Origin of the sequence: Curtobacterium sp. Leaf261 (assembly GCF_001422205.1) — a bacterium.
Lineage (GTDB): Bacteria > Actinomycetota > Actinomycetes > Actinomycetales > Microbacteriaceae > Curtobacterium.
This window is the reverse complement of the sequence record NZ_LMMJ01000011.1, coordinates 57,672-115,342: the sequence shown is the minus strand read 5'-3', so window position 1 is coordinate 115,342 and position 57,671 is coordinate 57,672. Positions and strand designations below refer to the sequence as shown.

Annotated in this window: 45 protein-coding genes and 1 tRNA gene (2 of these 46 cut by a window edge); 26 read left to right on the top strand and 20 right to left on the bottom strand. The window is 71.0% G+C overall.

From position 1 onward, the window contains the following. From ASF23_RS15770 to ASF23_RS15745, 6 genes are all read left to right on the top strand, one after another. Nucleotides 1–322: the 3' end of an NAD(P)/FAD-dependent oxidoreductase gene (locus ASF23_RS15770; protein ID WP_055955837.1), read on the top strand. Its footprint begins 1,079 nt before the window's first position; 322 of the gene's 1,401 nt are visible here — the last part of the coding sequence; its start codon lies off the left edge, out of view; it ends in the stop codon at nucleotides 320–322. Nucleotides 323–340: 18 nt separating this feature from the next. Beyond that, on the top strand, nucleotides 341–1,621 hold the full coding sequence (locus ASF23_RS15765) for a cytochrome P450 (RefSeq protein ID WP_055955834.1): 1,281 nt from the start codon (nucleotides 341–343) through the stop codon (nucleotides 1,619–1,621). 127 nt (nucleotides 1,622–1,748) lie between these two features. Further along, nucleotides 1,749–3,164, top strand: coding sequence for an extracellular solute-binding protein (locus tag ASF23_RS15760; protein ID WP_055955831.1), 1,416 nt, complete (start codon nucleotides 1,749–1,751; stop codon nucleotides 3,162–3,164). Further along, nucleotides 3,161–4,132, top strand: coding sequence for a carbohydrate ABC transporter permease (locus tag ASF23_RS15755; RefSeq protein WP_055955827.1), 972 nt, complete (start codon nucleotides 3,161–3,163; stop codon nucleotides 4,130–4,132). The genes ASF23_RS15760 and ASF23_RS15755 overlap by 4 nt, the downstream gene beginning before the upstream one ends. Then, nucleotides 4,129–5,055 (top strand): carbohydrate ABC transporter permease, encoded by a 927-nt coding sequence (locus ASF23_RS15750; protein ID WP_082474241.1) that lies wholly within the window; start codon nucleotides 4,129–4,131, stop codon nucleotides 5,053–5,055. Before ASF23_RS15755 ends, ASF23_RS15750 begins: the two co-directional genes overlap by 4 nt. Nucleotides 5,056–5,144: 89 nt before the next feature. Next, complete coding sequence (locus ASF23_RS15745; protein ID WP_082474240.1) at nucleotides 5,145–7,925, top strand: alpha-L-rhamnosidase; 2,781 nt, start codon at nucleotides 5,145–5,147, stop codon at nucleotides 7,923–7,925. A gap of 183 nt (nucleotides 7,926–8,108) precedes the next feature. Here ASF23_RS15745 and ASF23_RS15740 read toward each other — a convergent pair whose 3' ends face one another. The 3 genes from ASF23_RS15740 to ASF23_RS15730 form a co-directional block, all read right to left on the bottom strand. Continuing rightward, nucleotides 8,109–8,537 carry a hypothetical protein gene (locus ASF23_RS15740; protein ID WP_055955824.1) on the bottom strand — a complete coding sequence of 143 codons (429 nt, stop codon included), beginning with the start codon at nucleotides 8,535–8,537 and terminating at the stop codon, nucleotides 8,109–8,111. Between the two features lie 141 nt (nucleotides 8,538–8,678). After that, entirely contained in the window at nucleotides 8,679–9,020 is a 342-nt protein-coding gene (locus tag ASF23_RS15735) for an L-rhamnose mutarotase (RefSeq protein WP_055955821.1), read from the bottom strand. A 184-nt stretch (nucleotides 9,021–9,204) separates the two neighbouring features. Continuing rightward, nucleotides 9,205–10,548, bottom strand: coding sequence for an MFS transporter (locus ASF23_RS15730; RefSeq protein ID WP_055955818.1), 1,344 nt, complete (start codon nucleotides 10,546–10,548; stop codon nucleotides 9,205–9,207). A gap of 220 nt (nucleotides 10,549–10,768) precedes the next feature. Between ASF23_RS15730 and ASF23_RS15725 the strand changes: the two genes are divergently transcribed. From ASF23_RS15725 to ASF23_RS15680, 10 genes are all read left to right on the top strand, one after another. Continuing rightward, nucleotides 10,769–11,773, top strand: coding sequence for a LacI family DNA-binding transcriptional regulator (locus tag ASF23_RS15725; protein WP_055955816.1), 1,005 nt, complete (start codon nucleotides 10,769–10,771; stop codon nucleotides 11,771–11,773). Between the two features lie 210 nt (nucleotides 11,774–11,983). Continuing rightward, nucleotides 11,984–13,075 (top strand): LacI family DNA-binding transcriptional regulator, encoded by a 1,092-nt coding sequence (locus ASF23_RS15720; RefSeq protein WP_055955813.1) that lies wholly within the window; start codon nucleotides 11,984–11,986, stop codon nucleotides 13,073–13,075. Nucleotides 13,076–13,457: 382 nt separating this feature from the next. Beyond that, nucleotides 13,458–14,801 (top strand): ABC transporter substrate-binding protein, encoded by a 1,344-nt coding sequence (locus ASF23_RS15715; protein WP_055955810.1) that lies wholly within the window; start codon nucleotides 13,458–13,460, stop codon nucleotides 14,799–14,801. Between the two features lie 5 nt (nucleotides 14,802–14,806). Beyond that, the gene (locus ASF23_RS15710) at nucleotides 14,807–15,739 is read left to right on the top strand and encodes a carbohydrate ABC transporter permease (RefSeq protein ID WP_055955808.1); all 933 of its coding nucleotides are present in this window, start codon (nucleotides 14,807–14,809) and stop codon (nucleotides 15,737–15,739) included. Nucleotides 15,740–15,780: 41 nt separating this feature from the next. Then, nucleotides 15,781–16,617, top strand: coding sequence for a carbohydrate ABC transporter permease (locus tag ASF23_RS15705; RefSeq protein ID WP_055955948.1), 837 nt, complete (start codon nucleotides 15,781–15,783; stop codon nucleotides 16,615–16,617). Between the two features lie 111 nt (nucleotides 16,618–16,728). Then, nucleotides 16,729–19,032, top strand: coding sequence for a family 78 glycoside hydrolase catalytic domain (locus ASF23_RS15700; RefSeq protein WP_055955805.1), 2,304 nt, complete (start codon nucleotides 16,729–16,731; stop codon nucleotides 19,030–19,032). 169 nt (nucleotides 19,033–19,201) lie between these two features. Next, nucleotides 19,202–20,383, top strand: coding sequence for an L-rhamnose isomerase (gene rhaI / locus ASF23_RS15695; RefSeq protein ID WP_055955802.1), 1,182 nt, complete (start codon nucleotides 19,202–19,204; stop codon nucleotides 20,381–20,383). 5 nt (nucleotides 20,384–20,388) lie between these two features. Further along, entirely contained in the window at nucleotides 20,389–22,509 is a 2,121-nt protein-coding gene (locus ASF23_RS15690; protein WP_082474253.1) for a bifunctional rhamnulose-1-phosphate aldolase/short-chain dehydrogenase, read from the top strand. Nucleotides 22,510–22,661: 152 nt separating this feature from the next. Further along, nucleotides 22,662–24,176: a rhamnulokinase gene (locus ASF23_RS15685; protein ID WP_055955799.1), complete on the top strand. Its 1,515-nt coding sequence runs from the start codon at nucleotides 22,662–22,664 to the stop codon at nucleotides 24,174–24,176. 125 nt (nucleotides 24,177–24,301) lie between these two features. Beyond that, nucleotides 24,302–25,492 carry an alpha-hydroxy acid oxidase gene (locus ASF23_RS15680; RefSeq protein ID WP_055955942.1) on the top strand — a complete coding sequence of 397 codons (1,191 nt, stop codon included), beginning with the start codon at nucleotides 24,302–24,304 and terminating at the stop codon, nucleotides 25,490–25,492. A 165-nt stretch (nucleotides 25,493–25,657) separates the two neighbouring features. Here the strand turns inward: ASF23_RS15680 and pnuC are convergent, their stop codons facing one another. Then, nucleotides 25,658–26,326, bottom strand: coding sequence for a nicotinamide riboside transporter PnuC (gene pnuC / locus ASF23_RS15675; RefSeq protein ID WP_055955796.1), 669 nt, complete (start codon nucleotides 26,324–26,326; stop codon nucleotides 25,658–25,660). A gap of 126 nt (nucleotides 26,327–26,452) precedes the next feature. Here pnuC and ASF23_RS15670 point away from each other — a divergent pair, with 126 nt between their 5' ends. The 4 genes from ASF23_RS15670 (at nucleotide 26,453) to ASF23_RS15655 (ending at nucleotide 30,701) form a co-directional block, all read left to right on the top strand. Next, the gene (locus ASF23_RS15670; RefSeq protein ID WP_235510918.1) at nucleotides 26,453–26,989 is read left to right on the top strand and encodes a hypothetical protein; all 537 of its coding nucleotides are present in this window, start codon (nucleotides 26,453–26,455) and stop codon (nucleotides 26,987–26,989) included. A 262-nt stretch (nucleotides 26,990–27,251) separates the two neighbouring features. Further along, the gene (locus ASF23_RS15665; protein WP_055955790.1) at nucleotides 27,252–28,649 is read left to right on the top strand and encodes a GNAT family N-acetyltransferase; all 1,398 of its coding nucleotides are present in this window, start codon (nucleotides 27,252–27,254) and stop codon (nucleotides 28,647–28,649) included. A gap of 190 nt (nucleotides 28,650–28,839) precedes the next feature. Then, nucleotides 28,840–29,589 carry a sugar phosphate isomerase/epimerase family protein gene (locus tag ASF23_RS15660; protein WP_200919381.1) on the top strand — a complete coding sequence of 250 codons (750 nt, stop codon included), beginning with the start codon at nucleotides 28,840–28,842 and terminating at the stop codon, nucleotides 29,587–29,589. Next, nucleotides 29,586–30,701 carry a Gfo/Idh/MocA family protein gene (locus ASF23_RS15655; protein ID WP_055955785.1) on the top strand — a complete coding sequence of 372 codons (1,116 nt, stop codon included), beginning with the start codon at nucleotides 29,586–29,588 and terminating at the stop codon, nucleotides 30,699–30,701. Before ASF23_RS15660 ends, ASF23_RS15655 begins: the two co-directional genes overlap by 4 nt. 504 nt (nucleotides 30,702–31,205) lie before the next feature. Here ASF23_RS15655 and ASF23_RS15650 read toward each other — a convergent pair. From ASF23_RS15650 to ASF23_RS15625, 6 genes are all read right to left on the bottom strand, one after another. Then, nucleotides 31,206–32,081 carry an ABC transporter permease gene (locus ASF23_RS15650; protein WP_055955781.1) on the bottom strand — a complete coding sequence of 292 codons (876 nt, stop codon included), beginning with the start codon at nucleotides 32,079–32,081 and terminating at the stop codon, nucleotides 31,206–31,208. Then, nucleotides 32,078–33,028, bottom strand: a complete 951-nt coding sequence (locus ASF23_RS15645) for an ABC transporter ATP-binding protein (protein ID WP_055955778.1) — start codon at nucleotides 33,026–33,028, stop codon at nucleotides 32,078–32,080. Before ASF23_RS15645 ends, ASF23_RS15650 begins: the two co-directional genes overlap by 4 nt. A gap of 139 nt (nucleotides 33,029–33,167) precedes the next feature. Further along, nucleotides 33,168–33,446: a hypothetical protein gene (locus ASF23_RS15640; RefSeq protein ID WP_055955775.1), complete on the bottom strand. Its 279-nt coding sequence runs from the start codon at nucleotides 33,444–33,446 to the stop codon at nucleotides 33,168–33,170. A gap of 192 nt (nucleotides 33,447–33,638) precedes the next feature. Further along, nucleotides 33,639–33,711, bottom strand: a tRNA-Arg gene (locus ASF23_RS15635). 89 nt (nucleotides 33,712–33,800) lie between these two features. After that, nucleotides 33,801–34,586, bottom strand: a complete 786-nt coding sequence (locus ASF23_RS15630) for a dienelactone hydrolase family protein (protein ID WP_055955939.1) — start codon at nucleotides 34,584–34,586, stop codon at nucleotides 33,801–33,803. A 56-nt stretch (nucleotides 34,587–34,642) separates the two neighbouring features. Further along, nucleotides 34,643–36,019 carry a glucose-6-phosphate dehydrogenase gene (locus ASF23_RS15625; protein WP_055955772.1) on the bottom strand — a complete coding sequence of 459 codons (1,377 nt, stop codon included), beginning with the start codon at nucleotides 36,017–36,019 and terminating at the stop codon, nucleotides 34,643–34,645. A gap of 164 nt (nucleotides 36,020–36,183) precedes the next feature. Between ASF23_RS15625 and ASF23_RS15620 the strand changes: the two genes are divergently transcribed. Continuing rightward, entirely contained in the window at nucleotides 36,184–36,513 is a 330-nt protein-coding gene (locus tag ASF23_RS15620) for a DUF4333 domain-containing protein (RefSeq protein WP_162236779.1), read from the top strand. A 49-nt stretch (nucleotides 36,514–36,562) separates the two neighbouring features. On the opposite strand, the gene ASF23_RS15615 is transcribed toward ASF23_RS15620, so the two are convergent. Beyond that, nucleotides 36,563–37,348: an SDR family NAD(P)-dependent oxidoreductase gene (locus tag ASF23_RS15615; protein WP_055955767.1), complete on the bottom strand. Its 786-nt coding sequence runs from the start codon at nucleotides 37,346–37,348 to the stop codon at nucleotides 36,563–36,565. Nucleotides 37,349–37,522: 174 nt separating this feature from the next. On the opposite strand from ASF23_RS15615, the gene ASF23_RS15610 reads away from it, so the two are divergent. Together ASF23_RS15610 and ASF23_RS15605 are read left to right on the top strand one after the other, a co-directional pair. Continuing rightward, on the top strand, nucleotides 37,523–38,734 hold the full coding sequence (locus tag ASF23_RS15610; protein WP_055955764.1) for a Gfo/Idh/MocA family protein: 1,212 nt from the start codon (nucleotides 37,523–37,525) through the stop codon (nucleotides 38,732–38,734). Further along, nucleotides 38,731–39,666 carry a sugar phosphate isomerase/epimerase family protein gene (locus ASF23_RS15605; protein ID WP_055955761.1) on the top strand — a complete coding sequence of 312 codons (936 nt, stop codon included), beginning with the start codon at nucleotides 38,731–38,733 and terminating at the stop codon, nucleotides 39,664–39,666. Before ASF23_RS15610 ends, ASF23_RS15605 begins: the two co-directional genes overlap by 4 nt. 57 nt (nucleotides 39,667–39,723) lie before the next feature. Here ASF23_RS15605 and ASF23_RS15600 read toward each other — a convergent pair whose 3' ends face one another. Both ASF23_RS15600 and ASF23_RS15595 read right to left on the bottom strand, forming a co-directional pair. Beyond that, nucleotides 39,724–41,445: a 5-oxoprolinase/urea amidolyase family protein gene (locus ASF23_RS15600; RefSeq protein ID WP_235510917.1), complete on the bottom strand. Its 1,722-nt coding sequence runs from the start codon at nucleotides 41,443–41,445 to the stop codon at nucleotides 39,724–39,726. A gap of 115 nt (nucleotides 41,446–41,560) precedes the next feature. Next, the gene (locus tag ASF23_RS15595; RefSeq protein WP_055955757.1) at nucleotides 41,561–42,325 is read right to left on the bottom strand and encodes a LamB/YcsF family protein; all 765 of its coding nucleotides are present in this window, start codon (nucleotides 42,323–42,325) and stop codon (nucleotides 41,561–41,563) included. A 184-nt stretch (nucleotides 42,326–42,509) separates the two neighbouring features. On the opposite strand from ASF23_RS15595, the gene ASF23_RS15590 reads away from it, so the two are divergent. Next, entirely contained in the window at nucleotides 42,510–44,348 is a 1,839-nt protein-coding gene (locus ASF23_RS15590; protein WP_055955754.1) for a thiamine pyrophosphate-binding protein, read from the top strand. A gap of 97 nt (nucleotides 44,349–44,445) precedes the next feature. Here the strand turns inward: ASF23_RS15590 and ASF23_RS15585 are convergent, their stop codons facing one another. Next, nucleotides 44,446–45,417, bottom strand: a complete 972-nt coding sequence (locus ASF23_RS15585) for an SDR family NAD(P)-dependent oxidoreductase (RefSeq protein WP_055955751.1) — start codon at nucleotides 45,415–45,417, stop codon at nucleotides 44,446–44,448. A 174-nt stretch (nucleotides 45,418–45,591) separates the two neighbouring features. Here ASF23_RS15585 and ASF23_RS15580 point away from each other — a divergent pair, with 174 nt between their 5' ends. Then, the gene (locus ASF23_RS15580) at nucleotides 45,592–48,063 is read left to right on the top strand and encodes a bifunctional metallophosphatase/5'-nucleotidase (RefSeq protein ID WP_055955748.1); all 2,472 of its coding nucleotides are present in this window, start codon (nucleotides 45,592–45,594) and stop codon (nucleotides 48,061–48,063) included. Nucleotides 48,064–48,396: 333 nt separating this feature from the next. Here ASF23_RS15580 and ASF23_RS15575 read toward each other — a convergent pair whose 3' ends face one another. Genes ASF23_RS15575 through efeU form a run of 3 tightly spaced genes read right to left on the bottom strand, consistent with a single transcriptional unit; the run spans nucleotide 48,397 to nucleotide 52,554 of the window. Then, entirely contained in the window at nucleotides 48,397–49,725 is a 1,329-nt protein-coding gene (locus ASF23_RS15575; protein ID WP_235510916.1) for a Dyp-type peroxidase, read from the bottom strand. Beyond that, on the bottom strand, nucleotides 49,722–50,948 hold the full coding sequence (efeO, locus tag ASF23_RS15570) for an iron uptake system protein EfeO (RefSeq protein ID WP_055955746.1): 1,227 nt from the start codon (nucleotides 50,946–50,948) through the stop codon (nucleotides 49,722–49,724). The genes ASF23_RS15575 and efeO overlap by 4 nt, the downstream gene beginning before the upstream one ends. After that, a complete protein-coding gene (efeU, locus tag ASF23_RS15565) occupies nucleotides 50,935–52,554 on the bottom strand; it encodes an iron uptake transporter permease EfeU (protein WP_055955743.1) in 1,620 nt (539 codons plus the stop codon). Before efeU ends, efeO begins: the two co-directional genes overlap by 14 nt. A 160-nt stretch (nucleotides 52,555–52,714) precedes the next feature. Between efeU and ASF23_RS15560 the strand changes: the two genes are divergently transcribed. Then, entirely contained in the window at nucleotides 52,715–53,509 is a 795-nt protein-coding gene (locus ASF23_RS15560; RefSeq protein ID WP_082474235.1) for a trimeric intracellular cation channel family protein, read from the top strand. On the opposite strand, the gene ASF23_RS15555 is transcribed toward ASF23_RS15560, so the two are convergent. The 3 genes from ASF23_RS15555 to ASF23_RS15545 form a co-directional block, all read right to left on the bottom strand. Next, nucleotides 53,506–54,753 (bottom strand): Fic family protein, encoded by a 1,248-nt coding sequence (locus ASF23_RS15555; RefSeq protein ID WP_055955934.1) that lies wholly within the window; start codon nucleotides 54,751–54,753, stop codon nucleotides 53,506–53,508. The two genes, ASF23_RS15560 and ASF23_RS15555, sit on opposite strands and share 4 nt — an antisense overlap. A gap of 103 nt (nucleotides 54,754–54,856) precedes the next feature. Further along, nucleotides 54,857–57,226, bottom strand: coding sequence for a transglutaminase family protein (locus ASF23_RS15550; RefSeq protein ID WP_156364563.1), 2,370 nt, complete (start codon nucleotides 57,224–57,226; stop codon nucleotides 54,857–54,859). Between the two features lie 76 nt (nucleotides 57,227–57,302). Then, a protein-coding gene (locus ASF23_RS15545; RefSeq protein WP_055955737.1) for a DUF58 domain-containing protein crosses the window boundary here: on the bottom strand, nucleotides 57,303–57,671 show its end. Its footprint extends 960 nt past the window's final position; 369 of the gene's 1,329 nt are visible here — the last part of the coding sequence; the start codon falls outside the window, past its right edge — the gene reads right to left on this strand; it ends in the stop codon at nucleotides 57,303–57,305.

The window sequence follows — 57,671 nt, the reverse complement described above, 5'->3', positions numbered from 1 at the left end:
CGGGGTCCGCATCCAGGCGTACGGCACCTTCGACCAGGCCCGTCCACTCCTGGTGCTCGACCCGCCGAAGGGACCTGCGGCGGACCCGGACCGGCCCGACCGGCTCGACCAGCTCGACCAGCGCGACCAGCGCGACCAGCTCGACCGGTTCCTCGCCGCGTCGGTCGACGATCGCGGCCGGACCACCGGTGTCGTCGGCTGGGCGGCTGCCCGGGCGTTCCGGGCCGCCAGGTCCGTCGTCGACCAGGCCGACCCCGTCACCACCCTCAGCACCCGCACCGTCACCACCCCCACCACCCCTACCGATCCCATCCCCGCCTGACGGGCCTCCAGGAGCACCATGACCACCACCGCGCAGACCGGATGTCCGTTCCACGAGGCACAGTCGCTCCCGGTCGACGGGACGCCACTCGAGCCCTCGCCGACGTTCGCCGCGTGGCGCGAGGCGGCGCCGGCCGTCCCCCTCCGCTACGACGACGGACACGAGGGCCTCGTCGTCACCGGGTACGACGCCGCACGGGCGATCCTCGCCGACCCGCGCTTCAGTCAGCGCCCGCACCGTATCCCGACGGCCGCGGACCGGGTACCCGACGAGACCGAGCCGCACGAGAGCGAACCGCAGGAGACCGAGCTGCACGAGACCGAGCTGCACCCGGAACCGCTCGACGACGCGGCGCACCGCTCGATCGCGAGTGCGGACCTCCTGGCCCTCGACGGGGAGGCGCACGCCAGGATGCGCCGCGGCATCACGGGCCGGTTCTCCCTGAAGCAGGCACGCGCACGACGCCCGTGGATCGCCGAGATGGTCGCCGCCCAGCTCGACCACCTGCGCGCCCAGGGTGCCGGCGGCGCGACCGTCGACCTGACCGAGCACTACGCCGAGCCGATCGCCGCCCGCACCCACGGCAGGGTCATCGGGGTGCCGGATGCGCTCCAGTCCGAGTTCGTGGCGCTGTTCGTCGGCGCGTCGAGCACCCGGGCCAAGTTCGACCACATCCGGCGCGTGGTGGACGCCCGGGCCGAGGACCCCGGCGACGACGTGATCACCGACCTCCTCCGCACCGACGTCGAACACCCCTTCAGCCGCATCGAGATCGAGGGTCTGGTCTTCCAGCTCATGAGCGCCGGCCGCGACTCGGTGGCCTACCTCATCGCCACGGCGACCGTCGGCCTGCTGTCGAACCCCGAGCAGCTCGCCGCGCTCCGGACCGACCCGACGAGGATCGGCACCGCGATCGAGGAGTTCATGCGCACCGGAGCGATGTTCCTGACGCTGTTCCCCAGGACGGCCACCGAGGACGTCGAGATCGAGGGCGTCCACGTCCGCGCGGGCCAGACGGTGTCGGTGTCCCCGGTCGGCGCGAACCACGACCCGGACCGGTTCGAGCACCCCGACGACTTCGACATCGCACGGGACGCGTTCGGGCACCTCGGCTTCGGGCACGGTCCGCACGGGTGCATCGGCCAGCAGATGGCCCGCGTGGAAATCGGCGAGGCCGTGACGCAGCTCGTCGCAGGACTCCCGGACCTCCGCCTGGTCGCGGCCGAACAGTCCCACCCGATGCCGTTCGCGAACCCGATCGCGACCTACGCCGCCGGAGCGGTCCTGGTGACCTGGTGACCCGCCCGGGGCAAGTTGCCACTGGCGGAACCGTGTCGAGTTCCCGTACTGTCATGATCACGCCCCGTATGAAACGATTCATTCGCGAATCGGTCCGATTGTCAACGACGACGACTGGAGGTGCTCGATGCCGAGCCGACTCCCATTCCCACCGACCCGCCCCGCGGCGCGTGACGTCTCGAGACGCGCGTTCCTCGCCGCGATCGCCGGTGGCACGGCAGCACTCGCGCTGTCCGGCTGCGCGGTCGTCAGCGGGGGCGCCGTCTCCGCCGGCCAGCAGGGCTTCCGCCTGAGCAAGGACCCCGCGCCCGGTCGCCAGAACACCATCGAGCTGTACAACATCTGGGGCGGGACCCTCGGCAACGCGTGGGTGCTCCTCGCGGACCTCTACGAGAAGTCCCAGTCGCACACGGCCGTCCGGGTCACCTACGCACCCCTGTCCGGGAGCACGCAGATCCGGCTCCAGACCTCGATCGCCGCCGGCACGCCGCCCGACGTCGCGTTCTGCACGCCGGACGAGTACCCGCAGCTCGCCGGGTACGGCGTGATCACACCGCTCGACGGCTACATGGCGAAGGCCGGGCTCAAGGAGAAGGACTACGCGCCCGCCGTCTGGTCCCAGATGACCCAGACCGGCAAGATCTACGCGCACCCGGTGCTCGTCGACGTGAACTTCCCGCTGTTCTGGAACAAGCGGGTGTTCGAGGACGTCGGCCTCGACCCGGACACGCCCCCGAAGACGATCGACGAGCTCGACGCGTTCTCGGACAAGATCCTCAAGAAGGACGGCAACCGGGTCACCCGCATCGGGACCGTGCCGTGGGACTACTACGGGTTCTCCAACTCGATGTTCACGGCCGGGTTCGCGTTCGGTGGCAAGTTCATGAGCGACGACAACCAGGTCGCCACGCCGGACGACCCGAACGTCATCCAGGGCCTCCAGTGGATGTGCGACTACGCGAAGAAGGTCGGCGGCGCGAGCCACCTGGCCGTCACGCCGCCGTCGGCCACGCTGCCCTCGATCGCGAGTGGCAACGTCGGCATGGCGCCGATGACGACCACCGACGCGGTGAACGTCTACGAGAACGGGGACAAGAAGACGGTCGAGCTCGGTGCGGCGCTGTTCCCCTACGCCGAGGGTCTCGGCTCGTCCGGCAGCGCGACGTGGCTCGGCGGGTACGACATGTTCATCCCGAGCAAGGCACAGAACCCGGACGCCGCGTGGGACTTCGTGCAGTTCGCCACGGTCTCCGACGAGGGCACCCGCGCGAACTTCACCAACGGCACGCTGCTCCCCGGGTACACCGCGTCCCCGGCACTCGGCGAGTTCCAGCGCGACGACGAGGTGGCGATCTACCGCGAGGGGCTCATCACCTGCAAGAACATCCGCCCGACCATCCCGGTCGCCGGTGTGTACTCCGGGTCCCTCGACATCGCCGTCAGCGCCGCGGTCTACGGCCAGATGACGCCGGAGGCAGCACTCAGGAAGGTGGCGGGCCAGGTCAACCAGGCTCTCGACCAGTACCGGAAGGAGCACCCGTGAGCGCCACTCGGAGCATCACGACGGCCGGTCCTCGGGCACCCCGCAGGAACTGGCTCACGCACTGGATCCCCCGCTCCCGCCAGGAGAAGCACGACTTCTGGTGGGGGCTGCTCTTCACCTCGCCCGCGATCATCGGGCTCATCGCGTTCACCGGCGGGCCGATCATCACGAGCGCCGTCAACAGCTTCACGAACGCGAACCTGCTCGGCGGGCAGCGTCGCTGGGTCGGGTTCGACAACTACGTGACCCTGATGCACGACAGCCAGTGGTGGCTGTCGCTCGGCAACACGTTCTTCCTGACGATCATCTCGGTGCCGCTCGGGATCGCGGTCGCCCTCGGCCTCGCGCTCCTGCTGAACCTCAAGGTCCGCGGCCTCGGGTTCTACCGCGTGATCTTCTTCGTGCCGTCGATCGTCCCCATCGTGGCGAGCGCCGTGATCTGGGCCTACGTCCTGAACCCGCAGTACGGCGTGATCAACAACGTGCTCGGACTCGTCGGCATCCAGGGCCCCGGCTGGTTGAGCGACCCGAACTGGTCGAAGCCGGCGCTCATCCTCTTCGGGCTGTGGGGTGCGGGGAACCTCATGGTGATCCTGCTCGCGGGCCTCCAGGGCGTGCCGCAGGACCTGCTCGAGCAGGCGTCGCTCGACGGTGCCGGACGCTGGCAGCAGTTCCGGAACGTGACGCTCCCGTTCATCAGCCCCCAGCTGCTGTTCGCGACGATCACGGGCCTCATCGCCGGCTTCCAGTACTTCACGCAGGCCTTCGTGATGACCGGCGGGAACGGCGACCCCGCAGGCTCGACGCTCGTCTCCGGCGTGTACCTGTACCAGTCGGCGTTCTACAACTACCAACTCGGATACTCGAGTGCGATCGGCTGGGTGCTGTTCATCATCATCGCCATCGTCTCGATCGTGGCGTACCGGCTCATCGGCCGCCGCGTCTACTACGGAGGCGAGACGCGATGACCGCGATCCAGAACCCGGCCACCACGGCGGCCGCAGCACTCGAGACACCGCGCGGCGAGACCGGTACGAAGATCCCGCTGCACCGCAAGCTCACCTGGCCACGGATCGCCGAGTCGATCGCCAAGCACGCCGTCCTCATCGTCCTGAGCGCGATCTTCCTGATGCCGCTGTTCTGGATGGTGACCGGCTCGTTCAAGACCCAGGCGGACATCGGCGCCTTCCCGATCAAGTGGTTCCCGCACACCATCACGACGGGCAACTACGCGTACGGCCTCTCGGCGTTCCCGATCCTGCAGTACTTCTGGAACACCCTGATCATCTGCATCCCGTCGATGATCGGCGCGGCACTCTCGAGCGCGATGGTCGGCTACGGGGTCTCCCGCATCCGCTGGCCGTGGCGGAACGGCATCTTCACCATCCTCATCGCGACGATGATGGTGCCGTTCTACGTCACCATGGTCCCGCTGTTCACGGCGTACCGATCGATCGGCTGGACGGGCACGTACCTGCCGCTCATCGTCCCGACGTTCTTCGGCATCCCGTTCTTCATCTTCCTGATGCGACAGTTCTTCATGGGCATCCCCGAGGCGCTCACCGACGCCGCGCGGCTCGACGGCGCCGGTGAGTTCCGGATCTTCGTCCAGGTCATCCTGCCGCTCTGCAAGCCGGCGCTCGCCGCGATCATGCTGTTCCAGTTCCTGGCGTCGTGGAGTGACCTGCTCGGGCCGCTGCTCTACCTCACGAAGTCCAGCCAGTACACGCTCTCGCTCGGGTTGACGTTCTTCCAGGGCGCGCAGGGCGACAGCCAGACGGGGGCGCTGATGGCCGTGTCGACGATCATCCTCGTCCCGATCGTCGTGCTGTTCTTCTTCGCGCAGAAGACCTTCATCCAGGGCATCACCATGTCCGGCATCAAGGACTGAGTGGGGGCGCGCCGCCTCCGGGCGACCCACCCCGCACCGGTCACGGCGACCGCACCGACCACACGCACCACCGAGAGGACCGCTCCCGCATGACCTCGACCACCACGTCCGTCACGACCGTCACCACGAGCGGACACACCGCCGCACCGGCCGGGAGGCCCGTGGCCGAGCCCGCAGCGCCCGTCGGCCTGGCCGTCGAGCACGTCCGCGACCCCCTCGGCGTCGGCTCCGCCACACCGCGGCTCTCGTGGCACGTGCCGGCCGCCCCGTCGGACTGGACCCCGGAGCACGCCGAGATCGAACTGCTCGACCGCCGACCGGCTCCCGGTGGATCGTCCGAGCCGGTCGCCGAGGCCGAGTGCGCGACGATCGACACCCCGACCGGTGTGCTCGTCGCGTGGCCGTTCGCGCCGCTGGCCTCCCGCGAGCAGGCGACCTGGCGCGTCCGGGTGCACGGCGAAGGACACCGATCGACACCCTGGAGCGAGGCGTTCACGGTCGAGGCGGCACTGCTCGAACGTGGTGACTGGACGGCGGAGTTCGTCGGGGCGCCGTGGGCCGAGAACACCCGCGTCGACCAGGCCCCGCCGATCCTCCGACGCGAGGTCACCCTCCGAGGCCCGGTCCGGTCCGCACGCCTCGCGGTCACGAGCCTCGGCCTGCACGAGGTCGTCATCGACGGCGTCAAGGCCGGGGACGCCGAGCTCGCACCGGGGTGGTCGTCGTACGACCATCGCCTCCGCACGCTGACGCACGACGTGACCACCCACCTGGGCGGGACGACCGACGGGGCCGGACCGCGCCTCCAGTCCGGATCGGGCGACGCGCCGGACGTGACCGACACGACCGCGGCCCCCACCGGCCGCACCGTCGTCCTCGGCGCCCGTCTCGCCGACGGCTGGTTCCGTGGTCGACTCGGCTGGGACGACCGCGTCCGGAACCTCTACGGCGACCGGCTGGCACTCCTCGCGCAGCTCGACGTCGAGTACACCGACGGCACGACCGAGCGGTTCACGACCGACGACAGCTGGCGGGCGGTCCGGGGCGGGATCCTCCGCTCGGGGATCTACGACGGGGAGCGTTTCGACGCCGGTGTCGAGCCGACCGGGTGGGAGCATCCGGGGTTCGACGACAGCGGCTGGGATGCTGTGACCGTCCTCGACCCGGCGGCCGGGTTCGCCGGACGCGACCTCGTGGCCTACGACGGCCCCGTCGTCCGCGTCACCGAGGAGATCGCGCCGGTCTCGGTCACCCCCCACGACGGCGGCAGTGTCCAGCTCGACTTCGGACAGAACGTCGCGGGCCGACTGCGGATCCGTGCCAAGCGGACCTCGCCGTTCGGGATCCGTGCCCGGCACGCCGAGGTGATGCAGGACGGCGAGCTCGCCACGCGGCCCCTCCGGACCGCCGAGGCGACGGACGTCTACTTCAGTCACCCGGTGGACCAGGACGAGGAATCGTTCTGGGAGCCGCGGTTCACCGTCCACGGGTTCCGGTACGCCGAGATCGAGGGGTTCCCGGGGCCGATCGAGGACGGCGACGTCGTGGCGCGGGTCCTGCACTCCGACATGCAGCGCACGGGCTGGTTCCACTGCTCGGACCCGCGGCTCGAACGCCTGCACAGCAACGTCGTCTGGAGCATGCGCGACAACTTCGTCGACGTGCCGACGGACTGCCCGCAGCGCGACGAGCGCCTCGGGTGGACCGGTGACCTGCAGGTGTTCACCCCGACCGCGGCGTTCCTGCACGACTGTTCCGGGGTGCTCCAGGGATGGCTGCACGACCTCGCCGCCGAGCAGAAGCCGGACGGTCGTGTCCCGCACTTCGTGCCCGAGGTCCCGGGGATCGACCCCGCTGCGGACCGCGCGGCGATCTGGGGTGACGTCGCGGTGCTGACGCCGTGGGCGCTGCACACCGCGTTCGGTGACCTCGGCGTCCTCGAGGCGCAGTACGAGACCGCCCGCGGATGGGTCGACGGCGTGCACGCGTCCTCGGACGAGGACCTCGTCGTCACCGAGGGGTTCCAGTTCGGCGACTGGCTCGACCCGCAGGCGCCGCCGGAGAACGCCGCCGCCGCGAAGGCCGACGCGTACTGCCTGGCGACGGCCTACTCGTACCGGAGCACGTCGGTGCTCGCGGAGATGGCGACGCTCCTCGGCAGGTCCGACGATGCTGCGCGGTACTCCGCACTGGCATCGCGCATCGCGGCGTCGTGGCGGTCGCGGTTCCTGACCGGGGCGGGGACGCTCGTCGACGACTCCCAGGCGTCCAGCGCCATCGCGATCGTGTTCGGGCTCGTCCCGGCATCGTCCGCGGTCGGCACGCGCCTGGCGGAACTCGTCCGTGAGAACGGGCACCGCATCGGGACCGGGTTCGCCGGGACGCCGGTGATCTGCGACGCCCTCACCGACGCCGGGCACCTGGACGACGCGTACGCGATGCTCATGCAGGACGAGTGCCCGTCGTGGCTCTACCCGGTGTCGCAGGGCGCGACGACGATCTGGGAGCGGTGGGACTCGCTGCTGCCGAACGGGCGGGTGAACAGCGGTGGGATGACGTCGTTCAACCACTACGCCCTCGGGTCCGTCGCGGACTTCATGCACCGCGTGGTCGCCGGCATCGCGCCGGCGGCACCCGGCTACTCACGCATCCGGTTCGCGCCGCGTCCGGGTGGTGGGCTGACCTCGGCGGGGGCGTCGCTCGACACCCCGTACGGCCGCGCGGCGATCGACTGGGAGGTCTCAGGGCCGTCGCTGGCGGTGACCGCGACCGTGCCCGTCGGGGCGACGGCGACGCTGGTGCTGGGCTCGTCGGAGCAGGAGCTCGGGCACGGCACGTGGACGGTGACGGTCCCGGTCGCGTCGGTCTGACCGCGCGCACGGCGTCATGGGTGGTGCATCGCATCGCGGGTGAGGCATCGCACCGCGGGTGACGCATCGCACCTCGGATGGCGCATCGCACCACGGTTGATCATTGGTGCGACGCGTCGTCCCTGTCGCGACGCGTCGTCCCCGTGGCGAACGACGGCGCGCAGCGGGTGCAGCGCGCGCGGCTCAGGGCAGCAGCTCGGCCGGCACATCCCGCAGGAAGATCTCGACGACCTTCGGCCCGACACCCGTGAGGGCCTCGAGCCGGCGCTGGACCTCGGCCCGGTCGGCGGCGCTCGACACGAGGTGCGACACCGAGCCGTACTCGCGGTCGATCGTCGCCATGGCCTCGTGCATCGCATCGGTCATCTGGTGGTCGAACCGCCCGTAGCCGCCCTCGTCGAGGATCGCACGGAGCCCCTCGTGGCTGTGCTCGGCGAAGTGCTTCGGGCTGGTCAGGCCGTGGTCGATGAGGGCGTGGTAGGTCTTCACGGCGATCTCCTGCTGGATCGGACGCCCGAACAGCAGGCTCGCGAGGAACCACCGGTACAGCTGCTGCGGCTTGCCCTCGACGAGGTCGATCCCGAGGTCGGATGCATGCGTCACGCTGGCCATGCCCGGAGGCTACGCCCGGAGCGGTCGTCCCGGAACTGTCCTCTCGGAGCGGTCGTCCCTGAGCGGTACCCCCGGAGCGGTAGCCCCGGAGCGGTCCCCTGGAGCGGTCCCGGGCGACGGACGGACGGTCGCCCGGGGCGCTCACTCGTCGGCGGCGGCGAGCTGGTCTTCGAGGTTGAACACCTCCGGGAGGATGCGTGCGCCCTGGTCGGCCCGGACCTCGAGGCCGTCGAACAGGTCTTGCATATGCCGCTCCCAGGCCGACGCGACCTCGCTCGCGGCCAGCGCCCGGTCGGCATCGGCCACGGAGTCGGTCTCGTAGTACCCGATGAGCAGACCGTCGTCGTCGAGGAACAGCGAGTAGTTCCGGCGTCCGGCTGCCGCGATCGCCCGGAGCATCGCGGGCCAGACCTCGGCGTGCCGCTCGCGGTAGGCGTCGAGGTGCTGCGGGTCGACCTGCAGGCGGAAGCACACGCGGGTCATCGCCGGACCCCGGCCCCGGCCCCAGCTCGGGCTCGGGCTCGGGCTCGGGCTCGCGCTCGCGCTCGGGCTCGCGGTGACGGCGCCTCGGCGGAACGGTTCTGCCCCAGGGAGCGACAACTGCCCGAGGTTCTCCCCGGCACTGTTGACGCTCCCTGGCACAGAACAGGTTCGAGCGCCCGACCGGTCACCGCCGCGCCCCAGGCCCAGCCCCAGCAGCCCCAGCCCCGTCCACCGCGCGTGTCGTCCCCGTCGCCGACGTGACGGTCCCATAGCGCTCGGACTCGATCTCCTCGAGACTCCGACCCCGGGTCCGCGGCGCCCAGATCGTGCCGATCACGAACGACAGGAACAGCAGCCCGAGGATCAGCGCCCCGAGCGCCCGGAGACCGATGCCGGCGAGGAGCACCGGGAACCAGATCGAGAGCAGCCCGACCATCACCCGGGCGGCGAGGAACAGCACCCCCTGCGCACTCGCGCGGTACCGGGTCGCGAAGAGCTCGCTCGTCCAGAGCCCGTAGAACGCCTGCGCACCGATCCCGGAGGACGCGCCCCACGCGATCGCGAAGAACAGCAGTGTCCCGAGGGTCGCCGGCGCGTAGATGAGCACCGCCCACGCGACGATCGCGAGTCCCGCCCCGACCGCGAACAACACCCGTCGGCTCATCCGGTCCCCGAACCGCATGAACCCGAGGTACGTCACCACCACGGTGCAGAACCACACGAGGATCTGCAGCGCGTACTGCTCGGTCACGCTCGTCACCCCGGTCGCGCTGTACACGCGGGGCTGGAAGATGCCCGCCTGCCCCGCGACGGTGTTCCACAGTGCGTACACGCCGAACAGGAACAGCATCGCGGTGAGGTTCACCCGCTTGCTGAACAGCTGCCCGATCCCGTGCAGGAACGACCGCTGTCCGGTCGCCGCGCGCTCGTCCTTCCAGATGTCCGACTCCGGGAGGCCTCGTCGGAGCCACCACACGCCGGCCGCGACGACGAACAGGTGCGCGAAGATGATGCGGCTCCCGAGGAGTCCGAGCGGCGCCATCGCGATGGCGAACGCGAACCCCACCATCGGGCCGATCGACCACGCGAGCTGGGCGGTCCCGACGTGGGCGGCGCGCTTGTCCTTCGGCGCCTGCTCGGCGATGTACGTCCACGAGGCGGGAACTCCGGCGCCCACCGCGATGCCCGTGAGGATGAACCCGACGAGCAGCATGGCGTAGCTCCCGGCGAACACCGCGAGCACGATCCCCAGCATGTAGAGCAGGAGGTCGTACGTGTAGATGAACTTCCGGCCGTACCGGTCGCAGAGCGGCCCGCCGACCATCGCCCCGGCCGCGGCGCCGAACGCGTTGGCCGACAGCGAGGCGAGGAGTCCGACGGCCAGGTCGCCGATGTGGAACTGCGCCTGCCAGAGACCGAGGCTCGTCGCGATCGCGATGATCGAGCCCGACTCGATGTAGTTCGACATGGCCACGGAGATCGTGGCCTTCCAGCCGGTGGTGTTCCGGGCTCCGATGCGGACCGCCATTGGCCCTCCTGCTCTGAATCGTTTCAATACCCGGGTTGCACTGTAGGGCCGACGACGTCGGGTCTGCAAGTCCGGAACGGAGCGGCCGCCGGAGGCGCCCGGACCCCGGGTCCGGCACCGTCCCTCCAGACCGGCTTCCGGACCGGTGGTCCACCGGACGCGACACGGCCTGGAGGCGCGGTGCGGCACCCAGCGCACGCCCCGGTGCCAGGATGGGTCCATGGCGGTCAGCGTGCGTGAGGTGGCGGCACTCGCCGGTGTCTCACTGGGGACCGTGTCGAACGTGCTGAACCGCCCCGACAAGGTCGCGCCGACCACGGTCGAACGCGTGCAGGCGGCGATCGCGCAGCTCGGGTTCGTGCGGAACGACTTCGCGCGCCAGCTCCGGGCCGGTCGGAGCAGCACGGTGGGGCTCGTGGTCCTCGACGGCGGCAACCCGTTCTTCACCGACGTCGCGCGCGGGGCCGAGGACGCCGCGATGGCGAAGGGCCTCGCGGTCCTCGTCGGCAACAGCGACGAGTCCGCCGACCGCGAGCGCACGTACATCGACCTGTTCGAGGAGCGCCGGGTCGCCGGGCTCCTCATCTCCCCCGCCGGCGACGACCTCTCACGGCTCGAGCTGCTCCGGGACCACGGGACGGCGGTCGTGCTCGTCGACCGGCGCGCCGACGTCGAGCGGTTCCCGTCGGTGTCGGTGGACGACCTCGCCGGCGGACGACTCGCGGCCGGTCACCTGCTCGACATCGGACGACGGCGGATCGCGTTCGTCGGCGGCCCGTTCTCGATCCGGCAGATCGCCGACCGGCACCGTGGCGCGCTCGAGGCCGTCCGTGCCGCCGGAGCGTCCCTCGAGGTCATCGAGACGGCCTCGCTCAGCGTCCTCGAGGGTCGGCGCGTCGGCGAGGAGATCCAGCGCCGCTCCCCCGCAGAGCGGCCGGACGCGGTGTTCGCGGCGAACGACCTCGTCGCGGTCGGGCTCGAGCAGGCGTTCATCATGCGCGGCTCGGTGGCGATCCCCCGCGAGATCGCCCTCATCGGGTACGACGACATCGACTTCGCGGAGGCCACCGTCGTCCCGCTCACCTCGATCCGGCAGCCGAGCCGCGAGATCGGGTCGCGCGCGATCGAGCTGCTGCTCCGGCAGATCGACCTCGGCGCCGATGGTCCCACCGAGCACGTCGAGTTCCACCCGGAGCTCGTCGTGCGGGCGTCCACGGCGGGCTGACGCGAGGCGCCGCGGGCGGCGGCGCTCGGGCGGGCGGCGCTCGGGCGGGCGGCGCTCGGGCAGGCGGCGCTCGGGCGGGCGGGCAGGTGTTCTGAACACCCCCGTCCACCACGCACACCCGGATCCGGGTGTTCCGCCCGGACGCCCGTGTTCAGAACACGCGCCCGCGCCGCCGCCCGCGCCCGCCCGCGGCACCGGTACGATCAGCCCATGGCGCAGGCCCCTCGACCCGGCGGCGCCCCGAGCGTGCACGACGTCGCCGAGCGGGCCGGGGTGTCCCTCGCGACGGTGTCGAACGTCCTCAACCACCCGGAGCGGGTCCGCACCGTGACCGCCGACCGCGTCCGCGAGGCGATCGCGACCCTCGGCTACACCCCGAACCGCATCGCGAGCGCACTCGTGTCCGGCAGCATGCGCTCCATCGGCCTGGTCGTCATGTCGCTCAGGAACTCCCTGTTCAGCGACATGGTGAACGGTGCACAGCTCCGGGCACGGGAGCGCGGCTTCACCCTCCTGGTGGCGAGCAGCGAGGACGACACGTCAGCGCAGGGCGAGCACCTGGCCTACCTCGAGAGCACCCGCGTCTCCGGCATCCTGCTCGCCCCCATGACCGAGTCCCGCGACCAGGTCGACCTCACACGCCGGCACGGTCGACCCGTCGTCTACGTCAACTTCGAACCCCGCGAGGTCGACGCCTGCTCGGTCGTCGTCGACAACGAGCAGGCGGCGTACCTGGCGACGACGCACCTCATCGACCGGGGGTGCCGCCGGATCGGGTTCGTCAGCGCCCGCCCGGAGCTGCAGCCCGTGGACCGTCGACACCGAGGGGTGCTCCGCGCCGTGGCCGAGCACCCGGGGGTCGACCTCGTGGAGATCGACGCCGGTGACATCGACCCGCCCGGCGGCACCGATGCCGGGGCCCGCATCGCGCGGATGCCGGCGTCGGAGCGGCCGGACGGGGTCCTCGGCGTGACGGACCTGCTCGCGATGGCGGTCGTCACGGAGCTCCGTGCGGCCGGCCTCCGCGTCCCTGAGGACATCCCGGTCTCCGGCTGCGACCACAACTCGGTCGCGTGGGGCGGTGCCGTGCCGCTCACCTCGGTGACGATGCACGGGTCCGAGATGGGCGCTGCCGCCGTCGACCTCATGCTCGCGGAGCTGACCGACCCTCCGGAGACGCACGTGCACCGGTCGATCGTGATCGGCAGCGAGCTCGTCCCGCGCGAGAGCACCATGGGCAGGCGGGCTGACGCACCCGCGCCCGATCCGGTGCTCAGCGACCCGAGGCGCACCGAGGCCTGACCGGCCCTCGCAGTCACGAGGAGCCGGTAGCAGCGCGTCCGCCGGCCTGGAGGGACGGTGCCAGGCCGCCACGCGCCTCCCGTCCGCCGCACCACCCGCCGGACAGGAGGGGCGGTGCCAGACCGCCACGGGCCTCCCGTCCGCCGTACCGCCCGCCGGTCAGGAGGCGCGGGCCAAGGCCGGCACGCGCCTCCCGTCCGGCACCGCCGTCGGCGGTTCGGCGCACGTTCCGCAACGATTCCGGACGGATGATTGACACGCTTCAATTCACGTGGTTCCATTCCAATTGAAACGTTCTAACTGCTTCACCGGACGACGCGACGACGCGGCATCCGGTCCGTTCCACCGGGCGCCCGCGCCCGGACCTTACAAGGAGGTAAGGATGTCGGCACGTTCCCGCACCACCCGGTCGATCACCACGAGGGTGATCGCCATCGGCGGCGCCACCGTCCTGCTCGGCGGCCTCGCGGCATGCTCGTCCGGCGGTTCCGGCGGTTCCGGCGACTCCGGCAGCGGCGGCTCGGTCCAGATCAGCTACCTCGTCGACAACTCCGACGCCACGGCGGTCACCTCGAAGGCGCTCATCGCGGGCTTCGAGAAGGCGAACCCGGACATCACGGTCAAGCTCGACACGAAGCCGCAGGGCACCGACGGCGACAACCTCGTCAAGACACGGCTGTCGACCGGCGAGATGAATGACGTCTTCAACTACAACTCCGGGTCGCTCATGCAGGCGCTCAACCCGGACAACACGCTGGTCGACCTGTCCGACCAGAGCTGGGCGAGCAAGGTCGACAAGCAGTTCACCAAGGTCGTCAGCACCGACAAGGGCATGTACGGCGCACCGTTCGGCACCTCGTTCGGCGGCGGTGTGATGTACAACAAGAAGGTCTACGACAAGCTCGGGCTGAGCGTCCCCACCACCTGGGACGAGTTCATCAGCAACAGCGAGAAGATCAAGGACTCCGGGGTCGACCCGATCATCCAGACCTACGGCGACACCTGGACGAGCCAGCTGTTCGTGCTCGGGGACTTCGCGAACATCACCGCGCAGCAGTCGAACTGGGCCACGAAGTACACCGCGCACAAGGAGTCCTACGCCAAGGACCCGGCGCTCGCGGGCTTCGAGCACCTCGCCGAGGTCAAGGACAAGGGCCTGGTCAACGAGGACTTCGCGTCAGCCACCCAGGCGAACGGCCTGAAGATGCTCGCCGAGGGCACCGGGGCGCAGTACCCGATGCTGACGAACGCCATCTCGACCCTGCAGCAGGACAACCCGGACGCCGTGGACGACATCGGGGTGTTCGCGCTCCCCGCCGAGACCGCAGCCGACACGAAGATGACGATCTGGGAGCCGAACGGCCTCTACATCCCGAAGACGACGACGGGCGACAAGCTCGCCGCGGCGAAGAAGTTCATCACCTACGCGAACTCCTCGAGCGGCTGCAAGGTGCAGAACGACACCGGGACCCCCGGTGGCCCGTACGTCATCTCGACCTGCACGCTGCCGAGCTCGGTCCCCCCGATGATCGGCGACCTCGCGAAGTACATCGACGGTGACGAGGCCACCCCGGCCCTGGAGTTCCTCTCCCCGATCAAGGGGCCGAACCTCGAGAAGATCTGCGTCCAGGTCGGCTCCGGCATCTCCACCGCGGCCGTCGGTGCCAAGCAGTACGACGCGGACGTCGTGCAGCAGGCCCAGCAGCTCGGCCTCAAGGGCTGGTGAGGACGGTGACCGCGACGCTCACGACGGCCGTCACGCCGTCGCAGTCGACGAACCCGAAGGGGGCTCGGACGGCGCGCGCGAAGATGCGCTCGTTCTACCCCGCGTGGTTCTTCATCCCCGCGATCGCACTGTACGTCGTGTTCTTCGCGGTCCCGACCTTCGCCGGGTTCTGGTTCTCGCTCACCCGCTGGACGCTGTTCGACCAGACCTTCATCGGCGTCGACAACTTCGTCCGGTTCTTCCAGGACCCGCAGCTCGTGTCCGGGTTCCTGCACACGTTCGAGTACGGGTTCGTGACGAGCGCGGCGAAGGTGGTCCTCGGGCTCGCCCTCGCCCTGCTCCTGACGTCCCCGGTGCTCGGACGCGGCTACCTGCGGGCGGTCGTGTTCTTCCCGGTGCTCGTGTCGACGATCGGCATCGGCATCACGTTCAAGGCGCTGATGGACCCGTTCCACGGGATCATCAACGGCGTCCTCGGGTCGGTCGGCCTCCCCACCCCCGGGTGGCTGACCGATCCGGCCCTGGCGCTCTGGAGCGTCGCCGCGGTCGACATCTGGAAGGGCGTCGGCATCGCCACGCTCATCTTCATCGCCGGCATCGTGGCGATCCCGCAGGAGTACTTCGAGGCCGCCCGGGTCGACGGCGCGAGCGCGTGGACGATCTTCCGGAACATCACGCTGCCGCTCTCCCGACCGGCGATGGGGACGGTCATCATCCTGTCGCTCATCGGCGGACTCCGGTCCTTCGACCTCATCTGGGCGATGACCGGCGGCGGTCCGGGGTTCACGAGTGACGTGATCGCGAGCGTCATCTACAAGCAGTACCAGGCGGGCTTCTACGGCCTGTCCACCGCGGGCAACGTGGTCCTGTTCGTCGTCGTCACGGCGATCATGGTCCCCGTCTCCTGGCTCATCAACAGGAAGCCGGCCGAACTGTGACCACGCTCCGCACCCCCGTCGCCGCCATCCCGCGGCGGTCCATGTCCCGCCGTGCGAGGACCCAGCGCTGGACGGTCGGCATCATCGCCATCGTCGTCAGCTTCCTCGTGTTCCTCGTCCCGTTCGTCTTCGTCCTGCTCCAGGCGATGAAGTCCCCCGCCGAGGCGAACCAGCTCGGCTTCAGCCTCCCCACCCAGTGGCAGCTGTGGCAGAACCTGCAGGCGGTGTTCACGTCCGGCAGCAGCAGCATCCTCCGGGCGTTCGTGAACAGCGCGGTCCTCACCGTCGGGAGCGTCATCATCATGGTGGTGTTCTCGGCCATGGTCGGCTACGTCCTGCAGCGGCGCCCCGGGCGGTGGAACGGGGTCATCAACTTCTTCGTCCTCGCCGGCCTCATCGTCCCGCCCGCGATCGTCCCGACGATCTGGGTGCTCCAGGGCCTGAACCTCTTCAAGACGATGGGCGGCATGATCCTCATCGAGGCGACCTTCGGCCTGTCGTTCTGCATCCTGCTCTTCCGGGCGTTCGTCGCGACGATCCCGAAGGAGCTCGACGAGGCGGCGGTGCTCGACGGTGCCGGTCCGATCCGGCTGTTCTTCGGGGTGGTCCTGCCGCTCCTCAAGCCCGTCATCATCACGGTGGTGCTCGTGCAGTCCGTGGCGGTGTTCAACGACTTCGCGAACCCGCTGTACTTCCTGCCCGGGTCCGAGAACGCCACCGTGCAGCAGACGCTCTACGCGTTCCAGAGCCAGTCGGTCAGCCAGCTGAACCTGCTGTTCACCGACGTCCTGCTCATCACGATCCCCCCGCTCATCCTGTACATCTTCTTCAACCGACAGATCGTCGCCGGCATGACCAGCGGCGCCGTCAAGGGCTGACGCCCCACCCGGACTGGAGGCCCGACCCGCCCTGCGCAGGTCGGCCCACCTCCGTCCGGTCCCCAGACCAACGACGCGGCCGTCGACGACGACGACCGCTGGAAGGACACCATGACCTCCACCTGGACCGCACCCTTCATCGCGGCCGACTCGGACGGCGAGTTCGGCAGCGCCCCGATCCTCCGCCGCGAGTTCACCCTCGACGACGGCCACGGTGCCGTCACCGCGGCCACCCTCGACGTCAGCGCCCTCGGCGTCGTCGAGGCGTGGCTCGGCGGCGAGCGCGTCTCCGACCACCTGCTCGAGCCGGGCTGGACGAGCTACGAGTGGCGCATCCGCGTCGCCTCGCACGACGTGACCGCGCACCTGACGGACACCGCCCCCGGCGAGGCAGCCGTCATCGCGCTGATCATCGGCCGGGGCTGGGCCGCTGGTCGACTCGCGTGGGGCGGTGGCGGCGGCTGGTACACGGACGAGCGCGCCGGGTTCGCCGAGCTCCGCATCGAGTTCGCCGACGGGCACACGCAGCACGTCGCGACGGACACGGACTGGCAGGCGCTGTCGAGCGCGATCACCGACGACCAGCTGTACGACGGCGAGGACATCGACGGGCGCCTGGTCACGTCGGCCTGGGCGCAGCCGGGCACCCCGACGGAGAGCCGCGCGGTACACACGGTGGACATCGGCGAGCGCGAACTCGTCGCCGACACCGTGCCGCCGGTCCGTCCGCTCGCCGAGATCGCCCCGGTCGACGTCTGGAGGAGCCCGGCCGGCGCGACGATCATCGACTTCGGGGTCAACCTCGTCGGCTGGCTCCGCGTCACCGCGACCGGTCCGGCCGGCACCGTGCTGACCCTGACGCACGCCGAGGTGCTCGAGCACGACGAGCTCGGGACCCGCCCGCTCCGGACCGCGAAGGCCACCGACCACTTCACCCTGAGCGGTGGCGGTACCGGCAGCCCCGACGTCTTCGAGCCCCGGTTCACGTTCCACGGCTTCCGGTACGCCGCGGTCGACGGTTGGCCCGGCACCCTCGACGAGCTCCGCACGGCCGTCACCGCCGTGCAGGTCGGATCGGACCTGGCACGCACGGGCACGTTCCGCAGCAGCCACGACCTGCTGAACACCTTCCACGACAACGTCGTCCGGGGCATGCAGGGCAACTTCCTGAGCGTCCCGACGGACTGCCCGCAGCGCGACGAGCGACTCGGCTGGACCGGCGACATCGCCGCGTTCGCCCCGACGGCGTCCTACCTGTTCGACACCAGGGCGTTCCTCGGCGACTGGCTCCGCGACCTGTCGCTCGAGCAGCAGCACGCCGACGGCGTCATCCCGTTCGTCGTGCCGGACGTGCTCAAGTACTCCCCCGCCGAGGACTTCGGCAAGCCCGACGCGACCGCGATCTGGTCGGACGCCGGGGTCTGGGTCCCGTGGACGCTGTACCAGGCGTACGGCGACCGAGCCGTCCTCGAGGAGCAGATGCCGTCGATGATCGCGCATCTTCGCCGCATCCGGGACCACCTGTCGCCGCAGGGCCTCTGGGACACCGTGTTCCAGTTCGGCGACTGGCTCGACCCGGACGCCCCGCCGGAGGACGCCGCCAAGGCCAAGGCCGACCCGGGTGTCGTCGCGACGGTCTGCGCGTTCCACTCCGCCACCCTCGTCGCGGAGGCGGCGGCGCTCACCGGCCACGAGGCGGAGGCGACCGAGGCCCGGGAACTCGCTGCGGGCCTCCAGTCCGCGTTCCGGGAGCACTACGTGACGGACGGTCGGATCCTGTCGGACTGCACCACCGTCTACGCGCTCGCGATCGTGTTCGGCGTCCTGACGGCGGACGACGAGCGCGCGGCGGGCGACCGCCTGGCCGAGCTCGTCGTGGCGTCCGGGCACCGGATCTCGACCGGGTTCGCCGGCACGCCGTTCATCACCGACGCGCTGACGCGGACCGGACACCTCGACGACGCGTACGCGCTGCTGCTGCAGACCGAGTGCCCGTCGTGGCTCTACCCGGTGACGATGGGCGCGACGACGGTCTGGGAACGCTGGGACTCGATGCTCCCGGACGGCACGATCAACCCGGGCGAGATGACCTCGTTCAACCACTACGCGCTCGGGGCCGTGGCGGACTGGATGCACCGGACCGTCGGCGGCCTCGCGCCCCTGACGCCCGGGTACTCGTCGGTGTTGATCGCGCCGCAGCCCGGTGGGGGCCTGACGTGGGCGGAGACCTCGCTCGAGTCGGTGCACGGCCGGATCGCGGTGCGGTGGGACCTCGCCGACGGCGACCTCGTGGTGCACGCGACCGTCCCCGAGGGGGTCACCGCCGTCGTGCGGCTGCCGGGTGCCGACGAGCAGCACCTGACGGGAGGCACGCACGAGTTGCGCGCGCCCGTCGCCGCCCCCCGGCTGTTCTGAACACGCGCGTCCGCGCCGAACACCCGCATCCGGGTGTTCGGCCCGGACCGCCGTGTTCAGAACACCCCTCGTGACGGGCCGCCCCCGCCGTACCACCACCCCGCTTGCGCCGACCGCGCTGCGGGGGTACCGTAATGAAACGATTCAATAAGCACGAGGACGTGACACGATGCCATCACCGGGAACCGGCAACCGCTTCTCCGACATCACCGACGAGCTCGCCGAGCAGGCGATCGAGCTCCCGAGCTGGGCCTTCGGCAACTCCGGCACCCGCTTCAAGGTGTTCAGCACGCCGGGGACCCCGCGCGACCCGTACGAGAAGATCGCCGACGCCGCCAAGGTGCACGAGTTCACCGGGCTCGCCCCGACCGTCGCCCTGCACATCCCGTGGGACCTCGTCGACGACTACACCGACCTCAAGCGCCACGCGAACGAGCACGGGGTCGAGCTCGGCACGGTCAACTCGAACACCTTCCAGGACGACGCGTACAAGTTCGGCTCGCTCACCCACACCGACAGCGCCGTCCGCCAGAAGGCGATCGACCACCACCTGCAGTGCATCGACGTGATGGACGCCACCGGGTCGCGCGACCTCAAGGTCTGGCTCGCGGACGGCACGAACTACCCCGGCCAGGGCGACATGCGCTCCCGCCAGGACCGGTTGCACGAGTCGCTGAGCACCATCTACGACCGGCTCGGCGACGACCAGCGGATGGTCCTCGAGTACAAGTTCTTCGAGCCGGCGTTCTACCACACCGACGTGCCGGACTGGGGCACCAGCTTCGTGCAGACACAGGCCCTCGGCGACAAGGCGATGGTCTGCCTCGACACCGGCCACCACGCCCCCGGCACGAACATCGAGTTCATCGTCATGCAGCTGCTCCGCCTCGGCAAGCTCGGGTCGTTCGACTTCAACTCGCGCTTCTACGCCGACGACGACCTCATCGTGGGCGCGGCTGACCCGTTCCAGCTGTTCCGGCTCCTCGTCGAGGTGCTCCGCGGCGGCGGGTTCGCGAACCCCGACGTCGCGTTCATGCTCGACCAGTGCCACAACGTCGAGGACAAGATCCCCGGCCAGATCCGCTCGGTGCTCAACGTGCAGGAGATGACGGCGCGCGCACTGCTCCTCGATCGCGTGGCGCTCACCGCCGCGCAGGAGGCGCACGACGTCCTCGGCGCGAACCAGATCATGATGGACGCCTTCTACACCGACGTGCGCGCCGACCTCGCCGCATGGCGCGAGACCCGCGGCCTGCCGGCCGACCCGATGGCCGCCTACCTGGCGTCGGGCAACCAGGAGACGATCGCCGAGGAGCGCCTGGGCGGCGTCCAGGCCGGATGGGGAGCCTGAACCGCATGACGAACGTCACGAGCACGGACCGGACGGACGGACTGGAGGGACGGCGCGACACCGCGGGCCCGTCCGGCCCGGCGGGCGGTCCCGTCCCCGACCCCGTGGCCGATCTCGTCGCCCGGTCGAACCGCCTGGGCTCGGACCCGCGGATCACCAACTACGCGGGTGGCAACACGTCGGCCAAGGGCACCGCGACGGACCCGGTCACGGGCGAACCGGTCGAGCTGCTCTGGGTCAAGGGTTCCGGCGGCGACCTCGGGACGCTCACCCCCGGCGGCCTCGCCGTCCTCCGCGTCGACCGCGTCCGGGCGCTCCAGGACGTCTACCAGGGACTCGACCGCGAGGACGAGATGGTCGCGGCCTTCGACTACTGCCTGCACGGCAAGGGCGGTGCGGCACCGTCGATCGACACCGCGATGCACGGGCTCGTCGACGCCCCGCACGTCGACCACCTGCACCCGGACGCCGGCATCGCAATCGCCACGGCCGCGGACGGACCGGCGCTGACGTCGACGATCTTCGGCGACCGCGTGGTGTGGGTGCCGTGGCGTCGACCGGGGTTCCAGCTCGGGCTCGACATCGCCGCCGTGCACCGCGACCACCCCGACGCGATCGGCACCGTCCTCGGCGGCCACGGCATCACCGCGTGGGGCGCGACGTCCGACGAGGCCGAGGCGAACTCCCGCTGGATCATCGACACCGCCGAGGCGTACATCGCCGCGCACTCGCGTCCCGATCCGTTCGGGTCCGTTCGACCCGGGTTCGAGGCGCTCCCCGAGGAGCCCCGCCGGGAACGTGCCGCAGCCCTCGCCCCGACCATCCGCGGCATCGCGTCGCACGACAAGCCACTGGTCGGGCACTTCACCGACAGCGACGTCGTGCTCGACTTCCTCGCGTCCTCGCGCGCGCCGGAGCTGGCGGCCCTCGGCACGAGCTGCCCCGACCACTTCCTCCGGACCAAGGTGAAGCCGCTCGTGCTCGACCTCCCGGCCTCGTCGACCGTGGAGGAGGCGATCGCCAGGCTGCGCGAGCTCCACGAGGAGTACCGCGCCGACTACCAGGCGTACTACGACCGCCACGCGACGGCGGACTCCCCCGCGATCCGGGGCGCCGACCCGCTGATCGTCCTGGTGCCGGGGGTCGGGATGTTCTCGTACGGCAAGGACGCCCAGACCGCTCGCGTCGCCGGCGAGTTCTACGTCAACGCGATCAACGTGATGCGCGGGGCCGAGGGGCTCAGCACCTACGCCCCGATCGACGAGGCCGAGAAGTTCCGGATCGAGTACTGGGCACTCGAGGAGGCGAAGCTCCGGCGGATGCCCGCCCCGAAGAAGCTCGCCTCGCGGATCGCGCTCGTCACGGGTGCAGCGTCCGGCATCGGCAAGGCGATCGCCACACGCCTCGCCGCCGAGGGCGCCAGCGTCGTCATCGCGGACCTCGACCTCGCGAAGGCCCAGGCAGCCGCCGCCGAGCTCGGGGGGACGGACACCGCGATCGGCCTCGCCGCGAACGTCACGAGTGCCGCGGACATCCAGCGGGCGGTCCGGGACACGCTGCTGCAGTACGGCGGCCTCGACCTCGTGGTGAACAACGCGGGTCTGTCGCTGTCCAAGTCGCTCCTCGAGACCACCGAGGCCGACTGGGACCTGCAGCACGACGTCATGGCGAAGGGCTCGTTCCTGGTGTCCAAGGCCGCGGCGACGGTGCTCATCGAGCAGGGACTCGGCGGGGACGTCGTGTACATCTCCTCGAAGAACTCGGTGTTCGCCGGGCCGAACAACATCGCGTACTCGGCGACCAAGGCGGACCAGGCGCACCAGGTGCGGCTGCTCGCGGCGGAGCTCGGCGAGTACGGCGTCCGGGTCAACGGGATCAACCCCGACGGTGTCGTCCGCGGTTCCGGCATCTTCGCGTCCGGATGGGGTGCGAACCGGGCGAAGACGTACGGGGTCGACGAGCAGGACCTCGGGGCGTTCTACGCGCAGCGCACGATCCTCAAGCGCGAGGTGGTGCCGGAGAACGTCGCGAACGCGGTCTACGCCATCTGCACGAGCGACTTCAGCCACACGACCGGCCTGCACATCCCGGTCGACGCGGGTGTCGCCGCCGCGTTCCTGCGCTGACCCCGCCCGTACCCCCGCCCCTACCCCCACCCCGGCGAACTCTCACGGCACGCTGGCGAACCCGCACGTTCGTGGAGTTCAGACCCCGTCCGCACTCCACGAACGTGCGGGTTCGCGGTACTCGATCACGACCACCACCCGGAAGGCACACCATGAGCACGAGCGGCAGCGTCGCCGCGGTCGACCTCGGCGCCACCAGCGGCCGGGTGATCGTCGGGCACGTCGACACCGACGGCGTCCGGATGGAGCACGTGAGCCGGTTCCCGAACGGCCCGGTCACCCTGCACGAGGGCGTGGACCACACGGGCAGCCGGGACACCCTGCACTGGGACGTCGTCGGGCTTCACGCAGCCGCGGTCGACGGACTCCGGCGGGCAGTCCAGGACAACGACGACCTCGCGAGCATCGGGGTCGACTCCTGGGCGGTCGACTACGGACTCCTCCGGGGCGGGCGCCTGCTCGGCCTCCCGACGCACTACCGTGACGCCCGGCACGAGGCCGGCGTCCGCACGGTCCACGCACGGGTCGACGCGGCCGAGCTGTACCGGCGGAACGGCCTCCAGCATCTGCCGTTCAACACCGTCTTCCAGCTGGCGGCCGACCCCGCGCTGCCCGAGGCCGAACGGATGCTCCTCGTCCCGGACCTCCTCGGGTACTGGCTGACCGGGGTCGAGGGCGCCGAGCGGACGAACGCGTCGACGACCGGCCTGCTCCAGCCGACCACCCGCGGATGGGACATGTCCCTGGCACGCATGACGGGCCTCCCGGCCGGGCTCCTGCCCACCCTCCGCGACCCAGGAGACCGACTCGGCCCGCTCCTCCCGGCCGTGCGCAGCGCCATCGGCGCTCCCGACGCCCTCGGCGTCACACTCGTCGGCTCGCACGACACGGCGAGCGCCGTCGTCGCCGTCCCCGCGAGCGAACCGGACTTCGCGTACATCTCGAGCGGCACCTGGTCGCTCGTCGGGGTCGAGCTCGAATCCCCGCTGCTGTCCGACGCGGCGCGACTCGCGAACTGCACGAACGAGGGCGGCGTCGACGGCCGCGTCCGCTTCCTGAAGAACGTGTCCGGCCTGTGGCTGCTGTCCGAGTCGGTGCGGACCTGGGAGCGCGACGGCGCGCGCATCGATCTGGAGGCACTCCTCGCCGCCGCCACGGACGTCACCACCCGGGTCCCCGTGTTCGACACGATGGACGACCGGTTCACGCCGCCGGGCGACATGCCGGCACGCATCGACGCGTGGTGCGACGAGCACGGCGTCCCTGCCCCCGCGACCCGTGCCGAGTACGTCCGGAGCATCCTCGAGTCACTCGCGGTCGCCTACGCGGAGACCGTCGAGACCCTCGAGCGCGTGACCGGACGAGCCATCCGCGTCGTGCACGTCGTCGGGGGCGGCTCGCAGAACCGGCTGCTCTGCCAGCTCACCGCCGACCGGACCGGGCGCCCGGTCCTCGCGGGCCCCGTGGAGGCGACCGCGCTCGGCAACGTGCTCGTCCAGGCACGGGCCGCGGGACTCGGACGGCTCGGGGGTGCGTCGCTCGAAGCGCTGCGCGACGTCGTCGCGCGGACCGTCGACCCCGCCAGCTACCATCCAGAAATCGGACGTGTGACCCCGGCCCACCCCGGAACGGCGTCACGCCCGGCAACCGCGAGGAGCACCTCATGACCGCGTCCACCTCAGATCAGCGCATCGACCCGGCCACCGGCGCCCCCGTCGCCGGACCGGGTGCCAGCGGTCGCCGCACGAACGTCCGACGTCAGCTGCCGAGCGTGCACGACCTCGCACCGCTCATGCAGTTCAAGAAGCCGGAGCTCAACGCGCGCAAGCGACGACTCGACCAGGCCCTGACGATCTGGGATCTCCGGGACATCGCCGCGCGCCGTACCCCCCGTGCGGCATTCGACTACACCGAGGGTGCCGCCGAGGCCGAGATCTCGCTCGCGCGTGCACGCCAGGCGTTCGAGGACATCGAGTTCACACCGTCGATCCTCCGTGACGTCTCCGAGGTCTCCACGAGCTGGGACGTGCTCGGCGCTCCGGTCGCACGGCCGTTCGGCATCGCTCCGACGGGCTTCACGCGGATGATGCAGACCGAGGGTGAGCGCGCCGGGGCGTCGGCGGCCGGGCGTGCGGGCATCCCGTTCTCGCTGTCGACCATGGGCACGACCGCGATCGAGGACGTCCGCGACGCGAACCCCCACGGGCGCAACTGGTTCCAGCTCTACATGTGGAAGGACCGCGAGAAGTCCATGGCGCTCGTGTCGCGTGCCGCCCGTGCCGGGTTCGACACGCTGCTCGTCACGGTCGACGTGCCGGTCGCGGGCGCGCGGCTCCGGGACAAGCGGAACGGGTTCTCCATCCCGCCAGCACTGACCCCGAAGACGGTCATCAACGCGATCCCACGGCCGTGGTGGTGGTTCGACTTCCTGACCACCGAGCCGCTCGCGTTCGCGTCCCTCGACCGATGGTCCGGCACGGTCGGCGAGCTCCTCGACTCGATGTTCGACCCGACCGTGACGTTCGAGGACCTCGCGTGGATCCGCGACCAGTGGCCGGGCAAGGTCGTCGTCAAGGGCGTGCAGTCCCTGTCCGACGCCAAGCGCCTGGCGTCGATGGGGGTCGACGGCATCACGCTGTCGAACCACGGCGGCCGGCAGCTCGACCGCGCACCGATCCCGTTCCACCTGTTGCCGTCGGTCGTCCGCGAGGTCGGGAACGACACCGAGGTCCACCTCGACACGGGCATCATGTCCGGCGCCGACATCGTCGCCGCCGTCGCCCTCGGTGCCCGGTTCACCATGGTCGGACGGGCGTACCTGTACGGGCTGATGGCCGGTGGCGAGGCCGGTGTCGACCGGATGATCCAGATCCTGTCGGAGCAGATCGAGCGGACGATGCGGCTGCTCGGGGTGAACTCCCTCGAGGAGCTGGAGCCCGGGCACGTGCAGCAGCTGCAGCGCCTGGCGCCGATCCCGCGCTGACGCCGGGGCCGGGCCTGCCGGAAGCGGTTGCGTGCGGGGGGCTGGCTGGCTGTCGGGCTGTCAGAAGCGGTTCTGTGCCAGGGAGCGCCAACTGGCCGAGGGAGTCCCTGGCACAGTTGACGCCCGCTGGCACAGAACCGATCCGCCGCCGTGGCGCCGCCGGGCTCAGGCCCCGACGGTCTCCACGGTCGGGGTCGTCACGCGACCCTGCCGCATCCAGACGAAGAACCCGGTCAGGGTGAACACCCCGTAGAACACGTACATGAGTCCCGACGCGTAGTACCCCGCCGAGAACAGCAGGGGCACACCGACGAAGTCGACGGCCACCCAGATGAGCCAGAACTCGACCCATCCCTTCGCCATGCCGTACGTCGCGAGGAGCGACCCGACGAAGATCCAGGCATCGCTCCACACCGGCTCGTAGGAACCGAGCGCCCGGAACACCGGCGTCAGCACGAGCGTCCCGCCGACGAGACCGACGACGAGCAGCGCGCGCGTCGGCCAGGAGGCCCATCTCGGGTCGACGACGCTCGTCGCCTCGGTCGGACGGTGCGTCCACCGGTACCACCCGTAGACGGACACGACGATGAACATCACCTGGCGTCCGGCCTGGCCGAGGAGGTTCACCGGGTTCGGGGTGTCGAACACCGCGCCGAGGAACACCGTGAAGAGCAGCGCGTTGCCGACGATGCCGACGGGCCAGGCCCAGATCTTCCGGCGCATCCCCCCGAGCGCGCTGAGGAGCCCGAAGACGTTGCCGATGATCTCGCGCCACAGGATCGTCTGGTCGCCGATGACGAGCTGCGCGTCGAACAACCAGCGCACGATGCCCATGCCACCCCTTCCGTCGATGTCGTCTCATGCAACCGCATGGACCTCGGCAGCATTCCGAGCCGCGCTCCGAGGCCCGCGCTGCTGGCCCGCATCCCGAGGCCCGCGCTCCGAGCCTAGGGTGGCGTGGTGGACGACGTGGACGATATGGGCGAGGTACTCGCGGTGGTCCGGGACCTGCTCGCGGACGCTCGACGCACCCTCGAGTCCGCCGACGCCCGCGACGAGGCCCTCGGCGAGTACGTCCAGCCGAAACCGATCCTCGGCATCCGGCGGGACGCCACCATGCGCGACCTCGGACGGGTCTGGCGGCTGGGGGTGCTGCTGCTCGGCCGTCGGGAGGGGCTCTGGGCGACCGGGGCGATCACCAGGGTCACGGAGCCCGGGCGACCACAGTGGCAGTCGAACTCGGCCGAGATCCGTCGGGCGTACCGGGCTGCGGCGAACAAGGGGCACTTCCCCTCGGGCGAGACCGTGAACCACGGCGCGGTGCCGATCCCGCTCGACGAGACCCTCGCGGCCGACACACACGGCCCGCTGTTCATCCGGGACGGCGTGCCGGTCGTCCGCTGGAGCCCGACCGCCGGCAACGACGGAGCGATCCCGCTGCAGGACTACCTCGCGGACCGGGTGGAGCTGCTCGTGCACCCGCCGCAGGGAGCGTGACGGGGCCGCACCGTCCCTCCCGGCCGTGTCCCTGCGCGCTCGCGCGCCCGCGCTCGTCGCTCTGCGCGGAAAGCGACGAGATCGCTCGCATCCTCCGCCCATCTCGTCGTTCTCCCCGGAGAGCGACACCGGCTCCCCGGAGAGCGACAGCAGCTTCCCGGAGAGCAACACCGGTCCCCGAAGAGCGACACCGGTTCCCGGAAAGCGACACCGGTTCCCGGAGAGCGACACCGGCCGGGGCCTCGTCGCTAGGCTCGACACCGTGGACAACGACGCCTTCGACGACCGATACGAGCTCCGCCGCTTCACCCCCGGCCTGACCGAGGACGGCACCGACGTCGACGCCAGGACGACCAGGTACACCGCGAGCATCGCCATGGGGTTCCACGAGCCCCTCGAGAAGCCCGCGGTCCTCCTCCGCCACGTGACGGAGTGGATCGAGCAGGGCGAGGAGAACCTCGGGGTGTACCGCCGGCACCCGCAGCCGGGGTCGGTCGACGAGAACGAGCCGGTCGGCACCTTCGTCTGGTTCCCGAAGCCGCTCAGCTGGGGCGACGGGACCGAGCTCGACACCTTCGCGGTCTCGGGTGTCACGGTGCGCGCGACCGAGCGGCGGCGCGGGGTCCTCCGCCGGATGATGACCGAGTCGCTCGACCGCGCCGTCGAGCAGGGGTACGCGATCGCCGCCCTCACCGCGAGCGAGGGGTCGATCTACCGCCGCTTCGGCTTCGGCTCGGCGATCCGCGAGCGCGTCATCGAGGTCACCCGGCAGGGCGCGACGCCGTTCCTCACCCCGACCTCCGGCGAGGTCGTCGTGGTCGAGCCGGAGACGCTGCGGGAGGGTCTCGCGAAGGACGTCTACGCCCGCTTCCACGCCAGGACACCGGGCTCCATGACGCGGAACGTCGGGGCGTGGACGTCGCTCCTCGGGCGTACGGACGAGGACGAGCCCGACCGCGCGGTCCGTGCCGCCGTGCACCACCCGGCCGACGGCGGACCGGTCGACGGGTACGTCACCTACCGGATCGTCGACGGCGAGACGAACTCGGCCCGCCTCGACGTCATCGACCTCGTGTACGCGACCGACGAGGCGTACCTGTCGCTCTGGGAGTACCTGCTCTCGGTCGACCTCAACCGGAGCGTCCGGTACAACCGCGCTCGCATCGACGACCCGATCGTGCTCGCCGTGCCCGAGAACCGGAAGGTGGAGATCCGGCACGAGGAGGACCACGTCTGGCTGCGCGTCCTCGACCCGGTCCGGGTGCTCGAGTCGCGGCCGTTCGCCGCCGACGGCGCACTGACGTTCACCGTCGCGGATGCGCTCGGGTTCGCGTCCGGCACGTACCGGCTCACCGTCCTGGAGGGTCGGGGCCGCGTCGAGCGGGTCGGTGCCGGTCCGGTGGACGGCGGGGCTGGTGCCGGTGTGGACGGCGACCTGTCGCCGGACGTGGCCGGCCCGTCGCTGGACGTGGCCGATCTGTCGCTGGACGTGGCCGATCTGTCGCTGGACGTGGCCGATCTCGGCGCGGTCCTGCTCGGCGCCGTCGACCCGGTGTCACTCGTCGCCGCGGGGCTCGTGCACGGGGACCCCGCGGCGGTGCGGTTGCTCCGCGCGATGCTCGCCCCGGAACGGGCCCCGCACGGCATCAGCTACTTCTAGCAGGGCGCGGGATGCGGCGCGCGGGCACGGTCGCGGTCTCGCGCTGCTCGGACCTGCGACACCGTGCGCACCCTGCGCACCCTGCGCACCCTGCGCATCCCTCGCACCCGGAAGCCGGTTTCGTTAGGCTTGGAACATCTTTTGCGTCATCATCAGCAAAAGCCCCACCCGCCATTACGAAGGAGTCCCCTTGGCCGCCAGATCAGTGCAGCTCTACTCGGTGCGAGACGCGGTTGCGGAGGACCTCGACGCCGCCGTCGCACGCCTCGCCGCGATCGGCTTCAGCGCCGTCGAGCCCTACGGGTTCCACGAACGCACGGAGGACTACGCCCGTGCCTTCGCAGCGACGGGCGTGACCGCACCCTCCGGGCACGCCGCCGTGATCGACTCGGACTCGCCCGAGCAGATCTTCCAGGCCGCCCGGACCCTCGGCATCCAGACCGTCATCGACCCGTTCATCCCCGCGGAGCGCTGGCAGACCGCGGACGACGTCGAGGCACTCGCCGACCGGGTGAACACCCTCCGTGAGCAGGCCGCCACGTACGGTCTCGAGTTCGGGTACCACAACCACAACTGGGAGCTCAGCACCCGGATCGACGGACGGCACGCCCTCGAGGTCTTCGTCGACCACCTGGCCCCCGAGGTCGTCCTCGAGCTCGACACGTTCTGGTCCACCGTCGGCGGCGCGGACACCCCCGCGCTCCTGGCGTCCCTCGGCGACCGCGTCCGGTTCATCCACGTCAAGGACGGTGCCATCAGCGACGACACCTCGCTGCAGCAGCCCGCGGGGTCCGGAGACATCGGGGTCGGCGCCATCCTCGCGGCCGCGCCGAACGCCGTCCGCGTCGTCGAGTTCGACGCGTATGCGGGCGACGTCTTCGAGGGGATCGCCCAGTCGTTCGCCTGGCTCGACGCGAACGACGCGCAGGGCACCGAGTGACCGCCGCGAGCGGGTCAGGACCCGTCGGCGTCGGGATCATCGGTGCCGGGAACATCTCCACGCAGTACCTGGAGAACATGACGAAGTTCCCCGACCTGTCGGTGGAGTTCGTCGCCGACATCGCCCTCGACCGCGCGAGCGCCCAGGCCGAGGCGTTCGGCGTCCCGGCATCCGGCTCCGTCGAGGAACTCCTGGCCCGCGACGACATCGAGATCGTCGTCAACCTGACGATCCCGGCCGTGCACGCCGAGGTCGGTCGACAGATCATCGCCGCCGGCAAGCACGTGTGGAGCGAGAAGCCCCTGGCTCTCGACCACGCGTCCGGCGCCGCGTTGCTCGCGGCCGCTGACGCCGCCGGGCTCCGGGTCGCCTGCGCTCCGGACACCGTGCTCGGTGCCGGCATCCAGACGGCGCTCCGGTCGATCGCCCGCGGGGACATCGGCACGCCGCTCTCCGCGACCACGATGTTCCACGTCCCCGGACCGAACGCCTGGCACCCGAACCCGGAGTTCCTGTTCGCGAAGGGTGCCGGCCCGCTGTTCGACATGGGCCCGTACTACGCGACGATGCTCGTGCACGCGTTCGGCTCGGCCTCGACGGTGCAGGCGGTCGCGTCGACCTCGCACACCACCAGGACGATCGGCAGCGGACCCCGCGCGGGCCAGCAGTTCCCGGTCGAGGTGCCGACGCACCACGCGGCGCTCATCGGCTTCGCGGGCGGCCAGTCCGCGCAGTCGACCTTCTCGTTCCAGCACGCACTCCCCCGGGCGGGCTTCGTCGAGATCAACGGCACCGACGGCACCCTCGTCGTCCCGGATCCGAACGGCTTCGACGGCGACTCGGAGCTCTGGACCTTCGGGGCGGACGCACCGCGGACGATCCCGGCGGTCGGCTCGACGTACGGCCGGGGCTCCGGCGTGCTCGACCTCGCCCGTGCCATCCGTTCCGGCGGCACCGAGCGCGCGAGCGGTGCGGTCGCAGCGCACGTGCTCGACGTGCTCCTCGCCATTTCCGAGGCCGCGGACACGGGCACCCGGGTCGACATCGCGTCGAGCGTCACGAAGCCCGAACCGGTCCCCGAGGACTGGGACCCGGCGGAGGCGACGCTCTAGCGAGCGGCCGCGACGCTCTAGCGAGCCCACGCGGACGGGAGGGACGGTACCCATCGCGGACTCATCCGAACGAATGGACGGGGCGGTCCCTTCGGGCGACGCGCCGGACCGGGCACGCTCCGTACCGTCGAGGGATGACGAACACACGGAGACATCAGCACAGGCCCGTCCGAAGCGTGTGGCTCTTCCCGCTCGTCGTGGTCGTCCTCGGTCTCGGCGCCGTCGCGGTGGTGACCGCTGGGATCTGACCGTGACCGCTGGGATCTGACCGTGACCGCTGGGATCTGACCGGGCGAGGGACGGACTGGAGGCGCGGTGCCATGCCGCACCGCGCCTCCAGTCCGACGGTGGTCGCGTGCGCATCACCGGACCGACGGGACCCGGCACGGTTCCGTGTACCTGCCCGACCAACCGGTTCGGGACACGCGGCGGCGTTCGTTCCCGTACCCGATGTCCCGAACCGGTGTGGCAGCCCGGAACGCGACGCGGCTGGATCGCGACGCGTCAGACGTCGCGGGAACGCGCGATCGCCGTGGCGGCGGCGCCGACGACGACGACCTCGCCGGCGAGGACCGCGAACCCACCCCACCCGTTCAGCACGACACCCGTCTGGCCAGTGGCCGCTCCACCGCTCGGGTACGCGAAGAGCTGTCCTCCAGCCTCCGACGGCAGGAACTTCGCGACGTCGAGGATCCACTCCGCGTTCGTGAGGCCCGCGAACAGCGCGAGGATCACCGGCAGCACGAGGAGGATGCCGAGCGTGATCGCGATGCCGCCCGCGCTCGACCGCACCAGCAGCCCGATGGCGTACGCCAGGAGTGCCAGGAGCGTCACGTAGACGGACGAGCCGAGGATGGGCAGGAACACGGCCGGGTCGCCGAGGTCGGCGTGCACGTTGTTCGCAGCCTGCAGTCCGACCGAGATCGCGACGCCGATCCACGTGGCGACGGCGCTCACGACGAAGGTGGCGAGTGCGAGCACGAACGCCTTGGCGAGGATCACGCCGATGCGCCCAGGATCCGCCGTGAACGTCGAGCGGACCTGGCCCGTGCCGTACTCGCCGGTGATGATGAGCACGCCGAGGACCCCGACGACGAGCGCGGTGATGGAGACGCTCGCGGTGTTGACGCTCACGAGGGTGCCGTTCGCCTGATCGGCCGGCAGGCTCGGGCCGCCCTGGTTCACGAGGGATCCCAGCAGCACCGCCATCGCGATCGTGAGGACGACGAGCACCGCGTAGCACCAGACCGTGGACCGGATGCTGCGGAGCTTGATCCACTCGCTCCGGACGAGTCGCGGGAAGCTCAGCCCGACACCGCTCGGTGTCGTGGCGTCACGGTGACGGTGCTGGTCGGTCGTGGTGGGTGTCTGGGCGCTCATCGGCCGTTCTCCGATCGGTACTCGACGTCGTCGCGGGTGAGGGCCATGTAGGCCTCCTCGAGGCTCGCGCCCGTCGGGGTGAGTTCGTGCAGCACGACACCGGCGTGCGCCGCGATCGCACCGACCGTGGGTGCGTCGGGGCCGACCACGAGGAAGGAACCGTCGTCGCGCGGGGTCGCCGAGAACGTCGCCCCGTCGGCCGCCGCGTGTTCGATCGCTGCGAAGAGCTGATCGGGCGACGGGGTCCTGACCACGACTCGATTGCCACCCCCGGCGGCACCGGCGGCAGGGTCGCCGCCCGCGACGAACTCCGCGATCGGCGCGTCGGCGAGCACACGGCCCCGCCCGAGCACGACGACCCGGTCGGCAGTCTGCGCCATCTCGCTCATGAGGTGGCTCGACAGGAACACCGTTCGACCGTCGGCGGCCATCCGGCGCGCGAGCTGACGGACCCACAGGACGCCGTCCGGATCGAGGCCGTTCACCGGCTCGTCGAGGATCAGGGTCTTCGGGTCACCGAGCAGTGCCGCAGCGATGCCGAGCCGCTGGCCCATGCCGAGCGAGAAGCCGCCGACGCGCTTCCGGGCGACGGAGTCGAGCCCCGTCATGTCGATCACCTCGTGTACCCGCGACTTCGGGATGCCGTGCGTCGCGGCGAGGGAGAGCAGGTGGTTGTACGCGCTCCGACCGGAGTGCACCGCCTTCGCCTCGAGCAGCGCACCGACCTGTCGGAGCGGATCCCGGAAGCTCTGGTAGGGCTGGCCGTTGACGGTCGCCCGGCCGCTCGTCGGCCGGTCGAGGCCCATGATCATGCGCATGGTGGTCGACTTGCCCGCGCCGTTCGGCCCGAGGAAGCCCGTCACGCTGCCCGGCCGGACGACGAACGAGACGTCGTCGACGGCGAGCTTCGGGCCGTAGCGTTTGCTGAGGTTCTGGACTTCGATCACGCGCACCACGGTATTGGGCCTGGTGATGGTCGCGCGTCCCCCGCAAGGTGGAGGTCCCGCGGCGGAGCGCGCGGGTCGGCGTGGAGGACCGCTCGGGTCGGCGTGGCGAAGCGCGCAGCTCGGCGTGACGGACCGCGGCTCAGACCGGGCGACGGCGACGACTGACGGCGAACCCGACGGCCGCGACCACGCAGGTGAGCGCGACGAGGGCGGCGACCCGAGCGATCGCCCATGCCTGCTGGAACTCCTGGTACTGCTCCCGTGTCACGACGATGGTCACACCCCGGTCATCCCGGATGGCGGGGAGGAGGAGCCCGTCGGGGACGTGCAGGACAGCGGTCACGCAGACGATCACGGCGAGGACCGCGACCCCGGCGAGGACGAGGGCGGGCGCCTGTCGCCGGAGCCGATCGCGCATGGGTCCACGCTAGGGCGTCGTCGAACCCGGCGGGACGAGTGTGCTGGACCCAGTTCGAGGGAGCCGACGAGGGCCGACACCGCTGCAGGATCGCCGCGTACCGCACCGCACCGCACCGCACCGCACCGCACAAAGAAATCGCCCCCGATCCCGGTGGGATCGAGGGCGTCTCTCCTGCTGTCTCAAACAGTGTGCGCTCGAAGGGACTCGAACCCCCAACCTTCTGATCCGTAGTCAGATGCTCTATCCATTGAGCTACGAGCGCATGGCCTTGCGACCGAGGAAGACTCTATCAGCGCCGGTCCCGGCACGCCAATCGACGGCGCGCCGGGACCGACATCGGGCCGTCGAGCGTCAGGACGCGGCCGGCTCCTCGTCGAAGAGCTCTGCGAAGAAGTCCTCCATCGCCCGCCACGAGCGTCGGTCGGCGCGCTCCTGGTACTGGGCACCGTGCTCCGGGGAGTCCGTCCCGGGGACGGCGAACGCATGCATCGCGCCGGAGTAGGACACGACCTCCCAGTCGATCGACGGATCGGTGCGCATCTCGTCCTGCCACGCGGACACCTTGTCGTCGGTGACCATCGGGTCGGCGGCACCGGTGAGCACCAGCAGCTTCGCGTCGATGTCGGACACGTCGGCCGGCTCGTGGGTGATGAGACCGCCGTGGAACGAGATGGCACCCGCGAGCGGGGCACCGCTGCGTGCGAGCTCGAGCGACGTCGAACCCCCGAAGCAGTACCCCATCACCGCGACCTTGGACGGGTCGACGTCGGGGTCGGCGAGCAGTCGGTCGAGGCCGGCACGAGCGCGAGCACGCATGAGCGGCAGATCGCCGTAGAAGCTCCCGGCGAGCTGCCCGGCCTCCTCCGGCCCCGGGCGGACGCCCTTGCCGTAGATGTCGGCGGCGAAGGCGACGTACCCGAGCCGTGCGAGCATCGTGACGCGAGCCTCCATGTGCTCGTTGACACCGAACCAGTCGTGGATGACGAGGACGGCGGGTCGCGGTTCACCGATCGCGGTGTCCTTCGCCAGGATGCCCTCGAGGGGCGTGCCGTCCTGGTCGTAGTCCACCGCCCCGACGCTGATGTCCGCTCCGGCGGGCTCGGGAACGGTCTGGAGGATGTCGTCGACACTGGTCATGAGACCGACCGTACGCGCGGCGACCGACGATCGGCACGGCGCCCGGTCGCCGCCGATCACCGGAGCAGGTTGTCCCAGCTGTCGGGCCCGGAGGACCCGGCGGCGTACTCGTCGAGCGGGGAGTCGTCGTGCTTCCACGCGTCGATGACCGGCTGGACGATCTTCCAGCACTGCACCGCACTGTCGCCGCGGACGGACAGGGTGGCGTCACCCTCGAGCACACCCGCCAGGACCTCGCCGTAGGCGCTGAGGCGCCCGGGGTTGAACTTCGTCTCGAGCTTGGCCCGGTCGACCTCGTACGGATCACCGGGGCCGTTCACGTTGAGCTCGAGGCTCATCTCGTCCGGGGCGATCCAGATGCGGAGCTTGTCCTGCTCGTGGTTGCCCTTGACGCCCTCGGGCACGTGCGGCGACGGCTTGAAGGTGATGATGATCTCGCGACGCTGCTCACCGAGCGCCTTGCCGGACCGCATGGTGAACGGGACACCTGCCCAACGCCAGTTCGCGACCTCGACCGTGACCTGCGCGAGCGTCTCGGTCTCGTTGTCGGGGTCGACCCCGTCCTCGTCCACGTAGGACGGGAGCTTCCGGTCGCCGATCGTGCCCGCGGTGTACCTGGCCCGCTTGCCGGCGGTCGACGCGTCGCCACCCCACGGCTTGATCGCCCGGAACACGAGTTCCTTCTGCGACTGGAGGTCGTCCGCGCTCAGCGACGCCGGCGCCTCCATCGCGACGACGGCGAGCACCTGCAGGAGGTGGCTCTGGATCATGTCGGTCAGTGCCCCCGCGTGGTCGTAGTACCGCGCCCGGTTCTCGAGGCCGAGCGTCTCGTCGTAGATGATGTCGACGCTCTCGACGTGGGTGGACGACAGGAGCGGCTCGATGATCCGGTTCGAGAATCGGAGTCCGAGCAGGTTCAGCACCGTCGAACGACCGAGGAAGTGATCGACGCGGTGTATCTGCCCCTCGGTCAGGAACGAGTGCAGCAGGTCGTTGAGCTTCTCGGCGCTCTCGGCGTCGGTGCCGAACGGCTTCTCGAGCGCGAGTCGGATGCCATCGGGGAGCGTCATCGTGGCGAGCTGCTCGCACGCCTTCTCGGTGATCGCCGGCGGGAGCGCGAAGTAGATCGCCGGGTCGAACGAGCACTCGGCGAGCAGCGCCTTCAGGTCGTCGGCGCTCGTGACGTCCGCCTTCCGGTACTTCGACTTGGCGACGACCTCGTCGAACCGGCCGCCCGAGCAGTCCGCGGACTCGAAGGCGTCCTTGACGATCCCGCGCCAGTCGTCCTCGGACAGGTCCTCGACCCCGGCACCGATGAGTTCGACGTCGTAGTCGGACTTGACGTCGAGGAGGGTCGCGAGTCCCGGCATGAGCAGGCGTTTGGACAGGTCCCCGCTTGCGCCGAGGATGAGGAGCGTGGTCTGGATTCCCATGCACCAGACGGTACTCATGCCGACGCCCCGTGTCGCGGACCGGCGGCCGACCTGTGGAGACCGGCTCGTGCCTCCCGGCTGTGCGGGAGAGGCCCGACGTCTAGGTTCGCCCCATAGGGAACCGGGGGACGACCATGCGCCGAGGCGCGCTCACCATCGTGATCGTGGCCTCTGCCTGCCTCGCGCTCAGCGCGTGCTCGTTCCACGTCGCCGCCGGCACGGGCGGCCACCGGGTGAACGACGACGTGGTGGCCTCGAAGGCCGCGTTCGAGAAGCTGGTCGCGACCACCCTCGCGAAGTCGGTGGACAACGGCACGACGCCCGACATCGACTGCGGCGACGACGACGTCACGCTGGAGAACGGCCGCGTGCAGCACTGTGCGCTGTCGGTGCCGGGAGACAGCACACGGTACGACGTCCGGGTCGAGATCTCGGACGTGCAGAGCTACGACGACTACTCGATCGACGCGACGGTCGCCGACGAACCGGAGTAGCCGTCATCCGCGACCGGTGCGGTCGCCGTCAGCCGATGCTCGGTCGACCTCACCCGATGTGCGCCTGGCCCGTCGACGCGGTCGTGCCGCCGTCGACCGGGAGCGTCACGCCGGTGATGTACCGAGCGTCATCCGACGCCAGGAACAGGAAGGCGGGTGCGATGTCGGCGGCCCGCCCGGTCCGTCCGAGAGCGGTCCGGTTGTCGAACGGCGCGGACGCAGCGGGGTCCGCGAACCGCTCGATGTTCGCACCCACCGGGGTGAACGCCGGCGCGACGGAGTTGACCCTGATGCCCCTGGCGCCGAGGTCGAGCGCGAGCGACTGCATGAGCATCGTCATCGCACCCTTCGTGGCGTTGTAGACGGCCTGGCCCCAGTCACCGCGGACGCCCGACGCGCTCGTGGTGAAGAGCACGACCCCCTGCGACCGCTCGAGGTGCGGGAGCGCCTCCTGCACGAGGAACACGCTCCCGTCGATGTTCGTGCCGATCATGGCGCGGTAGTCGTCGTCGTCGAGCGCGTCGATCTCGCCTCCGGAGTACGCGGCGGCGTTGCTCACGACGACGTCGATGCCACCGAACCGGTCCGCGGTGATCGCCACGAGGTCGGCGACGCTCTCGCGGTCGGAGACGTCGGTCGGGACCGCGATGACGTGGTCGGCCGGGGCACCCTCCGCGGTCTCGGCCAAGGCGTCCTCGCGTCGGCCGGCGAGCACGACGTTGCAGCCCTGGCCGATGAACCCGCGCGCGATCGCCTGCCCGATGCCGGACCCCGCACCCGTGACCACGACCGTTCGGCCGGCGAGACGGTAGTCCCCCGTCGGCCCGTCGTCCACAGCCGCTCGGTTCTCCACAACATGCCCTGGAGGAAACGTCGAACCCTGACCTCGCGCAATACCGTTGTCGCTCATGGGCATGACGGTACGCCGGCACTTCTGCTCTGATCGGACCGAATTCGGTCCTTGAACGGCGAAGTTCGGCCCGAATAGCCTCGCACCACAGGGAGCACGATGAACAGCACCACGAACACCGCGCCACTGCGCGTCGCCGTCATCGGCACGGGCATGATCGCCGGCGTCCACGTCCGGTCGGCTCGTGCCGCCGGCGCGACCGTCGTCGGCATCCTCGGCCGGAACGCAGCCCGCTCCGCGCAGGTCGCGGCCGAGCTCGGGATCCCGACCGGCTACAAGGACATCGACGACCTCATCGCGGACCGTCCGGACGTCGTGCACGTGTGCACGCCGAATGACCAGCACCACCCGCAGACCCTCGCGGTCCTCCGTGCCGGCATCCACGTGGTGTGCGAGAAGCCGCTGGCGATCAGCGCCGAACAGGCCGACGAGCTCGTCGCCGCCGCCGAGTCGGCCGGGGTGGTCGCGACCGTCCCGTTCGCGTACCGCTACCACCCGATGGTCCGCGAGATCCGGGCACGCATCGCCGCCGGGGACATCGGTCGTGTCCTCGCGATCCACGGCTCGTACCTGCAGGACTGGATGCTCGACGAGGGATCGTCCTCGTGGCGGGTCGACGCGACCGAGGGCGGTGCGTCCCGTGCGTTCGCCGACATCGGCTCGCACTGGTGCGACCTCGTCGAGTTCGTGACCGGCGAGCGGTTCGCGACCGTCAGCGCGGTCACCGACATCGTCTACCCGACGCGTCCCGCGGCGGCTGGGCCGTCCTTCTCGGGCGCGCCCGTCCCGGACGCCCCGTCGCCGGACGCGCTGTCGGGAGGGCCGGGTGGCGTCCCACAGGCCGACGTCACGACCGAGGACACCGCCGTCGCGACCTTCCGCACCGAGCACGGCCGCATCGGCAACGTCGTGATCTCGCAGGTCGCGTCCGGCCGCAAGAACCGACTCTGGTTCGAGGTGGACGGCACGCGGTCGAGCGCGGCGTTCGACCAGGAGCAGCCCGAATCCGCGTGGTTCGGCTCCGAGACGGGTGCGACGATCGTCGTCCGCGACCCGTCGCAGGGGTCCCCGGACCAGCGCCGTCTCGCGATCGTGCCGTCCGGGCACCCGCAGGGGTACCTCGATGCGTTCGCCGCGTTCGTCGGCGACACCTACGCCGCGGTGCGGAGCGGGAGCTCCTCACCCGCGGACTGGCCGGACGGGCTGCCGACCTTCGCTGACGGCGCACGGTCGGCCCGCATCATCGATGCCGTCGTGGCGAGCGCCGCCGCGTCGACCGGCTCGGACAACCCCTGGAAGGGAATCGCATGAAGCTCGGGATGCTGACCGCCTGTCTGCCCGGATGGGACCTCGGCCGGATCGCGGAGTTCGCCGCGGGGCAGGGGTACGAGCGGCTCGAGGTCGCGGTGTGGCCGAAGGTCGGCGGTCGCGAGTTCGAGGCATCGCACCTGCCCGTCGCGACCTTCACCGACGAGGACGCCCAGGCCACGCAGGACCTGATGGTGCAGCACGGGCTCGACATCAGCGCGTTCGCCTACTACGAGAACAACCTGCACCAGGACCTGGCCAAGCGGGAAGAAGTGAGGACGCACCTCAAGCACGCGATCGACGCGGCGCAGAAGCTCGGCGTGCCCTACGTCGGGACGTTCATCGGACGGGACAACTCCAAGTCCGTCCGGGAGAACATCGCCGAGGGCAACCGGGTCCTCCCCGAACTCATCGACTACGCCGGCGAACGTGACGTCAAGCTCATCATCGAGAACTGCGTGATGGAGGGCTGGCACCCCGACGGCTACCCGGGCAACATCGCCTACAGCCCGGAGCTCTGGGAGTGGATCACCGGACTCGGGTTCGGCCTCAACTGGGACCCCTCGCACCTGACCTGGATCGGCATCGACCCGCTCGAGACGATCCTGCCGTTCGCGGAGCACATCGTGCACGCGCAGGCCAAGGACCTCGAGCTCTTCCCGCAGAAGCGCAACCAGTACGGGTTCTTCGGGCTCGTCGACAAGGGCGGCGACCCGTGGGACATGGGCTGGTGGCGCTTCCGGGTGCCCGGTCGCGGCGTCGTGGACTGGCCGCACGTGGTCGATCGGCTCTACGAGGCCGGGTTCGACGGCACGCTGTCCGTCGAGCACGAGGACCCGCTGTGGGGCGGCACGGACGACAAGATCCTCGAGGGACTGCGGATCGCGCACCGGACCCTCAGGCCGTTGATCGCCGAGGAGACAGCCGGCGCCTGACGCCTGGCGCCCGTGCCGCGGGCCGGATGCCGGATGCCCCAGGGGCAGCCCGGGCTGTCAGCCCGGCACGACCCGGAAGCGAAGGCGCGTCCCCGCGGGGCACTGTGCGACCCTGCCGAGGTGCTCCGGCACCACCACCGCGATCACCGGGTAGCCGCCCGTCACAGGATGGTCCGCAAGGAACACCACGGGCTGTCCGTCGGCCGGGATCTGCACCGCGCCGGCCACCGTCGCCTCGCTCGGCAGCTCCCGCGAGACCGAGCGTTCGAGGGGCGGTCCCGCGAGTCGCATCCCGACCCGGTTGGACTGCGGCGTGACGATCCACACCGTGTGCCCCATCGCGGCGACCGCCGCCGGCGTGAACCAGTCGTCACGCGGGCCGAGCGTCACGTCGACGGTCACGACGGATCGCGTCCCGGGTCCGGCTGGGGTCCCGGACGGGGCCTCGGTTCCGGGTCCGGTTCCGTGGTCGCTTCCTCCGGTCGTGGTCCCGGTCGGGATCCCGGACGGGAGGCCCGGCCCGTGTTCCGGTGCGCCGCTCACCGCTCCCCGGGTCGCGTTCCCGACCGGCAGCACCGAACCTGCTCGCAACGGAGCCGGCCCGAGCCCCGACAGGACGTCCGCGGACCGGGAGCCGAGCACGCGCGGCACGTCGAACCCGCCGAGCACGCCGACATAGGTGACGACGCCGGTCTCGGCCGGTCCGACGACGAGGACCTCCCCGTCGTGGAGCAGGAGCGGCCGGTCACGCTCCACCTCGGTGCGGTGCGGGTCGTCATCGGCGTCCGGCCACTTCGTCCAGAGCCGTCCCGACGCCCCGGTCACGGCGAGGAGGACGGATCCACGCGCCCGGAGTTCGAGTCCCCCGCCGACGTGCTCGATCGCCGCCGCATCCGCTCCGTTACCGACGAGCCGGTTCGCCCGTCGGAACGCGGCACGGTCCAGGGCGCCGGACGCGGAGACCCCGAGGGCACCGAGCCCCGGCCGACCGAGGTCCTCGATGAGGCTCAGTCCCCCGGCGGCGAGCACCTCCAGTGAAATCGGATCACGACGGTCCTCGCGCATCGCCACGGCGTCGGTCGGTGTCGTCATGCACGAACCACGTCGCGACTCGGACACCCCCGTCGGACCTGACACCTCCGCCGGCACGAACCGGACCCGCATCCCCGGCTGGAGCATCGCGGGCGGGGTCCGGTCGAGGTCCCACATCGGCGTCGCCGTCCGGCCGAGGAGCTGCCACCCGCCTGGACTCCGCCGCGGGTAGACACCGCTGAACAGTCCCGCGATGCCGACCGCGCCGGCCGGGATCGCCGTCCGCGGGGTCGGTCGACGTGGCACCTCGAGCACCGGGTCCCCGCCAGCGAGGTACGCGAACCCCGGGGCGAACCCGGTGAACGCGACGTCGTACGTCGGGGCGCTGTGCCGGGCCACCACCTCGGCGGCGGACAGCCCGGTCAGCGCCGCGACCTCATCGAGGTCCTCACCGTCGTAGACCACCGGGATCTCGACGAGCTCGCCGGCTGCACGACTGCCGGTCCGCACGGTGAGCGACCGGATCGTCGCGATGATCCGTGCTGCGGCCCCTCGTCCGGGCCGGTACCGGACGAGCACCGTACGGGCCGCGGGGACGAGCTCGACGACCTCCCTCAGCCGGACGTCGATCAGGGCATCGTTCAGGGCGTCGAACAGCGCGAGAGCGGCAGGACCGTCGGCGACCTCGACCAGCACCGCTCCAGTCCCGACGGGGAGGAGACGGAGTCCCTGCACCGGCGGCGTCACGGACGGGGGCATCGAGGACGAGGACGACCCGGCATCGCCAGCGCCCGGGCCTTCGGGAGCACCGGGGCCATCAGGAGCGCCAGGAGCGTCAGGAGCATCAGGAGCATCGACGGGATCAGACGAACGCCGCGATCGAGCAGCCGGCGGACTCGAGTGCCCCGCGGACCGCCCGTGCCGACGCCACCGCCCCGGGCGAATCGCCGTGCAGACAGACCGACGCCGCCGCCACCGCCACCCGTGACCCGTCCACCGCCGTCACGCTGCCCGTCTGCACCAGGTCGACGACCCGCGCCGCGATCACCGACGGGTCATCGAGCACCGCGCCGGGCAGCCGCCGGGACACCAGCGAGCCGTCGGGGTCGTACGCCCGGTCGGCGAACGCCTCCGCGACGACCGTCAGACCGGCGTCGGCGGCCAGCGTTGCGAGTGCGGAGCCGGCCAGCACGACCAACGGGAGGGACGGGTCGACGGCGAGCACTGCCTCCAGGACGGCGTCGGCGTGGGGTCCACCGGACGCGATCTCGTTGTACAGCGCACCGTGTGGCTTGACGTACCGGACGGTGCTGCCCGCGGAGGCGGCGAGCGCCTGCAAGGCGCCGATCTGGTAGACGACGTCGGCGACGAGCTCCGGCACGGACGCGTCGACGTACCGGCGGCCGAACCCGGCGAGGTCGCGGTAGGCGACGTGTGCGCCGATCGAGACGCCCCTCTCCGCCGCCGCCGTGAGCACCGTCCGGAGTGAGAGCGGGTCGCCGGCGTGGAACCCGCACGCCACGTTCGCGCTCGTCACGACGTCGAGCATCGCGGTGTCGTCGCCGAGTGTCCATCGGCCGAACCCCTCGCCGAGGTCAGCGTTGAGGTCGATCGTCGGAGCACCCATGCCTCGATCCTGCCGCCCGGACGCGTTCTGTGCCAGCGGGCGTCAACTGTGCCAGGGAGTCCCTCGGCCAGTTGACGCTCCCTGGGGCAGAACCGGTTCCCGCACGCTGAGACACCCGGACGCCGTCGGGAGCAGGCTGGAGCGGCCGCAGCACCAGCACACCCAGCACACCCAGGGAGCACCCATGAGCCAGACCGTCAGCGAGTTCGTCATCCACCGCCTCCAGAAGTGGGGCGTCAGCCGCATCTTCGGCTACCCGGGCGACGGCATCGGCGCGTTCGACGGCGCACTCGGCAAGACGGACCGCAACGGCACAGGCATCGAGTACGTGCGGCCCACCCACGAGGAGATCTGCTCCCTCATGGCCACCGCCCACGCCAAGTTCACCGGCGAGGTCGGGGTCTGCGTCGCGACGTCGAGCCCCGGGGCCTTCCACATGCTGAACGGCCTGTACGACGCCCAGATGGACAACCAGCCCGTCGTCGCGATCCTCGGGCAGCAGGGGCTCGCCTCCGTCGGCACGTTCACCCAGCAGGTCTCCGACCTCGAGCGGGTGTTCGCCGACGTCTCCTGCTACACCGAGACGATCGTCAGCCCCGACCAGGCCCAGGTGGTCATCGACACCGCGTTCAAGACGGCGATGCTCCGCAAGCAGCCCGCGGTCGTGATCCTGCCGCACGACGTGCAGTCGCTCACGTGGGAGGAGCCGGGCGCCGAGCACTGGGTCTCCCGCTCGAGCGACGTCGCGCCGAGCCTCGCGATCACCCCGCCCGCCGACGAGATCCGGAAGATGGCGGACATCATCAACGCGGGCGAGAAGATCACCTTCCTCGTCGGCGCCGGGGCCCGTGGCGCGACCGACCTGGTGCTCCGGGCGGCGGAGAAGGTCGGCGCGGGCGTGATCACCGCCCTCCGCGGCAAGGACGTCGTCCCCTCCGACGTCCCGTTCCACACCCAGCAGCTCGGACTCCTCGGGTCGCTGCCGAGCCTCCACCAGGTCCAGCGGTGCGACACCATCGTCCTGCTCGGCACGAACTACCCGTACGGCGAGTACATGCCGAAGACGGGGAGCGCGCGCGGCATCCAGGTCGACATCCGGCCGGAGATGCTCGGCCTCCGCTACCCGACGGAACTGAACCTCTGGGGTGACGTCGGCGCGACCCTCGAGGCCGTGCTGCCCCTGCTCAGCGACAAGAGCGCCGAGGGGACGCCGAACCGGGAGTGGCAGGAGGAGGTCGCCGCCGAGATGGTCGACTGGGAGCACGAGATGGACGCCCAGGCCGAGGTCGGGTACAGCGACGGCGTGAACCCCCGCCGGGTGATCAAGGCCGTGAACGACCACCTGCCCGAGGGTGTCACCGTGACCTGCGACGCCGGGACCACCGCCGACTGGTACGGCCACCACATCCGCCTGCGTCGGGGCATGCACGGCGACATGTCCGGGCGCCTCGCGACGATGCTCGCGGCGATGCCGTACGCCGTCGCCGCGAAGTTCGCGTTCCCGGACAAGCCCGCCGTCTGCACGATCGGTGACGGCGCGTTCCAGATGCTCGGGATGAACGAGCTCATCACCGTCAAGAAGTACATGGGCCAGTGGGAGAACAAGCAGCTCGTCGTGGTCATCATGCACAACGACGACCTCGGCCAGGTCTCGTGGGAGATGCGGACCGAGGACGGTAACCCGATGTGGAACGGATCGCAGGACGTCGAGACGATGGACTACGCCGGGTACGCGGAGCTCCTCGGGTTCCGGGGTGTCGCCGTCCGGAGCGACGACGACGTCGAGGCCGCCGTGGCTGCGGCGTTCGCCCACGACGGCGTCACGGTCATCGACGCCTACGTGTCGCGCAACGTCCCGCCGCTCCCGCCGCACATCACCGCCGAGTACGCGATCAACACCGCGAAGTCGCTCCTGAAGGGCGACCCGGAGGAGCTGTCGGTCGTCGTCGACTCCGCCAAGGCTATGGCCACCGAGGGCGTCGAGCGCGTCAAGGGCGCGCTGCACATCGGCGACCGGAAGTAGCCGACGCGACCGCCGGTCACGGACGTGACCAGATGACGGACTGGAGGGACGGTGTCAGCTGGCACCGTCCCTCCAGTCCGTCGCTGGTCACGCTGGGTCAGCGACCGACGAGGCGGTCGGACACGTCCCAGAGGCGCTCCGCCGCGGCCGGGTCGAGCGCCCACTCCTTGACGCCGTGCGGATGGTCGACGAGCGTCGCGTCGTTGCCGACCGTGTACGCCTCCTGCCCGTCGTCGAGGTAGTGCCCGCCGGTCCGGGCGAACTCCGGCCGGACCGCGGCGACGAGCGTCGTCGCGGCACCCTGCTCGAGGGTCTTGTACGAGAACGCACCCGCGGCCTCGGCCGCGTCGAGGGACGCACGCTGCGCCGCTGAGAAGTTCCGCTGCAGACCCGTCGCGATCCCGCCGGGGTTGACGGTGTTCGCCACGATCCCCTCGTCCGTCCATCGCCGTGACGCCTCGACCGAGAACAGGGAGTTCGCGGTCTTCGACTGCGCGTACGCGATCTGCGGGTCGTACGGCCGGCATTCGAAGTGCAGGTCGCCGAAGTCGACGTCCGCACGCATGTGTGCGGTCGAGCTGAGGACGACGACCCTGGCACCGTCGCGGTCGGATGCTCCGAGCGCCAGGGCCGGGTGCAGCCCCGAGGCCAGCGCGTGGTGCCCGAGGTGGTTCGTGGCGAACTGGAGCTCCCACCCCCGGGCGGTCCGTTCGAGCCCGCCCGTGACGAGGCCGGCGTTCGCGACGAGGAGGTGCAGCGAGCCAGTCCAGTCCCGGACGAAGCGTGCGACCGAGTCCGGGTCCGCGAGGTCGAGCTGCGCAACCCGGGGTCGGATCGTGCCGGGTGCCCGGGCGATGGCCGACGCGACGTCCTCCCCGAGGCCGACGTTCCGCACCGCGAGGGTCACCATCGCACCGGCGGCGGCCAGGACGCGCGCCGTCTCGACGCCGAGCCCCGAGGTGGCACCCGTGACGACCGCCAGGACACCCCGGAGGTCGACGCCGCGCACCACGTCCTCGGCGGTCGACGTGGCGGTGAACGGGGTGGTGATGCGTGCGGGCTCGGTCATGCGAGCACCGTACGCCGAGTTCGAGGCGGTCCGGGACGATCGGCCTGCCGTTCGGGCATGTGAACAACGCATGACGTCGGCGCGCCCCGGTTGTGCTGCACCTGAGTGACCTCATAGGTTCTCGATGACCCTCTGTCGGGGGTCGTCCCGCAGCCACCAGGAGTCCGCAGAACGATGCCAGCGCGCCGCACCCCCGCCCAGCCCCGCACCACGACACCCGGGCGGGCGCGGTTCCGCCGCGTCGCACTCGCCGGCGTCGCCCTCGGCACGATCGGGCTCGGTGCCGTGATCGGCACCCCGGCGAGTGCGGTCGAGGACACCACCGCCGCGCCGACCACCACCACCACACCCACCGCCGCGCCGACCGCCACGACCACACCCACCGCAGCCGCGCCCGCAGCAGCCGCTGCGGCGGCACTCACGACGATCGACCTGCTCGACATCAACGACTTCCACGGCCGGATCGAACCGGTGCCGAGCAGCCCGACCCCGAAGCAGGGCGACCCGGCCGGTGCCGCGGTGCTCTCCGGTGCCGTGCAGTCCTACCGGACCGCGAACCCGAACACGCTGTTCGTCAGCGCCGGCGACAACGTCGGTGCCTCGACGTTCACCTCGTTCGTGCAGGACGACCAGCCGACGATCGACGCCCTGAACGCCGCGGGCCTCGCCGTCAGCGCCATCGGGAACCACGAGCTCGACCGCGGCCAGGCGGACCTCCGCGACCGGATCATCGGTGCGGACGGCAACCGGAACGCCGACTTCGACTACATCTCCGCGAACCTCGTCGACAGCGCCACGGGCGAGCCGGCGTTCGACGCCTTCTCGGTCAAGGAGGTCGGCGGCGTCCGCGTCGGGTTCATCGGCGCGACGACCGAACTCATCCCGGAACTCGTCAGCCCCGCGGGCATCGAGGGCCTCGAGATGACCGACGTCGTCGACTCGGTGAACGCGGTCGCCACGGACCTCACCGACGGCGACGACACCAACGGCGAGGCGGACGTGCTCGTGCTCCTCCTGCACGAGGGCGCGGCGACCCCGGACCTCGCATCCGCGACCGACGGCTCGGACTTCGCGCACATCGCGTCGGGTGTCACGAGCAAGGTCTCGGCGATCCTCTCCGGCCACACACACCAGCTCTACGACCACGAGATCGTCCCGGCCGACGGCACCACGCCGCGACCGGTGATCCAGACCGGCTCGTACGGCTCCTACCTCGGGCACCTGCGGCTCGAAGTCGACACCGACGACATGTCCGTGGCGTCGATCACGGCCGAGAACGTGCCCCTGGCCCTGAACGGCTTCACCGCCGACCCTGCGGTCACCCCCATCATCGACGCCGCGAAGGCCATCGCGGCGGTCAAGGGCAAGGTCAAGCTCGGCGAGATCACCGACGACTTCCGCCGCGCGGAGCAGACCAACGGCGACGAGAACCGCGGCGGGGAGTCCACCCTCGGGAACTTCGTCGCCGAGGTCCAGCGCAGCGCGACCGAGCGGAACGGTGCACAGATCGCGTTCATGAACCCCGGCGGACTCCGCGCGGACCTGCTCACCGCATCGACCGGAGCCGACGATCCCGCCGGGAACGTCACCTACCAGGAGGCCGCGGCAGTCCAGCCGTTCGCGAACACCCTCGTGGTCCTCGACCTGACGGGCGCACAGATCAAGGCCGCGCTCGAGCAGCAGTGGCAGCCGGCGGGTGCGGGCCGACCGTTCCTCAAGCTCGGCGTCTCGGACGGGTTCGGGTACACCTACGACCCGACGGCAGCGGCCGGATCGCGCATCGCGACGATGACGCTCGACGGCGCACCGATCGACCCCGCGACGACGTACAAGGTCACGGTCAACTCGTTCCTGGCGTCCGGTGGCGACAACTTCACGGCGTTCGACGGTGCCGCCGCGAAGGCCGACAGCGGCCAGGTGGACCTCCAGGCGCAGGTCGACTACTTCGCGAGCAACCCGGTGGTCTCGCCGTCGCTCGACCAGCGCGCCGTCGGTGTGCGGACCACGCCGGCACCCGCGGCCGGGTTCGCGCCGGGCGACAGCGTGACGATCGACCTCTCCTCGCTGACCTTCAGCACCGCGGGCGAGCAGGGTGGCACGGTCTCGGTCGCGTTCGACGGCGAGCAGCTCACCACCGCCGACATCGACCCGACGATCGTCGACACCACGGACGAGCAGGGGCGCGCATCGCTCACGTTCACCGTCCCGGAGGCGGCTGCCGCCACGGCACGGACGGGAGGCACGGTGCCCGTCACCGACACCACCAGCGCCGCCGACGTGGTCACCACCGCAGCCGTGCAGCGCGACTTCGTCGTGACGGTCGCCTCGACCGGGCAGCAGATCACGGTCCCGCTGGCGATCGCCGCCGCTGCCGTCGAGCCCACCGATCCAGGGGACGGCGGGACGCCCGGCGGGACCCCGGGTGCCGGTGACCCGGGTACTGGTGCCCCCGGAGCAGGCGGCTCGGTCGACGGGCCGGCTGGTGCGACGACCGTCGGCGCCGGTGGCACGAACGGTCGCGCGGGGACCGGTGCACTCGCGTACACGGGTGGCACGGTGCTCGCTCCGGGCATCGCCGCCGGGGTGCTCCTCGCCGCGGGGATCCTGCTGCAGCTCCGCCGGCGCCGGGCGCTCCTCGGGAACTGAGCCCGTCCCTCCCGTCCGTCGCATCGGGTCCCGTGTCGTGCGGGACCCGATGCGCGTTCCCGCACTGCTCCGCACACCCCGTGTCCCCGCTGCACGCGCCCCGCATCCCCGCTGCACGTACTGTGCAATCGGAGGCGCGAGCGGTAGCCTGAGACGTCGCATCGCGATGCGCTGCTGCGGTCACTTCATTCCGGGCGGTGGTTCCGCCTGACGAGACCCAGTGGCGCGGGTGCTCTCCGCCTCCAGGGAAACGGCGGAGGGCACCCTTCTCACACAGCAACCGCGCGTCAGCGAGCTCGTGCTCGTGCTCGAGCTCGAGCTCGAGCTCGAGGCTCAGCGGAAGAGCTGTTCCGCGATGTACGACCCCTTGCGGGGCGCCGGGGGGACCGCGAACACGGCCGATCCGATGTGCGACACGTACTCGTTGAGTCGGTCCGAGGCGCCGAGCCGACGCTGCAGCCGCGTGAAGTGCTCGGGGTCGCTGACGTACGCCGCGAACAGCAGCCCCGCGTCGAGCTGCCCGAACGAGTTCAACCCGTCCGTGTAGTTGTACGGGCGCCGAAGGATCTTCACGCCGCCGTTGTTCTCGTGTGCGGCGAGGGCGATGTGCGACGTCGGGTCGATCTTCGTGGCGCCGGCAGCGGTCTTCGCGGCGAAGTCCGGTGCCGTGTGCTCGGTCCCGCCGGACAGCGGACCGCCCTCGACCTTCGTCCGACCGAAGATCCGCTGCTGGTCGCTGATCACGTCGGCGTCCCAGATCTCGATGTTCATCTGGATCTTCCGGACGACCTGGAACGTGCCGCCGCGCATCCACGCGGTCTTCCCGGTGGTGGCGGAGTCGGGCAGCCAGACGAACTCGTCGTGGTCGGCATCGGTCTCGATGTTCCGCGTGCCGTCCTTGAACCCGAGCAGGTTCCGCGGGGTGGACTGGTTCCGCCCGGCGGACGCCCGTCCGAAGCCGAGGACGGTCCAGCGCACGGTCGCGGTGCCCCGTGCGATGCGTGCGAGGTCCCGGACGGCGTGGTAGGCGACCTGCGGGTCGTCCGCGCACGCCTGGATCGACAGGTCGCCGCCGGACAGGGTGTCGTCGAGCCGGTCGCTCGGCAGCGCCGGGATCTGTTCGAGTCCCGCCGGGCGCGCGTCGGCGAGTCCGAGGCGCTCGTCGAAGACACCGGGGCCGAGGCCGACCGTGACGGTCAGGGACGCTGGACCGAGGTCGAGGGCCTCCCCGGTGTCGGCGCCGACGCCGTCGCCGTGCCCGGGCACGACCGAGCCGACGGTCTTGCCGGCCTGGAGCTGCGCGATCGACGCGGACCAGCGGGCGAGGAGCACCTGCAGGTCCGACGCGACGGAGCTCGCCAGGTCGAACGCCATGAACACGCAGTACCGCTGCGGTTCGGTGCGGATGCCGCCCTGCGGGTCCCCCGCCGCCGTCGCGTAGAAGGGGTGGCTCCTCGACAGGTCGATCGACTCGTCGCCGGGCGGCGCGGTGGCAGCCTCCGCGCCGAGTGTCCCGCCGACGCCCGCCATCGCGCCGATGCCGGCCCCGGCGGCTGCGAGCCCCCCGCCGAACAGCCCTCGGCGCGAGACACCGGTCGGTGCGCCACCATCCGTGGGATCCGCACTCTCCGCGGGGGTCTCCCGTGCCTCCCGTTCGGTCACGCGGTCGCGACCTTCTCCGCGAGCCGGGACAGCGGGTCCTGGAGCGCCTGGATCTGCTGCGAGATCTTATTCGCATCGGCGCTCTTCGCCTGGGCGTCCCACGTGACGAACCCGCCGAGGTCGTCGCTGCTCCGGTACCCGTCCATCATGGTGTTGGTGGTGTCGAACTCGGCGGCGATCTGCTTGGTGATCGTCGGATCGAGCTTCTGGAGCCCCGGCTTGAGGTACGCGAACGCCTGACGAGCGCCCTCGACGTTCGCGGCGAGGTCGACGAGGTCGATGTGGCTGTACGCCTCTTCCTCGCCCGTGATCTTGTTCGACTGGACCTCTTCGAGGAGCCCCGCGGCGCCGTTCGCCAGGTCCTCGGGCTTGTACCGCAGCGTCGGGACGAGCTTGTCCAGCAGTTCGACGTTCGTGGTGAGCTCCGCCGCCAGGGTCTTCGTGTCGTCGGTGATCGCGCCGTTCTGGAAGAGGTCGCGCTCGACGGCGTGGAACCCGTGCCAGCCGACCTCCGGGTCGAGGTTCGACGCCCGCATGTCGAGCAGGTAGTCGAGGTTCCCGGCGTTGTCGGTCGCCTTGTAGCCCTTCTTGATGAACCCGTCGACGTCGCTCTCGACGTGCTCGTAGTACGGGCGGGCGTTGGCGTAGTCGGTCTTCGCGGCATCGAGGTTCCCCGCGTCGATGTCCGTCTGCAGCTGCTTGACGGCGGTCACCATGTCGCTGACCTGCGCGTCGACGTAGTCCGAGTACCCCGTGCTCCCGCTCTTCAGGAGGGTCGCGGCGCTGCTGTTCGCGGTCGACGCGACCTTGCCGGTGACGGTGATGTCGGTGAGCTCCTTCGTCGCGCCGGGGCAGTACACCTGGTATGTGCCGCCGCCGAGGGTGGCGGTGAACTTCACGGGGTCGAGCCCGGGGGCGAGGTTCTCCTTCTCGCCGAAGATCCGCTGGTCCTGCAGGAGCTCGACCTCGGTGATCGCGGTCGAGGACTCGTTCTCCACGGTGAACGTCACCGGGCCGGCCGGCACGGAGTCGGCCGACACGGCGCACTTGTCGGAGCCGTCGTTCGTCAGCGTCACCGACACCCGGGACACCGTGCCGGAGCTGCTGGCGTCGTCGGTCGCGGACGACGACGAGCTCGCGCAGCCGGTCAGGGCGAGGGTGGCCGCGGTGACGGTCGCGCCGAGGATCAGGACGGAACGCGTGCGGCGATCACCGAACGGCATATGTGGAGCTCCTTGTGTCGTCCCGTGCCTGCTGCGGCTCGGGAGTGCTGTGCGTGATGGGGCTGATGGGCTCGCGGGTCGCGCGACGGCGGTCGCGGAGCGCGAGGAGGATCTGGACGAGGGCCGCCGCGCCGAGCGCGATCGGGAACCACACCCGCCAGAGGACGGACTCACGGGAGGCCCGGTCGGCGTCCGCCAGGGACGCGGCGGTCCGCTGCACGGTCGCGCTGGGCACGGCCCAGTCGGCGGCGCCGAACGAGTAGGTCCTGGTGCTCGGGAGTCCGCCGCCCGACAGCGTCAGCACCGTGCGGTCGACACGCTGGGCGTCGAGCACACCGCCGCCGACGGTCCAGAGCGTCGTCGTCGCGCGGCTCGACCACGAGGCCGTGTACGGGCCGGGGTTCTGGCTCGGCGACACGCCCACCGGGACCCGGCCGAACAGGGTCGCGAGGTCGTCGACGCTCATCGTGCTCGGCCGCCCTGCGGTCGAGGACACACCAGCGGTCTGCCAGCGGTCGGCGGTGACGCCGTCGTGGGTCGTCGTCGTGCGGGTCCCCGCGGGGAAGGTCGTGGTGCGGCCCCGCGCGGTGAGCGTCGCGCCGGTGCCGGTGCCCGTGCTGTCGCCGTCGGCCTCGACGCGGACGCGGAACGGGTCGGTCGAGCCGCCGTTCGCTGCACCCGGTCGGACCGAGACCGTCGTCGGGACGTCCGCGTGGCCGGTCGGGACCGCGACCGCGAGGAGCACGGCGGCGAGCGCGAACACACCGGCGAACGCGGTGCGGAGGAACGGGAGTCGCGCGGCGCTCGGACGACGGGACGCCGGCCAGACCGTGAGGAGCAGGACGGGCACCACGTAGCAGAGCCAGCCGAGCACCTCGATGACCCGCGGGTCCGGCGGGATGCCGAGGACGCCCGTGACGAGGGCGCCCTGCACGGAACCGTTCGGCGCGAGCCATGAGAGGTCGACCGTCTTCTGCTGCCCGACGACGATCCAGCCGGCCTCGTGCGCCCGGCGGATGACGGTCAGGACAAGGCCGCCCGCGACGAACACGAGGAAGATGCCGGTCCCGGTGAAGAACTTCGACAGGTTCAGGTGCACCCCGCCGGTGTAGATGCCGTAGCCGACACCGACTGCCACGAGCACGCCGATGACGGCCCCGAGCGCTGCGAGCGCCGTGTTCGACGACGCCTGGAAGGTCGCGAGGAGGAACACCGACGTCTCGAAGCCCTCCTTGAGGACGGCGAGGAACGCCATGCCCGCGAGCGCCCAGGCGGTACCCCGACCCATCGCGGCGCTGGCGCTCGACTCGAGCTCGCGCTTGAGCCCCCTCGCGTGGGTGCGCATCCAGATGATCATGCCGGTGACGAAGACCACGGCGACGACCCCGATTATCGCCTCCATCGCCTCCTGCTGCGCCTGCGGGAGCGCCTGCTCGACGGCCTGGAGTCCGACCCCGACGCCGATGCTCAGGAGCACCGCGACCCCGACGCCCAGCCACATCGGAGCGAGGGGGATCCGGTTGCGTCGGAGGAACGCGGCGATGATGCCGACGATGAGCGTCGCCTCGAGTCCCTCGCGGAGACCGATCACGAGGGTGGCGAGCATGCGACTCCTCGGTCGGGGGTGATCGGCGGGGGTGATAGACGGGTGCGGTGGGCAGCGGCTGTGGGCAACGGCCTTGAAACTCAGGTAAGGCTAACCTAAGCCCGTCGCGCCGTCCATTCTCGAGTCCACAGGTGACGCCGGAGCCTGGGACACTGCTCGAGTGAACCTGCTCGACGCCGACGCCCTCCGCATCGTCACGAACGTCCTCGACCTCGCCGGGGTGTTCGCGTCGGCGCTCCTCGGCGGCGCCATCGCCCGGACGATGCACTTCGACCTGTTCGGGTTCCTCGTGGTCGGCGTCGTGTCCGGACTCGGGGGCGGCATGCTCCGCGACGTCCTGCTGCAGAACGGACCTCCCGTCGCGCTGACCGATCCGCTCTACGTGCCGATCGCCGTCGTCGGCGCGCTCCTGGCGTTCTTCGTGTCGATCTCCGAGGTGGCCTGGGACCGGCTGTTCACCGTCCTCGACGCCGCGGTGATCGGGTTCTGGGCGGTCGTCGGAGTCCAGCGCACGTTCGAGGCGGGTCTCGGGTGGGGCCCGGCGATCATCATGGGCACCATCACGGCGGTCGGCGGCGGGGCCATCCGGGACCTGCTGCTCCGGCGGGTACCCGCGGTGTTCGGCGGCAACGCCCTCTACGCATCCGTGGCCGTGGCGGCGTCGGTGGTGATGGTCGTGGCGTCCGCGCTCGGTGCACCGACCCTCGGGATCGTCGTCGCGGTGCTGCTGTCGGTGGGGCTCAGGCTCGCGGCGGTCCGCTGGGGATGGGGCCTGCCGAACAGCCCGAACTGGCAGCCACAGTCCGCGCTCGCGAGCCTGCTCCGCCGAGGTCGTGGGATCCGCCCCGACGCCGTCCGGCTGCTCCGACGCACGGGCAGGCGGGGTGAGGTCGAGCCTCCGCACACTGGACAGCTCCCGGTGCAGGACGACGGCGAGGGACCCGAGCGGCGCTAGTCGCCTGGCGACTGCCGTCGCGGTGCCGACCGCGCAGCTCGCGCAGCGAAGTCGTCGAGCGCCTCGATGACCTCGTCTGCGATCCAGATGCGGTTGCGTCGGTGGGAGTTCGTGGGATGCACGACCCCGTGTTCCACGAGCGCTTCGAGAGATCGGTACGCAGCCGGTGCAGAGATCCCGAGACGCGCGGCGACCACCGGGGCCGACACCACCGGTTGTTCGAGGAGGAGGTCGGCGACACGGCGCGCGGAGTGATCAGTCCGCAGTCCCGACAGTGCATCTGCCCACGTGGTTCGAGTCGCGTGGAGGTCAGCGGCGAGTAGCCGACCGTTCTGCACGGCGAAGACCGCCGCAGCGCTGAAGGTCCGGACGATCGGATCGACGTCGCCCGCCCGGTAGGAGTCGAGCGCCGCGTAGTAGCCCTCGACGTCATGCAGAAGACCCGCCGAGACCGGCACCGTGACGTTCTCGGTGAGCCGAGCACCGCGGAGCATGGCCTGGACGATCGCACGTCCGGTCCGCCCGTTGCCGTCGGGGAACGGGTGGATCGTCTCGAACTGCGCGTGTGCGACGGCAGCATGCTCCAGCGCCGGGACGTCCAGACGGCGCGTGAACGCCACCAGGTCCGCCATCCCCGCCGGGACTCGATCTTCGTGTGGTGGCACGAACACCGCCTGATGTGGACTCACGCCGGACCCGCCGATCCAGACCTGCTCGTCACGGTACGACCCGGTCATCGCCGGTGCGTGGTCGACCAGCAGGGCGGCGTGCATCGCGATGATCCCATCGTCGTCGATGCCGCCGGAATCGATCCGTTCCACCAGGTCGAGGGCGGCTTGCATCGCCCTGACGTTCCGGACGATGAGACCGGCGTTCCCCGTCGTGCGCTCTCCGAGCTCGGTCTCCGCGATGGCGCGCGCGCCACTGGTCAGGTCCTCGATCTGCGACGACGATGCCGACTCACTCCGCAGGAGGATGGACGCGAACGGCATCATCGACGTTCCCAGCTCCGCATCGAACCGCGTGAGCATCGCTGACGCCTCCGCTGCTTCTGCGGCCGTGTCGTCGTCGACACGCACGGTGAGTTCCGCGATCTCGGGCACGATCGACGCGGTGTAGGGCCCTCGACTCAGATCCCACTGTCGGCGGGTCAGATCCTGCCGGTCGAGACGGGAGACCCACGGACGTTGCTCGGCACCGAGCGCCGGCCACCGCGGTGCACTTCCGACACGCTCATCCGACATGTTCATGATGCTAGCCCTTGTTAACGTTTTCAGCGAAAACGTCAACAAGGAGCATCCGTGTTGACACTTGTCGTTCCGCGGTCGGGCCCCGGCCAGACCCTCCTCAGGCCCGACGTGGTCTCCGCGAACCGCCCGGGGACCATGCCGACGACGGCATCAGCGATGACGGCCACACGCGTGACAGGACCAGCCTGCGGGTCGGGACGGACGCGTCCAGCGCGCTGCGGGCCTCCAGGACGGCCGCGACAAGGCTCGCGGACCCGGCGTCCGACGCACCCGACGGTCCGTACCGTTCCTGGTCGAGCGCGTCGACGATCGTCGTGAGCGGTGGCACCACGCCCGGCGGCAGGACGCCGCGGAGGCGGCCGAGCGTCGCGCGTGCGGTCCGCGCGACCGCCGCCGGATCGTCCGGCGGGGCGATGCCCGGTGCGTACCCGTGGTCCGCGACGTCGTCGAGCACCTCGCGCCACGCGTTCATGGCGGGATCGCGACCGGCCGACGTCGACGCGACGCGACGTCGGCGCCGGGCCGCACGGAACAGACCCGGTCCGACCAGCACCAGCGCGAGCGCGAGGATGCCGAGTCCGATCCCCAGGCCGGCCCCTGGACCACCGGACACTGCACCGGTGCCGCTGGCCTGCGGCGTGGTCGACGGGGTGGCCGCCCCGGTGGTGGGCGACGGGACGGAGTTACCGTCCGAGGGCACCGCGGACGGGGTCGCAGCCGCCGATGGTGTCGCGGCCGACGTCGGGTCGGTCGTCGACGAACCGGCCTCGTCGACGGGGGTCGGCTCGAACGCGACCCAACCCGCGCCGTCGATGTAGAGCTCCGGCCACGAGTGCAGCTGCCGGTTCGACACCGCGTACTCGCCGTTCTCGTCGGCGCCACCCGGACGGTAGCCGACCGCGATCCTCGAGGGGATGCCGAGCACGCGGGCCATCACCGCCATCGAGGACGCGAAGTGCACGCAGTAGCCGGACCGCACCTGCAGGAACTTCGCGATGACGTCCATGCTGTCGCCGTCGTAGCCCTGCTCGACCGGCGCCGTCTCGGAGTAGGTGAACCGTCCGCTCCGGAACCAATCCTCGAGTGCGCGCCCCTGCTCGTAGGCGTTGCCGGCGTTCCCCGCCACGCGTTCCGCAGCGTTCCGGATGCTCGCCGGCAGGTTCTTCGGCAGGCCGAGGTCGGTGGTCAGCTGCGACTTCGAAGGCTCGATCCAGCCCGGTCCACGTCGACCCTCCCGCAGGTATCCCTGTGCCGCCGCGGCATCGAGGTAGGGGCTCGCGAACGTCGAGGACCCGGACACCGAGTACAGATCGCCCCGGCGGGTGACCGGTCCGGTCGAGCGGACCGTGTTCGAGTCACCCATCCAGCGCCACTGGCCGAGGTCGAGCGTCGTCGACCTGGACTGCACCGACGTCGACCCGGCGGGCACCGGCAGGTACTGGCTCGACAGCCCGGTGATGCGGATCTCGGCGTCGCCGCGCGTCGCGAGCCGCGGGTTCACGCCCACCGCGTACTGCCCCTGCTCGGCCGTCGGGGCGTCGCTCGCGTCGATGACGGTCGGCACCCAGTCCCCCGTGCCGAACTCGTCGAGGTCGGCGAGTTTCAGGTACTCGGGCGATCCGGTGGTGGTCCGGTACCGGAAGACCTCGATCTCGGTCGGACGACGGAGGTCGTCGCCGAGCTTCAGGAGCGTCCCTGGTCGGCCGGGCTGCAGCGGGGCCTGGATCGCGCCGGTGACCCCGGAGAGCCAGCTCGCGTCGAGGGGCACCACGCTCGGCAGCCCGACGGCGACGACGAGCCCGAGCACCCCGACGACCACCGCCGGGAAGGCCCGCTGGACCGGGCGGACCGAGAGCCACAGGATGCCGAGGAACGCGATCCCGGTGAGCACCACGAGGACCGGGCCGGGAGCGGTTCCGGTGATGATCCCCGGGATCACCAGCATCACGAGCGCCGGCACCGCCGCGAGCGCTGCCGTGGGTGCGATGGCCGCGAGGAACAGCGACAGACCGGCCACCCACGCGATCATCACCGTCACGACGAGGCGGATCGGGTCGGTCTGCGGGAGCGGCGCCGGGTTGACCCGGATGGCCTCGAGCGTCTGGCCGAGAGCGCCGTTCCGGTCGAGCCACCCGAGCGGCTGGATGTCGTTGAGGAGTGCGGCGGCGGACGAGCACGCGACGAGCGTCACGACGAGGCCGATGAACCGGGCCACCCGCGAGCGCCTGCGCAGTGCGAGCATCACGGCCACCACGATGACCGTGATGACGAGCGCCGACAACCACCACGCGATGCCCTGGACGAGCGGTCGGAGCGCGAGTGCGGCGACGAGTGCGGGCGCCGGTGCGAGCACCACCAGCCAGGCGGACGGGAGGTCCGGGTCGTCATCCGCGCGGTCGTCGCGCTCCAGGATGGTGCGGCCCGTCACCCGCCCGCTCGCGTCCGCGGGACGCATCGTGGCGGTCATGGTCGGTTCCCGTCGGTCATGGTCGATCTCGGTCGGTCGCTGTCGATCTCCGTCGGTCGCTGTCGATCTCCGTCGGTCACGTGAGGACTCCGTCCACCGGGACGACGAGGATCCGCCAGCCGGCACGGTCGAGGATGCCGCGGGTCGCAGCATCCGGCGGCACGATCGACACGAACAGCCCGCGCGTCGCACCCGGCATCCGGGCGACGAGCGCCGCTGCCTGCTCGGCGGTGCACCGGCCCGTGACGACCGCGGTCATGCCGTGCGCATCACGGCCGCGGACGTCCGGCAGCACCTCGCTGACCGCGCGGGCGTCGGAGCGGACCCGGACGTCCGCGAGCCCCACGAGGACCTCGGCGAGCTCACCGGCGATCGGGTCGAGACCGGAGTCGTCGGTGACGAGCGCGACTCTGGACGTCCGTGCGGCCAGGACGCGCGCCACGCT

Bases quoted from the DNA above. Each gene is read 5' to 3' on its own strand.
- ASF23_RS15765 (WP_055955834.1), top strand. From the start codon at position 341: ATGACCACCACCGCGCAGACCGGATGTCCGTTCCACGAGGCACAGTCG.
- ASF23_RS15760 (WP_055955831.1), top strand. From the start codon at position 1,749: ATGCCGAGCCGACTCCCATTCCCACCGACCCGCCCCGCGGCGCGTGAC.
- ASF23_RS15750 (WP_082474241.1), top strand. From the start codon at position 4,129: ATGACCGCGATCCAGAACCCGGCCACCACGGCGGCCGCAGCACTCGAG.
- ASF23_RS15745 (WP_082474240.1), top strand. From the start codon at position 5,145: ATGACCTCGACCACCACGTCCGTCACGACCGTCACCACGAGCGGACAC.
- ASF23_RS15740 (WP_055955824.1), bottom strand. From the start codon at position 8,537: ATGGCCAGCGTGACGCATGCATCCGACCTCGGGATCGACCTCGTCGAG.
- ASF23_RS15735 (WP_055955821.1), bottom strand. From the start codon at position 9,020: ATGACCCGCGTGTGCTTCCGCCTGCAGGTCGACCCGCAGCACCTCGAC.
- ASF23_RS15730 (WP_055955818.1), bottom strand. From the start codon at position 10,548: ATGGCGGTCCGCATCGGAGCCCGGAACACCACCGGCTGGAAGGCCACG.
- ASF23_RS15725 (WP_055955816.1), top strand. From the start codon at position 10,769: ATGGCGGTCAGCGTGCGTGAGGTGGCGGCACTCGCCGGTGTCTCACTG.
- ASF23_RS15720 (WP_055955813.1), top strand. From the start codon at position 11,984: ATGGCGCAGGCCCCTCGACCCGGCGGCGCCCCGAGCGTGCACGACGTC.
- ASF23_RS15715 (WP_055955810.1), top strand. From the start codon at position 13,458: ATGTCGGCACGTTCCCGCACCACCCGGTCGATCACCACGAGGGTGATC.
- ASF23_RS15705 (WP_055955948.1), top strand. From the start codon at position 15,781: ATGTCCCGCCGTGCGAGGACCCAGCGCTGGACGGTCGGCATCATCGCC.
- ASF23_RS15700 (WP_055955805.1), top strand. From the start codon at position 16,729: ATGACCTCCACCTGGACCGCACCCTTCATCGCGGCCGACTCGGACGGC.
- rhaI (WP_055955802.1), top strand. From the start codon at position 19,202: ATGCCATCACCGGGAACCGGCAACCGCTTCTCCGACATCACCGACGAG.
- ASF23_RS15690 (WP_082474253.1), top strand. From the start codon at position 20,389: ATGACGAACGTCACGAGCACGGACCGGACGGACGGACTGGAGGGACGG.
- ASF23_RS15685 (WP_055955799.1), top strand. From the start codon at position 22,662: ATGAGCACGAGCGGCAGCGTCGCCGCGGTCGACCTCGGCGCCACCAGC.
- ASF23_RS15680 (WP_055955942.1), top strand. From the start codon at position 24,302: ATGCAGTTCAAGAAGCCGGAGCTCAACGCGCGCAAGCGACGACTCGAC.
- pnuC (WP_055955796.1), bottom strand. From the start codon at position 26,326: ATGGGCATCGTGCGCTGGTTGTTCGACGCGCAGCTCGTCATCGGCGAC.
- ASF23_RS15650 (WP_055955781.1), bottom strand. From the start codon at position 32,081: ATGAGCGCCCAGACACCCACCACGACCGACCAGCACCGTCACCGTGAC.
- ASF23_RS15640 (WP_055955775.1), bottom strand. From the start codon at position 33,446: ATGCGCGATCGGCTCCGGCGACAGGCGCCCGCCCTCGTCCTCGCCGGG.
- ASF23_RS15630 (WP_055955939.1), bottom strand. From the start codon at position 34,586: ATGACCAGTGTCGACGACATCCTCCAGACCGTTCCCGAGCCCGCCGGA.
- ASF23_RS15625 (WP_055955772.1), bottom strand. From the start codon at position 36,019: ATGGGAATCCAGACCACGCTCCTCATCCTCGGCGCAAGCGGGGACCTG.
- ASF23_RS15610 (WP_055955764.1), top strand. From the start codon at position 37,523: ATGAACAGCACCACGAACACCGCGCCACTGCGCGTCGCCGTCATCGGC.
- ASF23_RS15605 (WP_055955761.1), top strand. From the start codon at position 38,731: ATGAAGCTCGGGATGCTGACCGCCTGTCTGCCCGGATGGGACCTCGGC.
- ASF23_RS15595 (WP_055955757.1), bottom strand. From the start codon at position 42,325: ATGGGTGCTCCGACGATCGACCTCAACGCTGACCTCGGCGAGGGGTTC.
- ASF23_RS15590 (WP_055955754.1), top strand. From the start codon at position 42,510: ATGAGCCAGACCGTCAGCGAGTTCGTCATCCACCGCCTCCAGAAGTGG.
- ASF23_RS15585 (WP_055955751.1), bottom strand. From the start codon at position 45,417: ATGACCGAGCCCGCACGCATCACCACCCCGTTCACCGCCACGTCGACC.
- ASF23_RS15580 (WP_055955748.1), top strand. From the start codon at position 45,592: ATGCCAGCGCGCCGCACCCCCGCCCAGCCCCGCACCACGACACCCGGG.
- efeO (WP_055955746.1), bottom strand. From the start codon at position 50,948: ATGCCGTTCGGTGATCGCCGCACGCGTTCCGTCCTGATCCTCGGCGCG.
- efeU (WP_055955743.1), bottom strand. From the start codon at position 52,554: ATGCTCGCCACCCTCGTGATCGGTCTCCGCGAGGGACTCGAGGCGACG.
- ASF23_RS15555 (WP_055955934.1), bottom strand. From the start codon at position 54,753: ATGTCGGATGAGCGTGTCGGAAGTGCACCGCGGTGGCCGGCGCTCGGT.
- ASF23_RS15550 (WP_156364563.1), bottom strand. From the start codon at position 57,226: ATGACCGCCACGATGCGTCCCGCGGACGCGAGCGGGCGGGTGACGGGC.